The sequence below is a fragment of the Achromobacter sp. UMC46 genome (genome assembly GCF_014170335.1).
Classification (GTDB): domain Bacteria; phylum Pseudomonadota; class Gammaproteobacteria; order Burkholderiales; family Burkholderiaceae_B; genus Achromobacter.
In genome coordinates this window covers 169,103-224,454 of sequence record NZ_LZZS01000005.1, presented here as the reverse complement: position 1 = coordinate 224,454, position 55,352 = coordinate 169,103, and the positions used below count along the sequence as shown (strand labels likewise).

Here is a 55,352-nt window from a genome sequence, read left to right as displayed (position 1 = left end):
CCAGCATGAACAGGTACGACCGCGGCGTGCGGTCCAGCACCGACATGTAAAGGCAGGCGCCCACCCACGCCACCATCGCGGCGGTCATCACGACAGGCGAATTCGACAGCCGCGGCACCATGTAGACGGTGGCGGCCGACCCGATGAAGGTGCCCACCAGGCGGTACAGCGCTTTCGAGCGCACCGCACCCGACCAGGGCTGCGCCACGACGTAGGCGGTGGTCATCGCCCAGAACGGACGCGGCAAACCCATGCTGTAGGCCAGATAAAGCGCCATGATGGCGCTTAGGTAGCTCTTGAGCGAAAAGATGGTTTCGCGGACGTTCGGCAGTTTCACGGCTGGTCGTCCTGTTGCTGGCCCCCGGCCGTGCCGCGGCCCAGCGACACCTTCAAGGCGTCGAAAACGCGCAGGCAGGCTTCCAGGTCGGCTTCGCTGACGCCATGGAACAGGCGGCGGCGCAGTTCGACCAGCACATCCTCGACCTGCGCGCGCAGCGCATGGCCCGCGTCGGTCAGGTGCAGCGTCTTGGCGCGGCGGTCATGGGCGTCTTCGCGGCGCTCCATCAAGCCGGCGGCGACCAGTTGGTCCAGCACGCGCACCAGCGACGGGCCTTCGACCCCCAGCGCTTCGGCCAGCGCGCCCTGGCGCACGCCGTCGCCCAGGCGGCCCGCCAGGATGACGGGCCAGGCCGTGGCTTGCGACAGGCCGTAGTCGACCAGCGCCTTGTCGGCGGCGCCGCGATAGGCGCGCGACAGCACCATCAGGTTTGCGGTGGTGGCCATGAGTTGGGAGTCGGACGGTGAGTTCATGGAATAGATTGTATCCTATCTATTAGCTTACTAATAATTGAAAATGGCGAATATCCCCATTGATTTTTTCAATTGGCTAGATAGGAGCGCGGTTTTGCATCAGTGGGAAACTGGGGACGGCAGGGGGCGGGCAGGCGCGGCAGATCGCCGCGCCCGGACGGCGTCAGCCGTTGCAGTCGGCCCAGCAGTTGGGCGTCTCGTACAGGCGCACGCGGGTCAGTCGCAGGTCGGCGCCGTAGTGGCCGTGGTATTGCGGCGCCAGGGTGTCGAACACGATCTGGGCCAGGTTTTCGGCGGTGGGGATGCGGTCCAGCACCACGGTCTTGTGGCCGGGCAGGGTGTCCAGGAAGCCGCGCACGGCCGTGTCGCCCTCAAAGACCAGGAACGCGTGGTCCCAGACGTCCACGATGTGGGTCTTGGCGATGTGCTTGATTTCCGAGAAATCCATCAGCATGCCGTTGTCGGATTCGCCGGGGGCCTGCACCACATCACCCGTCAGGGTGATTTCCAGCACATAGCGGTGGCCATGCAGGTTGCGGCACTGGCTGCGGTGGTCGGGAATGCGGTGGCCGGCGTCGAATTCCAGCCTGCGGGTCACGGAAATCATTGCGTGCTCCGCAAGGCGTTGGGGTAAATCATGGAATGCCTATGTATTTGTGGGTCTGCAAACTCAGCCGCCATTGCGGATGCTGCATACAGTACTGGACGGCTTGCTCGGTATTGGCCACGCGCGCGGGGCCGTCCATGGGTTGCAGGAAAAAGTGTTCGAAATCCAGGTGCGCGAACGTTTCGGGCAACGCGTTGGATTGCGGGTAGACCAGCTTCAGCTCGTCGCCGCGCTCGATGACGATGGGCGCGGTGCCTTTGGGGCTGACGCAGATCCAGTCGATGCCGGCCGGCGGCTTGACGGTACCGTTGGTTTCGATGGCCACGGTGAAGCCGCGGGCATGGATGGCGGTAAGCAGGGGGGCGTCCAGCTGCAGCAGCGGTTCGCCGCCGGTGAAGACCACGTAGCGGTCTTCCGTGCCTGCGCCCCACGAGGCGGCGATGGCGTCGGCCAGCAGGTCTGGCGTGGCGAATTTGCCGCCGCCTTCGCCGTCGGTGCCGATGAAGTCGGTGTCGCAGAAGGTGCAGGCGGCGCTGGCGCGGTCGCTTTCGCGGCCCGTCCAGAGGTTACAGCCCGCAAACCGGCAAAATACCGCCGCGCGGCCTGCATGGGCGCCTTCGCCTTGCAGGGTCTTGAAGATTTCTTTGGCGGAGTAGGTCATAAAGGGGGTAATGGCGGGGTGCGGGTGGCCGGGCGCCGTAATAGTCGAGCAAAAGCGCACTATTTTACTTGCAGTGGCGTTGGCGCGGCGAATGACCCTGCGCCGCGCGGGTTTTGCGGGGCGCCAAAGGGGCGCGTGGCGCGCGCCGGACGGTCTGGCCAATGCCGCGCGTTCGCATCGCGCAAGTAGGCGGCCGCCCGATCTTGTAGACTGCCGGCCTATGTTCCACATCCAAGATTCCCTCTATCTGGACGAGCGCGACCTGACGTTCACCATGATCCGCGCGCAGGGCGCGGGCGGGCAGAACGTCAACAAGGTTTCCAGCGCCGTCCACCTGCGCTTCGATGTCCGCGCCTCCGGCCTGCCGCCCGAGGTCCAGGACGCGGTATGCGCCGTCAGCGACCACCGCATCTCGAAAGAGGGCGTGATCGTCATCAAGTCGCAATCGTTCCGCAGCCAGGAAAAAAACAGGGTCGAAGCCATCGAACGCCTGCTTGGCATGCTGCGTTCCGCCCTTGAAGTGGACAAGCCGCGCCGCGCGACCAAGCCCACCCGGTCTTCGCAGCGCCGCCGGATCCAGCGCAAGGTCCAGCATGGCGAGGTCAAGCGCCTGCGCGGCCGCGTGCAGGGCGACTAGGGCCAATAGCCCCATTCCGTACAGGGGCATGACTATATATCGAGCAACAACGATATATGATTCGATAAATTGCGATATACAAATATGACCGCATCCCCTTCAATCCCCGATCAGACCGGCGCGCAACCCGCCATCGACGCCGACGTCATCCTCAAGGCGTTGGCGAACCCGGTGCGCCGCGACATCCTGACTTGGCTGAAGACCCCGCACGCGCATTTCGAAGAGCGCCCGGGGCACACCTTCGAGCACGGGGTGTGCGCGGGCCACATCGATCACCGCTGCGGCCTGTCGCAGTCGACCGTGTCGTCGCACCTGGCCGTCTTGCAGCGCGCGGGCCTGATCTCGGCGATGAAAGTGGGGCAGTGGGTCTTTTTCCGTCGCAATGAACCCGTGATTGCCGCGTTCCTGCGGCAGTTGAACCAGGATATGTAGTCAGCCCTACATGTTGCGCCCGTTGCCCGGGCCGAAGGATTTTGCATGAGTTCCCTGTTTGAACCCCTACGCGCCGGCGACCTGACGCTGCGCAACCGCATCGTCATGGCGCCGTTGACCCGCCAGCGCGCAAACGAAGGCCGCGTGCCCAGCGACCTGATGGTCGAGTACTACACCCAGCGCGCCGACGCCGGCATGATCCTGACCGAAGCCACGTCCGTCACGCCGCAGGGCGTGGGCTATGCCGACACTCCGGGCCTGTGGTCCACCGAGCAGGTGAAGGGCTGGCGCAAGGTCACGTCGGCCGTGCACGGCAAGGGCGGCCTGATCGTGGCCCAGTTGTGGCACGTGGGCCGCATTTCCGACCCCGTCTTCCTGAACGGCGAGCTGCCCGTCGCGCCCAGCGCCATCGCTGCGGGCGGCCACGTCAGCCTGGTGCGCCCGAAGCGCCCGTACGTCACCCCGCGCGCACTGGAAACGTCCGAAATCCCGGGCGTGGTCGAGGCCTACCGCCACGGTGCCAAGATGGCCCAGGAATCCGGATTCGACGGCGTTGAAGTCCACGCCGCCAACGGCTATCTGCTGGACCAGTTTCTGCAAGACAGCACCAACCTGCGCACGGACCAATACGGCGGTTCGCTGGAAAACCGCGCGCGCCTGCTGCTGGAAGTGGTGGATGCGTGCATCGAAGTCTGGGGCGCGGGTCGCGTGGGCGTGCACCTGTCGCCGCGCGGCGATTCGCACACGATGGGCGATTCGGACCCGGCGGCTACCTTCACCTATGTGGCGGCCGAACTCGGCAAGCGCGGCATCGCGTTCATCTGCGCGCGCGAACACGAAGGCGCAGACAGCCTGGGCCCGAAGCTGAAGGCGGCATTCGGCGGCGTCTATATCGGCAACGAAGGCTATACGCGGGAATCGGCCGAGGCTGCCGTCACGGCCGGGCGCGCCGATGCCGTGGCGTTTGGCGTGCCGTACATCGCCAACCCCGATCTGACCCGCCGCTTTGAACTGGACGCGCCGCTGAACGCGCCGGAATCGTCCACGTTCTATTCGCCGGGCGCGGCCGGTTACACCGACTATCCGGCCCTGGCGTAACGCGATCGGCCGCCGCTGCGGGGCTTGGCGGCGTTAGAAGACGGCGCGCATCGGATAGGTGAACAGGCCGAAGTGCGCGGCGTTCAGGCCGAGGTGCGCCAGCACCGCCGCGGCCAGCCCGCCGTAGCGGTACGCCGTGCCGTAGGCCGCGCCCGCCAGGCCGGCCAGCAATACCCATTGCCAGCCGCCGGCGTAATGCGCCAGTCCGAACAGCACGGCGGCCACGGCAACGGCGGCCGGGCCGCCCCAGGCATGGCGGCGCCAGCGCGTGGCCAATTGCTGTTGCACATAGCCGCGGAACAAGGCTTCTTCGGCCAGCGTGACCAGCAGCGCATTGTTGATCAGCCAGATCCAGCCCGTGCCCGGCCATTTGGGAGCCCAGCCCACGATCCCCAGCGCCAGCGCAACCCCCAGGCATGCCAGTATCGCCGCGGCCATCGCCAGCAAGGCGGCGGCCGTCGTGCTGCGCGCGGAGGCACCCGCCATGGGCGGCGCCAACACCAGGACCACCCAGAACGCCACCAGCGGCTTGTCCAGATTCAGGTACATGCCGAACGGCACGGCGCCGGGGCTGAGCGGCGCGGGGGCGATGACTTGCGGATTGTGGAACCCCGGCAGCAGATGCAGGAAGAGCGCCGCGGCCAGTGCCACGAACAGAACATGGCCGGCCGCACGCAGCGCCGCGCCGGACGCGGGCCGTACGCATGCCGCCGCGATCAGCAGCAACGCGGGCGCCGCCAACGCTACCGGATCGATCACGCCATTCGCCCAGGCCCAGCCCCAGGCGACGGCCAGAGGCGCCAGCGCCCAGGGACGGGTGGCGGGCAGCCAGAGCAGGACAACGGCAAGGAAGAGGGCGGACCAGGGGGACGGGAACGGCATCAAGTTGGGCAGAGGGGCGGCCGCGGGGACGCAACGCGCAAAGTGTAAGCGCACCGGCTTGCCCAACCGGAGGTTTCAGGCGACGATGCCGCACTTGGCGGCGCAAAGCCGCGTTGTATCTGGCGGACCCGGGGGTCCGCCTGCCCACCGGGAGCCAAAATGAAAATGATCGCGTGGTTGATGCTGGCGGCGGCGATTCTGCCGTTCGTCTCGACGATAATCTCCAAGGCGGGCGGGAAGAAATTCGACAACAACGATCCGCGCGCCTGGCTGGCGCGTCAGGAAGGCTGGCGCGCGCGCGCCAACGCGGCCCAGATCAATACCTTCGAAGCCTTGCCGTTCTTCTTCGCGGCAGTGCTGTTCGCGCTGTATACCCAGGCGCCGCCCGCGCATGTGGCGACGCTGATGGCGTGCTGGCTGGGCGTGCGCCTGGGCTATCTGGCCATGTATCTGGCGGGTTGGGGCGCCTTGCGTTCGGTGGTCTGGGCGATCAGCGTGGGCTTCGTGATCGCCATCCTGTTTTCCGGCGTCTAAGGCGCGGGTGGCCGCAAGCCGCCTACTTCCATTCGAAGACGGCGCGCGCGGTGCCCGTGGCTTGCACGGTGACTTCGCGCTCTTGGGCCTTGCCCCCGTAGGTGGCCGAGATCTTGTAGTCGCCGGCCGGCAGCTTGACCAGCATGTACGGACCCTCGGCGGTCGCCTTCAGCACTTCCTTGCCCTTGGCGTCATGGATGGCGACGCCGACGCTGGCCACGTAGTCTGCCTTGCCATCGCGCTGGGCGGCGAAAGTCAGCGCCAGCGGATAGTCGCGGGCAGCGGCCTTCATGGCTTCCGATTCGTCGATGCCGATCCCGCCGCTGACGTACTGCACCGTGCCCTGATGCTTGACCGGCGGCAGCGCCGCCTGCGCGGTGGACAGGACGCCGGCGAGGGCCATGCTGCCCACCGCCATCATGGCAGCCAGGGTGCAGCGTTCAATGCGTTTGTTCATCACGTTCTCCTGAAAGAGGATGACACCCGTTTCGACCGGAATACGCGCGCCGAGTTCGCGTGCCTAGCCGCATTCGGCAAGCATATCGCCGGAAAATCCCCCCTGCCAGGCGAAGGCTAGCCGGCTTTCGCCGCTGACCGATCCATCCGGGGCGAAGCGCCTTTCGTCCAATTGGCCCGTGCCGTCGGCACGCAGCGCCAGCACGCTGGAACTGCGGGTGCCATAGTTCGGGCTGACAATGAACGGGCTGCTCAATAGTTTTTCGCGATCCCGAGGCAGGCCCGTCGCGGGCAGTTCGTCGTCTTCCGCGCCCTGGCGATCCGCCAGCGCGGCGAACAATGCGGGTATGTCGGGTTGCGGCGCGTGGTCCAGCACGGCGGTGAAGGCGGCTTTGGTGCGGGCGAGCTTCGGCCACGGCGTGTCAAGCAGATGGTTGGAGAGCGCATAGATACCGGGCGGCAGCGGTCGCGGCGGACCGTCGCGGTTGCTCAAGTACCAGGCTTGCCGCGCATCGCCCACGATCAGGTTAAAGCCGTTATACGCCTGACCGGTGTCGTGGACCCGCGCCAGGTATTCGCCGGGCGCCGCGCCGCCGCGAAGGAAGTCTTCAACCAGCGCGCCGCGCGAGGGCGCCACGTCCAGGTGCTTGCCGGGCTCTCGGAAATTCGTCACCAACGCGAAGCGGCCCCGTGTGGTCGCGCCCATCCAGGTGCCGCCGGCCAGGCCGTCACGGCCGGCATAGACGTCCGGCGCATCGGCCCATTGGGCTGCCGGATGCGTCAGGCGGGCATGGAACTCGTCGCGGTTGGCGGCGATCAGGACGGGGATGCCTGGCAAGGCATGCAGGGCCAATACGGCAAGACACATGGTTTTCAGACCTGGTGGATGGGTTGTTCAGGGGCGCGGGTGCCGGGCGCCCGCGCCGGGCGCGGCGGCAAAATCCGGACCGGTCAGCGTGGCGCGCAGCGCTTCGATTTCGGCGGCCACGTCGGCCAGCGCGGGCGACGGCGCGGCGACGGACGCGGCGGGCACCGCCGTGCCGTGTTCGACGGCAAGGCTCATCGCATGCAAGGCTTCCGCCAAGACGGCGACTTGGGCGGCGCTGGGCGCGGGCTGGCCGGCGGGCACCGACCACGCGGTATCCGAAATGGCGTTCGCCACGCGTTCCAATGCGACCTCTACGGGCCACCATGCCAATGCGCGCCGGCTGACCAGGCGCGGTTCGGACAGGCCGCGCTGCAGCGCGATGCGCAGGTCCGACAGGCGGGCATAGGCGCTGGCGCGCAGGCTGTGGCGGCTGGCGGGTTCGGCCTGGAAGACCGTGTTCAGGTAGGCGGCCAGCGTGTCCATCGCGGCGGATACGGCGTGGTCCAGGTTGTGGCGTTCGATGCGGATCCAGGGCAGGTAGCCCACCAGCAGCACGATGCCGGCGGCAACGCCCACATCGACCAGCCGGGCCAGCGCGATGGTCCAGGTGCCGGGCTGCAGCGCGCCGATCAGCAGCATCAGGATGGGCACGAGGATCGCCGAGAACAATCCGTAGTTGCGGCGGATGGACCAGGGCAGCAGCGCGGCCAGGGCGGCCACCGTCAGCAGGCTGGCGATGCCGCTTCGGTCCACGGCCAGCACGGTGGCGCTGATGGCCACGCCTACTACGCTGCCGCCGCAGCTTTGCAGCGCGCGTGCAAAGACAGACCCGAAGTTGGGCTTGAAGATCACCACCACGATCAGCGGCACCCAGTAGGACCGGGGCAGCGACGCCGCCAGCGCAACGGCTTCCGCGGCGATCAGGCACAGGCCCAGCCGGATCAGGTAGCGCACGGTGGTCGGGCCCGGCCGGTACGTGCGGACCAGTACGCGCCAGGGCGTGCGCGGACGGACGGGCGCCAGCGCGGCCAGCGGGTCGGTGTCGGGCGGCTTGGCGCCGTCCAGCAACGGCAAGGCCTGCGCCAGCGCGTCCGCCAATTGCGGCATGTCCGCCAGCCGCAAGGCGGCGATGTCGTCGCCGGGATCAGGGGCGGTGTCGCTTTCCACGCGGTCGGCCAGCCGGTTCAGGACGCGCGCACAGGCCGGCGGCAGCACGCGGCCGGCGCGCGCCAACGACAGCGCGGCATTGGTCAGCGGCGTGCAGGCCTGCAATTGCGCGGCTAGCCGGGCCAACCGGGGCGAGGGGCCGGCGGCGCGGGCGCGCGCGGCCAGCACCGTGTCGTAGGCGGTGGTCATGGCCGCTTCCATGTCGCGGCGCGCGATCATGGTGCGTGACGTGCCGATGGCGGCGAACATGGCGGCGAGCTTGCGGTAGGCCAGCGCCACGGCGGCGCGTTCGGGCGCGATGGGGTTCACGACCCAGCCCGACAACGTCAGCGCCAGGCCGAACAGCCCGCCCGCGCCCACCAGTACCGACGGCATCCAGGGCGGCAGGCTCGAGGTCAGGCTGGCGCCCACGATGACGTACACCGCGAATTGCAGCGTCGCCACGGCGGCGATGTTGTTGAAGGTGCCGATCAAGCTTGCGATCAGCACCAGCACGGTCATCGCGGCGGACGTCAGCAGGCCGTGTCCGGCCACCAGGTTGCCCAGCAGGTAGCCCAGCGCGCCGCCGAAGACGGTCGACCCGATGGACAGGGCCCGGTTCCGGTAGGGGCCGCCGTTGTCGCCCGTGATGGCGGGCAGCGCGCCCAGGGCCACCAGCGCGGCGGCCGCGCTCTGGTCCAGCGCCAGCCCCACGGCCGAGGGCAGGCCGATGGCCAGCGCGGCGCGCAACGCTACCCAGCGGCTGACAGGCGACGGCTCCATGTGCGCCAGGCTCATCAGCCAGCGCATGTTGGACGTGCGCGCGCCTGGGCGGTTCAGGGGGCGGGACACGGCGGCCTCATGGCGGGCGGGTCAGGCCTTGATCAGGGGGGCGACTTCCGGCGCGGCCAGCCGGAAGTAGTCTTCCGTGTTCAGCAGGATGGACGCGTCCAGGCGTCCGGCGTTGAACACGATTTCATCGTGGCGGTCGCGCAGGCTGGGATCCACCAGCAGATGCAGGTCGGGGTTGAACGAAAACGGGGGGATGGCGCCGATCTCGCAGCCGGTCAATTCGCGGGCCAGATCCTGCGAGGCCAGCGACGCCTTCTTGCCGCCGGCCGCGCGCGCGATGGCGTCCAGGTCGGCCTGCTTGTCGGCGGGAAACACGGCCAGCACGTTCTTGCGCTGGTTGGACGAGATCTTCACGCGGCAGACCAGCGCCTTGGCGCCCTGGCTGACGGCGGTGCCGCGGATGGCGGCGACTTCGACCGAACGGCCCGCGGCGGGGTGTTCGATCAGGCGATGGCGGGCTTGATTCTGGGCAAGCAGCGCTTGCAGGCGTTCAAAGACTTCCATGTCGGGCGGCGAGGCTGAGGGGGAAGGGCGGACGCCGGGAGTCGGCGCCGCACACATCGCATGATACGCCCACGCAGACGCGCTTAGATCTCGCCTGTGAAGGCATACCCCCAGCCCCAGACGGTGCGGATCGGCAGCGCCATGTTCATGTCCTGCGCCTTGCGCCGCAGGCGGCTGACGACCACGTCGGTGCGGCGGATGGACTCGCGGCCCGCTTGCGCGTCGATGCCTGGCGGGTCGCTGCGCGGCAGCCGCTTGTCGGGGGACGCCGTCAGTTTCAGCAGGAACTCGCGCTCGGCCAACGTCAGCGCCAGGCGCACGCCTTGCGGGCTGACGAGCGTCCAGGCGGCATCATGGAATTGCCATTTTCCGGAGGCCTCGCCGGGCGCCGCCGCGCTGGGAGCGCGCGGTTCCGCGTCGGCGGGCGGACGGCGGCTGGCCGTAGCGGGCACCCGGCGCACCAGGGCTTGCAACGCGGCGGCGATTTCCGCCGTGGCCACGTCGGGCTGGAAGCAGGCGTCGGCGCCGCAATGCAGCCCAAGGATGCGGTTTTCCGGGGAGTCGAAGGTGGAGACGGCGACGATGCCGGCGGTGGTGTCCATGGCGCGCAGACCTGCGACGGCCATGCAGAGGTCGGACAATTCGGCTTCCATCACCAGCAGCGGGGTGCGGCGCGCCTGGAACAGGCGGAACAGGCCGTTGGAGTCCTCGCAACGGCGGGGTGAGAATCCCATGCCGGCCAGCGCGTCGCTGCGGCGTACGCGTTGGCCGGGATCGGGGGAGAAGACGATCAGGTCTAGTAGGTCATTCATGAATCGTAGTGATCTGTGCAGCTTGAGCGCATGCATGATGCTACGGATACATCGAATTCCTAAACGTCGCACAACGCCCGTTTCGTACCCGAATTCTCGGACATGATTACGGCGCGTCTGTTACGCGCACGCCCGAAGGGGCCGCCGCGGTCGGTTCGTTCCACCAGCCGCCGCCCAGCGCCTGCAGCAGCGCGGCCGTATCCGCGTAACGCGCCGCGTCGGCTTCGGTGCGCGCGATGCGCGTCTGCAGAAGCTGGCGCTGGCTGTCCAGCAGGCTCAGATGGCTGATGCCGCCGGCCTGGTAGCGACCTTGCGCAATACGTTCGGCGTCTGCCGCGCGGCGCCAGGCGTCGTCATAGGCCTGGTAGGCCTCGCCGTCGGTCTGCACGGCGCGCAAAGCGTCGGCCACCTGGCGAAATCCGTCCAGCACCGTTTGCCGGTACGCCGCCGCTGCGGCTTCGTAGGCGGCCTCGGCCGACCGTTTGCGCGCGCGAAGTTCACCGCCATGGAACAGCGGTTGCACCAGGCCCAGTCCCAGGTTCCACACGTTCACACCGTCGGACAGATCGCCCATGCGGGTGCGTTGCGATCCGAAGCTGGCGGTCAGCGTGAACTGCGGATACTGGTTGGCGGTGGCCACGCCCACATCGGCCGACGCCTTGTGCCACAGCGCTTCGGCCGCCAGGATGTCGGGCCGCTGGCGCGTCAGCCCGGACGGCACGCCGGTGGGGATGCTTGCCGGCAACGTCAGGTCGGCCAGGCGCAGCGGCGCGGTGCGCAAGGCGGCAGGCGGCTGGCCCAGGTAGACGGCCAACTGGTGCGTGACCTGCGCCAACTGCTTGTCCAGCGGCGGCAAGGTGGAACGGGTCTGGGCCACCAGCAGTTCCTGGTTGCTCAGGTCGGCCTCGGCGATGCCACCGGCCGCCAGGCGCTGCCGCATGATGTCCTGCTGGCGCAACTGGGCCGCCAGCAGCTCTCGGGTGGCGGCCACGCGTTCGGACAGGTCGGCCTGCCGGATGGCGGCCGTCACCACGTTCGCGGCCAACGACATGCGCGCCGCCTGCAATTCGTGCGCCTGGTAATCCACTTGCGCCGCCATGCCCTCCAGCGCCCGGCGGTTGCCGCCGAACACGTCCAGCGTGTAGGACACGTCGATCGACGCGTTGTACAGCGTGAACGGCGGCGGCAATTCGGAAACCGGCACGCCGTAGGCGGACGGATCCACCTTTTTGCGCGCGGCCGACAGGTTGGCGTCGGCCGACGGCAGCAGGCGCCCGCCGGTTTCGGCGTTCAGGTCCTCGGTGGCCTGGCGCAGGCTGGCGCGGGCTTGCGCAAGCGTCGGGTTGGCGTCCAGCGCCTGGCGCACCAACTGGTCCAGCGCGTCGGAATGGAACAGCCGCCACCACTCGCCGGGGATGTCGGCGCCTGCCTGCAGCTGCTGGCCGCCGGGGGCTGCCGGGGCGTCTTGCGGCGCGGTGTAGGCGCCGGCGTCGGGCGTGGCGGGGGGCGCGAAGTCGGGGCCGACCGCGCAACCCGAGACCAGCGCAAGCAGGCTCAGGGCGGCCATGGCCGGGCGGCGGCGCCACCTCGGGATGGAATCGAAGCGCGGGCCGGAATCGGCAGGCGGACGGGAATCGGAGGGCGGGCGGGCTAGGCGGGGCATGGCGCGTCAATCCAGGGTTCGGCGGTAGAACTTCACGGCGGCGGTCATGACGACCACGGTGAACAGCATCAGCGGCCAGATGCTGGGCCACAGGTCCCACCAGCCGTTGCCTTTGAGCAGGATGCCGCGGATCAGCCGGTTGAAGTGCGTCAGCGGCAGCAGGTTGCCCAGGTACTGCGCCCACATGGGCATGCCCTTGAACGGGAACATGAAACCGGACAGCAGCATGTTGGGCAGGAAATAGAACATGGTCAGCTGCATGGCCTGCAACTGGTTCTGCGCCAACGACGACAGCGTGATGCCGACGGTCAGGTTGGCGGCCACGAACAGCAGCGCCGCCAGGTAGACGGAAAGCAGGCTGCCCAGGATCGGCACATGGAAGACGAAGTGCGCGGCCAGCAGGATGATGGTGGCCTGGATCAGCCCGATGGCGATGTAGGGCACGATCTTGCCCGTCATCACTTCGATCGGCCGCACCGGCATCGACAGCAGGTTCTCCATCGTGCCGCGCTCGCGTTCGCGCGTCATGGCCAGGCCCGTCATCATCACCAGCGTCATCGTCAGGATCACGCCCATCAGGCCGGGCACCGTGTTGTATTGCGAGATCTGCTCTTCGTTGTAGAGCTGGTGCACGCGCACGTCGAAGGCCGGCTGTCCGCCCGCCAGCCCGGCCAGCGGGCCGGTCAGGTCTTTCTGCGCCACTGCCTGGGTCAGCTGCGTCGCCGCGCCAATCGCCATGCCGGTGGCCATGGGGTCCGTGGCGTCGGCTTCGATCAGCAGGGCGGGGCGTTCGCCGCGCAGCAGCCGGCGCGAGAAGTCGGGCGGGATCGTCACGACGAACAGCACGCGGCCCTGCGCCAGCGCGGCGCGCCCGGCTTCCTCGTTGTCCAGCTCTTCGGTGATATGGAAGTAGTCCGACGACTTCATCGCCGCGATGAAGCTGCGCGTGAACGGGCTGTGGTCGGCCGTGATGACGGCCGTGGGCATCTGCTTGGGATCGGTGTTGATGGCGTAGCCGAACAGCGCCAGCTGCATGATGGGCAGCCCCACGATCATGCCGAAGGTGATCCGGTCGCGGCGCAGCTGCAGGAATTCCTTCAGCACCATGCTCCACCACCGCGCCCACGAAAAGCCTTGCAGATGGCGCATCATGACGGGCTCGCAAAGTTGTCGGTGGACCGGTTCATCAGGTAGATGAAGACGTCTTCCAGGCTGGTGTCGATGCGCTCCAGGCGCAAATCCTGGCCGTCGATGGCGCTGCGCAGCGTGCGTTCCAGCAGCGTGGCGTCCTGGCCGCTGACATGCAGCGCCGACCCGAAGGCCACGGTCTGGTCCACGCCCGGCGCGCCGCGCAGCCGCTGGCCCAGCGGCACCAGGTTGTGCCCATGGATGGCCCAGGTGGTCAGGTGCTGCTCGGCGATCACCTGTTCCGCCGTGCCCTGGGTCAGCAGCCTGCCGTAAGAGATATAGGCCAGTTTGTGGCAGCGTTCGGCCTCGTCCATGTAGTGCGTGCTGACCAGCACCGAGATGCCGCGCGCGGCCAGTTCGTGCAGCTGCTCCCAGAAGTCGCGCCGTGCCGTCGGGTCGACGCCGGCGGTGGGCTCGTCCAGCAACAGCAGGCGCGGCTCGTGCAGCAGGCACGCCGCCAGCGCCAGCCGCTGCTTCCATCCGCCCGACAGCGACCCCGTCAGTTGGCTGGCGCGGCTGTGCAGCCCCAGGTCTTCCAGCGCGCGGTCCACGGTTTCCTTGCGGCGCGGCATGCCGTACATCCGCGCCACGAAGTCGAGGTTCTCCCGGATCGTCAGGTCGTCCCAGTAAGAGAACTTCTGCGTCATGTAGCCCACATGCCGCTTGATCTCGGCGCTTTCGCGCAGGATGTCGAAGCCCAGGCAGGTGCCGCTGCCCGAGTCCGGCGTCAGCAGGCCGCACATCAGCCGGATGCTGGTGGTCTTGCCGCTGCCGTTGGGGCCCAGGAAGCCGAAGATCTCGCCTTCCCGCACACGCAACGAGACGTCGTTGACGACATGCTTGTCGCCGAAGTGCTTGTTCAACCCGTGGACGTCGATGACGGCGGCGCGGGTGTCGCCTGCGGCATCGGTGGATCCGGCCCCGGCGGGTTCAGCGGCGGCTTGTTCCGGCGCGGTCATTGCAGCGTGGCCTCGACGGGTTGGCCGGGATGCAGGCGCGTGGCGGCGTCCGGCGCGGGCCGGGCTTCAACCATGTAGACCAGCTTGCTGCGGCTTTCGCGGCTGTAGATGACGGGCGGCGTGTACTCGGCCTGGTTCGACACGTAGTCGATGTGCACGGGTATCGGATCGCCGCAGCCGTCGCAGCGCAGGCTGGCCTGCTGGCCCACTTTCAGCGCGCCCACCACGGATTCCGGCACGAAGAAACGCACCTTGATGTTGCCGGGCGGCAGCAGGCTGACGACGGGGCTGCCCGCGGGCACCCATTCGCCCACGCGGTACATCGTGTCGAAGACCTGCCCCGCCGCCGGGGCGCCGAGCTGCTTTTGCGCCAGCGTCCATTCGGCCTGGGCCAGCGTCGCGCGGGCGGCATCCACCTGGGCGGCCTGGGCGCGCCGTTGGTCATCGCGCCCGGGCAGGGCGGCCACTTCCAGCTGCGCCCGCAGCTCGCGCACGCGGGCGATGTCCGACTGCGCCTGTTCGCGGCTGTCGTCCAGCTGCGCCCGCGCGATGCCCCCGATGCGGAACTGCGCGGTATCGCGCTGCAGTTGCGCGGCCGACCGTCGGCTGGCGGCCTCGGCCTGCGCCAGCTGGGCGCGGCTGACGTCGACTTCAGGCGGCCGCTTGCCGGTGGCGATGTCTTCCATCTGCGCCGTCGCCGCGGCCAATTGCGCGCCGGCCTGGTCGCGGGCGGCGCGTTCGCGTGTGGCCTCAAGTGTGAACAGCGGCGCATCGGCCGTCACCTGCTGCCCGCGCTTGACCGCCAGCGCATCCAGCCGGCCCGCTTCCGACGAAGCCACGTACACGTAGTCGCCCTCCACGTAGCCTTGGTAGAAGGGCGTGGCGTCGTTGCCGCAGCCGGCCAGCAGCAAAGCCAGCAGCGGCAAGGCCGGCAGGGAACGAAGCAGAGCGGGGCGGGTGCGCATGGTCGGCGTCCTTAGGCGGCGGAGGGCGGGGCGGGCGGCGAGAACAGCCCGCCGGTCAGCATGGCGATGGCGTGTGCCGCGATCGCGTCGGTATCCAGGGCCTGTGCTTGGGCGTCGCCCTGCCAGATGCGGCGCCACAGGCTGGACGTGGCCAGCGGCAGCAGCGTCAGGCCCAGGATGGACAGGAACACCAGGCGGGGTTCGACGCCCGGCGTGATGAGGCCCTGGCGTTGGCCTTGCCCGATCAGGCCGGCGAAGGCCTGCAAGCGCGCCGACGGCACATGCGGCAGCACGCGTTCGCGCAGTTGGCCGCCTTCGTTGACGACCTCATGCATCCACAGCGCGGGCAGCCAGGGCTGTTCCGTCGCGCTTTGCACGATCCGGTGCACGATTTCGGCCAGGTAGCCGCGCGCCGTGGCGGCCGGATCCTGATCCTGGCCTTGGCCTTCGCTCGGGTCCCCGGCCAACGGCACCGGCGCCCAGACGTACCCGATGACCGGCAAGACGCGCTCTTGCACGACGGCATCGATCAACTGGTCGCGGCTCTTGAAGTAGTAATGCACCATCGCCGGCGTGACGGCGGCGCGCCGGGCGATGTGGGCGATCGTGGTGGCCGCCACGCCCTGCGAGGCGAACAGGTCAGTGGCGATGCCCAGCAGCTTGGGGCGCATGGCGCACAGTTTAATTAAGGATTTAATTAATTAAAAGAGGGCGCGTCGGCAGGGTTACCGGCCAGGGGGACGGACAACGATGGTGTAATGGTCCGGTTCCCCCAACTTGCCACCCGGGTATTGCCCGCAAGGCCCGGGCGGCTTCCCGTAGGAGGCTGGACTTCATGCCGCAATCATCGTCGATCAATCGCCGCATCGTGTTGGCCGCGCGCCCGCACGGCGAACCCGCAGACAGCGACTTCCGCCTGGAGACAGGCGACGTCCCGCAGCCTGGCCCCGGCCAGGTGCTGCTGCGCACCGTGTACCTGTCGCTGGACCCCTATATGCGGGGCCGCATGAGCGATGCGCCGTCCTACGCCGAACCCGTGCAGGTCGGCCAGCCGATGGTCGGCGGCACCGTGACGCGGGTCCAGGCGTCCAACCATCCCGACTACCGGCCCGGCGACTGGGTGCTGGCCCAGTCCGGCTGGCAGGATTTCGCTGTGTCCGACGGCGCGGGCCTGCTGCGCCTGGGCGACAATCCGGAACATCCTTCCTATTCCCTGGGCGTGCTGGGCATGCCCGGCTTCACGGGCTACATGGGCCTGCTGGACATCGGTCGGCCCAAGGCCGGCGAGACCGTGGTGGTGGCCGCGGCCAGCGGCGCGGTGGGCGCGGTGGTGGGGCAGATCGCCAAGATCCATGGCTGCAAGGTCGTGGGCATCGCCGGCGGCGCGGACAAGTGCCGTTACGTGGTCGATGAACTGGGCTTCGACGACTGCCTGGACCACAAATCCCCCGACCTGCCCGGCCGCCTGGCGCGCGCCGTGCCGCAAGGCATCGACGTGTATTTCGAAAACGTGGGCGGCGCGGTGTTCGACGCCGTCCTGCCGCTGCTGAACCCGCGCGCCCGCGTGCCGGTCTGCGGGCTGATCTCGGCCTACAACGCCACCGCCCAACCCGAGGGGCCGGACCGTCTGGCGCTGCTGATGCGCACCATCCTGACCAAGCGGCTGACGTTCCAGGGCTTCATCATCTTCAACGAATACGCGCACCGCTACGGCGAATTCCGCGAGGCGATGGAAGACCTGATCCGGCAAGGCCGCATCAAGTACCGCGAAGACGTGGTTGATGGGCTGGAGAACGCGCCGCGCGGCCTGATGGGGCTGCTGAAGGGCGAAAACGCCGGCAAGCGCATCGTGCGCGTCGGCCCCGATGAATAACGCCACACAAATAGCGCCACACAACGGAGCGCATTATGAAAATTCTGATCGTGCTGACTTCGCATGACAAACTAGGCGACACTGGCCGCAAGACGGGTTTCTGGCTGGAAGAATTCGCCGCGCCGTACTATGCATTCGCGGACGCGGGCGCCGCCGTGACGCTGGCCTCGCCGTTGGGCGGCCAGCCGCCGCTGGACCCCAAGAGCGATGACCCGGACGCGCAGACCGACGCTACGCGGCGCTTTCGCCAGGACGGCGATGCGCAGCGCCGGTTGGCGTCGACGCTGCGGTTGGCCGACGTGCAGGCCGCCGATTACGACGCGGTGTTCTACCCGGGCGGCCACGGCCCGCTATGGGACTTGGCGGAAGACGCCAAGTCGGTCGGCCTGATCGAAACCATGCTGGCGGCCGGAAAACCCGTCGCGGCGGTGTGCCACGCACCCGGCGTGCTGCGCCATGCCAAGACCGCCGACGGCAAGCCGCTGGTGCAAGGGCGCCAGGTCACCGGCTTTTCCAACGCGGAAGAGGCGGCGGTGCAATTGACCGACGTGGTGCCGTTCCTGGTCGAAGACGAGTTGATCCGGCTGGGCGGCTTGTACCGCAGCGGGCCGGAGTGGCAGCCGCTGGTGGTCAGCGACGGGTTGCTGGTCACCGGGCAGAATCCGGCGTCATCCGTCGGCGTGGCGGAAGCGTTGCTGGAACGGCTGAAGAACTGACATCTGTTTGGTCAGGATTGCTGCGCAGTGTGTCAGAATCGCTACTTTCTGACACATTGCACGCCGTTCCGTTGCAACGCCGTGCATCTTTACTGATGCCCCCAGACGTACCCGAATACCCCGATGGTTCCTGTGAGGCCGCGCTGTTCGCCGCCATGCAGGCGCGAGACCCGGCCACTGGCCGTCATTGCGACCGGGTGGTCGCGCTGAGTGTGGCGCTGGCCGAGGCCTGCGGCCTGCCTGAACCCGAGCAGGCCGCCGTGGCGGTTGCCGCCAGGCTGCATGACGTAGGCAAGATCGGCACGCCTGACCGTGTGCTGTATTCCCCCAAGCGCCTGGACGCCGACGAGTGGGAAATCATGAAGTCGCATGCCGCGACCGGCGCCGACATCATCATGAAAAGCGCGATGCCGCAACGCGACCTGATCGCGCAGGCAGTGCGCCATCATCACGAACACTTCGACGGTTCCGGCTACCCGGCGGGCCTGTCGGGACACGATATTCCGCTGCATTCGCGCATCATTTCGCTGGCGGATTCCTACGACGCGCTGGGCGACACGCGGCCCTACCATCCGGCGCGTTCGCACGCCGAGATCATGCGCATCCTGAACCGCGAGGCCGGATCCAAATGCGATCCGGACCTGCTGCGGCTGTTCGAAGCGATGATATTGAAAAGCCCGTTGCGCGTGCCGTGACGGCACGCGCCGGCGTCATTTCAGGCGGTAGTTGGCCGCGACCACGGCCAGGCTCTGCAGCGTGCGCTGCTGCCAGGCGGCGTCGTGGCCCAATTCTTCGGCCAGGATGCGTGCGACTTCGGGGGCGGCCAGCATCGCGGCTTCGCTGTCCAGGAATAGCGCGCGGTTGCGCCGGGCCAGCACGTCTTCGGCGCTGCGCGCCAGCTCGAAACGCGCGGCGAAACGCACATGCGCTTCGGACAGGCCGCTGGCATTGACCAGCATGCGGTCCGCGCCAGGCAGGGCCTTCAAGGTGGCCAGGTCGCTGCCGTAGTAGCTGTCCGGCGTGCCGGCGTGCTCCTGCGAAGGCGCCAGGCCGGACGCGCCGTGCAGCGGCAGCGATTCGGTGCGGCAGCTGGCCTGCGTCAGCAGCTGGTGCTGGATGGCGGTGTCGACCACGTCCTGCGCCATGCGGCGGTACGTCGTCCACTTGCCGCCCGTGACGGTCACCAGTCCGGCGTTGGACACCAGGATGGTGTGCTCGCGGGACAGCTGCTTGGTCGACGCGTCGCCCGTGGCCTTGACCAGAGGACGCAAGCCCGCCCAGACGCTGGTGACGTCGTCGCGCGTGGGTTTGCGGCTGAGGTAGCGCGCCGCGGTGCCCAGGATGAAGTCCACGTCTTGGGCGCCGGCTTCCGGGTCCAGCGGCAGGTCGTCGCGCGGCGTGTCGGTCGTGCCCACGATGGTGTGGCCATTCCATGGCACGACGAACAGCACACGGCCGTCATCGGTCTTGGGGATCAGGATGGCGCGGTTGCCCGGCAGGAAATCGCGCGGCAAGGTCAGGTGCACGCCCTGGCTGGGCGCCACCATCGTCGGCGCGTTCTTGTCTTCCATGCGGCGCACGGCATCCACCCAGACACCCGTGGCGTTGATCACGCAGCGGGCCCGCAGCGAAAAGCTGGCGCCGCCGATCACGTCTTGCGCGGTCACGCCGTCCACGCGGCCGTTGGTGGTGGTGAGACCGGTGGCGCGCACGTAGTTCACCGCCGTGCCGCCCAGGTCGAAGAGCGTGCGCATCAAGCTCATCGCCAGCCGCGCGTCGTCGAACTGGCCGTCGTAGTACAGGACGCCGCCCTTCAAGCCGCGGCCATTGACGCTTTCCGCCAGCGTCGGCGCGTTGGCCAGCGTGTCGCGGCGCGACAGCCAGCGGCTGGGCGCCAGGTTCAGCTTGCCGGCCAGCATGTCGTACATCTTCAGGCCGATGCCGTAGAACGGCTGGTCCATCCAGTTGTACGCGGGCACCACGAAACCCAGCGGCCACACCAGGTGCGGCGCGTTGCGGTTGAGCAGGCCGCGTTCATGCAGCGCCTCGCGCACCAGGCTGATGTTGCCTTGGGCCAGATAGCGCACGCCGCCGTGCACCAGCTTGGTGGCCTTGCTGGACGTGCCCTTGGCGAAGTCGGCGCCTTCGATCAGCAGTGTGCGGTAGCCGCGCGAGGCGGCATCGACGGCCGTGCCCAGGCCCGTCGCGCCGCCGCCGATGACGATGACGTCCCAGGAAGGCGTGTTGTCCAGCGTGGACAACAGGCGGTTGCGGTCGGGCGGGGTGACGTTGGCTAGCGGTTGGTTCATAAGTCGTTGCGGCAAGGCCGCCAGATAAAAGCGTGTTTGTCGTAAGCGGGCGGCCAGAGGCGGGCGGTGGGCCCGGGCCTAAAGCGCCGGTTCAAGCGTTGGATGCCGAAGTATTCGTGGAGGCGGCCGCCGGTGCCGCGGCGGCCGCGTTCGGCGCCGCAGACACTTCGCAGCGCACGCCGGAGTCCAGCAGCACTTGCGCCAGCGGCTCTTGCGGATGCGCGTCGGTGAAGAAGCGGTCGATCTGTGAAATGTGCGCCAGTTCCACCATGGCCTGGCGTTTGAACTTGCTGCTGTCGGCCGCCAGCCAGACCTCGCGCGACTGCTCGATGATGGTCCGCGCCACGCGCACTTCGCGGAAGTCGTAGTCGCGCAGCGTGCCGTCGGCTTCAATGCCCGAAATGCCGATCAGCCCGATATCCACCTTGAACTGCCGGATGAAGTCCATGGTGGCCTCGCCGACGATGCCGCGGTCGCGCGAACGCACCACGCCGCCAGCCACGATGACTTCGCAGTCGGGGTTGTCGGACAGGATGTCCGCCACGTGCAGGTTGTTTGTGATGACGCGCAGGCCGCGGTGGCGCAGCAGGGCGCGCGCGATGGCCTCGGTGGTGGTGCCGATGTTCAGGATCAGCGAACAGCCGTCGGGCACCGCGCGGGCCACGGCCTCGGCGATGCGCTGCTTGCCGGCCGCGTGCAGGCCCTGGCGCTTGCGGTAGGCGATGTTCTCGATGGTCGAGGCTTCGATGCGCACGCCGCCGTGAAAGCGCGACAGCAGGCCGGCTTCGGAAAGGATGTTCACGTCGCGCCGCACGGTCTGCAGCGTGACGTCAAAGCGTTTGGCAAGCTCTTCGATCGATGCCGAGCCCTGGGCCCGCACCATTTCGATCAAAGCGCTTTGTCGTGGATTCAGTGTCATAGACGAATGATAAAACAACAAAAGCGAAAAATAATGCCGCACTGCAAGATTGTTTTTTGTTCGCTTCTTGGGTAAAACGCACAAAAAACGAAAGCTATCTGAAAGAGTATGCTCATCCTGTTGCGCGCGTTCGCGCATCGGCGGGGCCGCTGTACCGAATACCGAAGTCCGCGTGAAAAACAGGGACGCATAAGTAGGTAGAGGAGACTAGATGCAGCTGACCTTGGACAGGATTGGTTTGCGGGCCGGCTCGCAGACGCACCTGACTCCCATGAGCCTGGCCCCGGTTCGCGGCGCCATGACCGTGCTGCTGGGGGTGACCCTGGCCGGCAAGACATCCCTGATGCGCATCATGGCGGGATTGGACCGGCCCACCGAAGGCCGCGTGCTGGTCGACGGCGCCGACGTGACGGGCGTGCCCGTGCGCCAGCGCAACGTCGCCATGGTCTACCAGCAGTTCATCAACTACCCGTCCATGTCGGTCTACGACAACATCGCGTCGCCGCTGAAGCTGCGCGGGGCGCGGGACATCCGCGAAAAGGTCCGCGCCATGGCGGCGCGGCTGCATATCGACCACCTGCTTGAGCGCTACCCCTCGGAACTGTCCGGCGGGCAGCAGCAGCGTGTGGCGCTGGCCCGGGCGCTGGTCAAGGACGCGCCGCTGATCCTGCTGGACGAGCCACTGGTCAACCTGGACTACAAGCTGCGCGAAGAACTGCGCGACGAACTGTCGGAATTGTTCGCCGAAGGGCGTTCCACGGTCGTCTACGCCACGACCGAACCCGGCGAAGCGCTGTTGCTTGGCGGCCACACTGCCGTGCTGGACGCGGGCGAATTGTTGCAATACGGGCCCACCGCCGAGGTTTTCCACCGGCCGAATTCCATCCGGGTGGCGCGCGCCTTCAGCGACCCGCCCATGAATCTGTTCGCCGCGCGCCGCACGGACGCGGGGTTCGTCCTGCAAGGCCAGATGGCGGTGGCGCGCAGCTTGCCCGCCGGCACGGGCGCCGACCTGACCGCGGGCTTGCGCGCCGGCGCCCTGGATGTAGCGCCGCGCCCCGGCCACATCGGCCTGGCCGGCGTGGTGAAACTGGCGGAAATCTCCGGGTCGGACACCTTCGTCCACGCGGAAACGGCGGCGGGCAACGTCGTCGCGCAACTGCCGGGCGTGCACCGGTACACGCTGGACCAGCGCGTCGAGCTGTTTTTCGACCCGGCTCAGACCTATGCCTTCGGCGCCGACGGCGCGCTGCTGGCCGCGCCGCAGCGTCCCGCCGGCGCGGGGGAGGCGGCCTGATGGCGAAGATTGAGCTGGACCTGTCGCACTCCTACGTGGTCGAGCCCAAGACCGACGAGGACTACGCGCTGCTGCCGCTGAAGTTCACCTTCCGCGACGGCGGGGCGTATGCCTTGCTGGGGCCTTCCGGCTGCGGCAAGACGACGCTGTTGAACTGCGTGTCGGGCCTGCTGCGCCCGTCGCATGGCCGCATCCTGTTCGACGGGCAGGACGTCACCGCCAAGACCCCGCAGGCGCGCAACATTGCGCAGGTGTTCCAGTTCCCGGTCGTATACGACACGATGACCGTGGCGGAAAACCTGGCGTTCCCGCTGCGCAACCGCGGCATCGCGCCGGACCGCATACGCGAGCGCGTGGGCCGCATCGCCGAAATGCTGGAGATGTCGGCCGTGCTGGATCGCCGCGCCAGCGGCTTGACGGCCGACGCCAAGCAGAAGATATCGCTGGGGCGCGGCCTGGTGCGCAGCGACGTGTCGGCCATCTTGTTCGACGAGCCGCTGACCGTCATCGACCCGCAGCTGAAATGGGAACTGCGGCGCAAGCTCAAGGAAATCCACCACGAATTCAAGTTGACGCTGATCTACGTGACGCACGATCAGACCGAGGCGCTGACCTTCGCGGACCAGGTCATGGTGATGGCGCGCGGCCGGGCCGTGCAGGTGGGCAGCGCGGATGACCTGTTCGAGCGGCCCGCGCATACGTTCGTGGGCCATTTCATCGGTTCGCCCGGCATGAACTTCTTGCCCGCGCAGTGGCGCGACGGCGCGCTGATGGTGGGGCAAAGCCGCGTCGGCGGCGCACCGGAGACCCTGGGCGCCAGGCTGGCCGGGGCTGGCCCGGTCAAGCTCGGTGTGCGCCCCGAGTACCTGCGCGTGACCGCCGCCGGCGCGCCCGGCGCGGTGCCGGTGCGGGTGGACAGGGTGCAGGACGTCGGCACCTATACCTTGCTGGTGGCCGACTTCGAGGGCATCCCGGTACGGGCCCGGCTGGGCGGCGATGCCGTGGCGGGCGCGGCCGGCGGCACGGTCTGGCTGTCGGTGCTGAACCCGCATACCTGCTTCTACCGCGACGAGGCGCTGATCCCATGAAACCTATCGATCACCGGGCCTGGTTCCTGGTCCTGCCCGTGGTGCTGTGCGTGGCGTTCTCGGCCATCCTGCCGCTGATGACCATCGTCAACTATTCGGTGCAGGACATCATATCCCCCGACCGCCGGGTCTTTGTCGGCACGGAATGGTTCGCCTCCGTATTGCAGGACGAAGAGCTGCATGGCGCCTTGTTCCGGCAGATCGGCTTTTCGCTGGCGGTGCTGGCCATCGAAATCCCGCTGGGCATCCTGCTGGCGTTGTCGATGCCCGCCAGCGGCTGGCGCGCCTCCGCCGTGCTGGTGATCATCGCGCTGTCGCTGCTGATCCCGTGGAACGTCGTCGGCACCATCTGGCAGGTGTTCGGCCGCACCGACATCGGCCTGCTGGGCGCCACCTTGTCGTGGCTGGGCGTGGACTACAACTACACCGGCAACGACGTCGACGCCTGGGTGACGGTACTGGTGATGGACGTGTGGCACTGGACGCCGCTGGTCGCGCTGCTGTGCTATGCCGGCCTGCGCGCCATCCCCGACGCCTACTACCAGGCCGCCCGCATCGACGGCGCATCGCGCCTGGCGGTGTTCCGCTACATCCAGCTGCCCAAGATGCGCGGCGTGCTGATGATCGCGGTGCTGTTGCGCTTCATGGACAGCTTCATGATCTACACCGAGCCCTTCGTGCTGACGGGCGGCGGGCCGGGCAACGCCACCACGTTCCTGTCCCAGTACCTGACGCAGAAGGCCGTGGGCCAGTTCGATCTGGGGCCGGCCGCGGCGTTTTCGATCATCTACTTCCTGATCATCCTGCTGCTGTGCTTCATCCTCTACAACTGGATGCAGCGGGCGGGCACGACGGGCGGCGTCGACGAGGAGCGTGCCAATGCGTGACCAATCCACCTGGTGGCGTTCCGCCTTCCTGATCCTGTATCTGGTGTTCGCCATCCTGCCGCTGTACTGGATGCTGAACATGTCGTTCAAGACGAACACCGAGATCGTCAGCACGCTGACCCTGTGGCCGCGCGACTTCACCTTCGAGCATTACCGCACCATCTTCACGGACCCCGCCTGGTATTCGGGCTACATCAATTCGCTGATCTACGTGGTGATCAACACCGTGATCTCGCTGGCCGTGGCGCTGCCCGCGGCCTACGCGTTTTCGCGCTACCGCTTCATCGGCGACAAGCACGTGTTCTTCTGGCTGCTGACCAACCGCATGACGCCGCCCGCCGTGTTCCTGCTGCCGTTCTTCCAGCTGTACAGCTCGTTCGGCTTGATGGACACGCACCTGGCCGTGGCCTTGGCGCACCTGGTGTTCAACGTGCCGCTGGCCGTGTGGATCCTGGAAGGATTCATGTCGGGCGTGCCGCGCGAAATCGACGAGACCGCCTACGTCGATGGCTATTCCTTCCCACGCTTCTTCCTGACGATCTTCCTGCCGCTGATCAAATCGGGCGTGGGCGTGGCCGCCTTCTTCTGCTTCATGTTCAGCTGGGTGGAACTGCTGCTGGCGCGCACGCTGACTTCCGTCAACGCCAAGCCTATCGTGGCCACCATGACCCGCACCGTGTCGGCCTCCGGCATGGACTGGGGCGTGCTGGCCGCGGCGGGCGTCTTGACCATCGTGCCGGGCGGCATCGTCATCTGGTTCGTGCGCCACTACATCGCGAAGGGCTTCGCGATGGGCCGGGTTTAAGGAGCCGCCACATGTTCAGCTGGATGGTCTGGACCACTCCCGTCGCCGTGTTCTTCACCTGCATCGTGCTGATGCTGATCGGCATGACGGTCTGGGAATTGAAGTCGCCCACGGTCGAGCGCAAGGGCTTCCTGCCGTTGCGCACCACCCGGGGCGACCGGCTGTTCATCGGCCTGATGGCCGCGGCCTGGGTGAACCTGGCGTTCCTGGGGTTCGGCCAAAAGGCCGTGGAATGGTTTTCGCTGGATGAGCCGCCATCGGTGTGGATCAGCTTCGTGCTGTCCATGCTGCTGCTGGCCTTCATTATGAGGAAAGGCTGAAGGGGCGCGTCGACCCCCGCATTGAGTGTAAGGACTACGGGCCCGCATCTTCCCCGGCCAGAGGTCCGCAGCAACAGATGGGGAAGGCCATTCGAGGAGACAGGTCATGAAATTGCGCATGCATGCCATGGCGGCCGCTATCGCCCTGATCGGAACGTCAGGGGCATGGGCCGGCGAGCCGGAAGCAAAGAAGTGGGTGGATTCCGAGTTCCAGCCATCGACGTTGTCCAAAGACCAGCAGATGGCGGAGATGAAGTGGTTCATGGACGCCGCCGCCAAGCTCCGTGCCAAGGGCGTCACCGAAATCAGCGTCGTATCCGAAACCATCACCACGCACGAGTACGAATCGAAGACGCTGGCCAAGGCGTTCAGTGAAATCACCGGCATCAAGGTCAACCACGACTTGATCCAGGAAGGCGACGTCGTCGAAAAGCTGCAGACGTCCATGCAGTCCGGCAAGTCCATCTACGACGGCTGGATCTCCGATTCCGACCTGATCGGCACGCACTACCGCTACGGCGCCATCCTGCCACTGTCCGACTACATGGCCGGCGCGGGCAAGGAATGGACCAACCCCAACCTGGACATCAAGGATTTCATCGGCACCAAGTTCACCACCGCGCCCGACGGCAAGCTGTACCAGCTGCCCGACCAGCAGTTCGCCAACGTGTACTGGTTCCGCGCCGACTGGTTCGCCCGCCAGGACCTGAAAGACAAGTTCAAGGCGAAGTACGGGTATGACCTGGGCGTGCCCACCAACTGGTCCGCCTACGAGGACATCGCTGATTTCTTCTCGAATGACGTGAAGGAGATCGACGGCAAGAAGGTCTATGGCCACATGGACTACGGCAAGAAGGATCCGTCGCTGGGCTGGCGCTTCACCGACGCGTGGCTGTCGATGGCGGGCGCCGCCGACAAGGGTTTGCCCAACGGCATGCCCGTGGACGAATGGGGCATTCGCGTCGCCGACGACAAATGTACGCCGGTGGGCGCGTCGGTATCGCGGGGAGGGGCCACCAACAGCCCGGCCGCCGTTTACGCGCTGACCAAATACATCGACTGGATGAAGAAGTACGCGCCGCAGCAGGCCATGGGCATGACGTTCTCGGAATCAGGCCCCGTTCCGGCGCAGGGGCAGATCGCCCAGCAGATATTCTGGTACACGGCGTTTACCGCCGACATGACCAAGAAGGGCCTGCCGGTCGTCAACGACGACGGCACCCCGAAATGGCGCATGGCCCCGTCGCCCTACGGCCCGTATTGGAAGGACGGCATGCAGAACGGCTACCAGGACGTCGGGTCATGGACCTTCTTCAAGTCCACCAACCCCGACAAGATGGCTGCCGCGTGGCTGTACGCGCAGTTCGTCACGTCGAAGTCGGTGTCGCTGAAGAAATCCATCACCGGCCTGACCTTCATCCGCGACAGCGACATCCATAGCGACTTCTTCACCAAGAACGCCGCCAACTACGGCGGCCTGATCGAGTTCTACCGCAGCCCGGCCCGCGTGGCATGGACGCCCACGGGCAACAACGTGCCGGACTATCCGAAGCTGGCGCAATTGTGGTGGAAGAACGTGGCCACGGCCGTCACGGGCGAAAAGACCCCGCAAGCCGCCATGGACAACCTGGCCAACGAAATGGATCAGGTGATGGCGCGCCTGGAGCGGGCGGGGATGGCGCAATGCGCGCCGAAGCTCAACGCCAAGAGCGACCCCAGCAAGTGGCTGTCGGACCAGCACGCGCCCTGGAAGAAGCTGGCGAACGAGAAGCCCAAGGGCGAGACCATCCCTTATGAAAAGCTGCTGGCGGCCTGGAAGGAGGGCAAGGTCCGGTAGGCCTGGACCGGTCGCGTATTAGGCATTCCGCATTTCGCATCACGCAAGACGCCACGGTGACGTGGCGTCTTTTTTTGATGGCGCTAGAAGCGGTGGCGGATGCCCATGTTCACTTCCGTCGCCCGGGCGTCGTCCTGGAATGCCCAGTTGGTGGTGTAGGAGGCGACCGTGTACAGGTCCGTGCGCTTGGACAGGTTGTGGTTGTAGCCCACGCTGTAGGTGTTGCTGGCCGAGTCTCCGCCTGTCAGCAACGTGTTGTTGGCGTCGGCCCGTTGCCAGGACGCGAATGCGCCGCCTGACGCGCCCACCGGCGCCGCTACGGCAAGCATGTACGCGTTCGACCGGAATCCCTTCACGAAGGCGTAGGACGGCGTACCGGTAAAGGTGCCGATGCTGCCCCCGTTGGGGAAGCTCTTGCCGGCGAACCAGCCGTCGGTGATGCGGTTGTAGGCCATCGCGACCTTGAAGGATTCAAAGTCATACGAGCCGCCGATGATGTAGGACCGGGGCGTGGCGTCGACCTGGCCCTGGCTGAGCTTGTTCGACGCGTTGAGCTGGTCGTAGGTGACAAAGCCCATGAGCGGGCCGTTGTCGTAGCGCACGCCGGCGGTGATGGCGCGGGTGTTGTCCGCCGTCGCGAAGCCGGTCTCGCCGGCGCGGCGGTCGTCGGCGTTGAAGGCGTAGCCCATGGCCGCTTTGAAACCGCCCATCGATGGGGTTTCATAGACGATCTGGTTGTCGTAGCGCACATAGTTGGCCGAGCTGAAGCCCAGGCCGGCGCCGGTGCTCAACTGGTTGAAGCCGCCGCCGAACGACGAACCGAACATGCCGGAAAAGTAGCGTGCGGCCACGTTGTATTGCCGGCCCAGACGGACTTCGCCCCAGTCGGCGCTGCCCAGGCCCACGGTGGCCTCGCGGCCGAACAGGCGATTGCCCTGCAGCGAGTTGCCGTTGCGGCCATCAAAACCCGACTCCAATTGAAAGACGGCGTACAGGCCGTCGCCCAGGTCCTCCTTGCCGCGCAAGCCCCAGCGGGAACCGGCGGTGGTGCCGGTGGTGGCGCCGATGCGGCTGTTGTCGACGCTTGTCCGGCGGCCGGTGGCGGGATCGGTGTAGGCGCCGTCGACATTGGTGTACCCGATGCCGGTATCGATAAGGCCGTAGAGCGTGACGGACGTGGATTGCGCTTGCGCGGTGCCGGACAGCGCGGTGGCTGCCGCGACGGCGAAGAGTTTTTTCATGGGGACTCCGTGGGCGGGGAAGGTCGATGGGCGCCAAGCCGGCGGAAGCCACGGGGAACACGCCTTCTGACGGCTTGGCTGGCCAAGTGTGAAGGGCGCTCATCGACAATTCCCCGACAGTAGAATTACAAATCCCCCGCAGGATCCGCAGACCTCCACGCCCGTGCCCATGCCTTTCATCCGCCATATTTGCCTTGCCCTTGCACTGACCGCCGCCGCCGGCTCCGCCCTGGCCGCGGGCTTCCAACGCCTGTCGCTTCCCATGGACCAGAACGGCCCCGGCCTGTCCGGCGCCATCTGGTATCCGTGCGCGGCGCCTGCCGCCGACTTCAAGGTCGGCCGGACCCCGATCTCTGGCGTCCTGAACTGCCCGGTGCCTGAGGGCCGGCATCCGCTTATCGTGATGTCGCATGGATCCAGCGGCTCTTTCCTGGGCCATCACGACACCGCCGCGGCGTTGGCCAATGCGGGTTTCGTGGTCGCGGCGGTCAACCATGTGGGAGACAACTGGGAGGACCGGTCGCGGCAGGGGTATCTGTCGATTTTCTCGACGCGCCCGCGGGAAGTGCGGCGGCTGATCGACTACATGACGATCGCCTGGCCGCAGAAGGCGAAGGTGGATGACGGCAAGATCGGCATTTACGGCTTTTCACGTGGCGGCTATACCGCGCTTGTGCTGGCGGGCGCCGTGCCGGATTTCCGCGCCGGCCTTGCCATTTGCCAGACCACCCCATCGCTGCCGATGTGCCGCGACATTGCCGCCGGGAAGATCCCACAGCAGTCTTATGTGCACGACGATCGCATCAAGGCGGCCGTCATCGCGGACCCGTTGAACGCGTTTCCTGGTGATGCCTTGAAGGCCGTGAAGATCCCGGTTCAATTGTGGGCATCGGAACGGGGTGGCGATGGCGTCAACCCTGCCAGCGTGGAGGCGGTGCGGCAGGGGCTGCCCGCCGCGCCGGACTTTCAGGTGGCGACGGGGGCAGGGCACTTCGATTTCCTGGCGCGGTGCCCGGCGGAGCAGGCCGAGACCCTGTCCGTATATTGCATGGAGGCGGCGGGCTTCGACCGCCAGCAGTTCCACCAGGACCTGAATGCGAAGGTCGTGGAGTTCTTCAAGGACCACCTGTAGGCCGCCCCAGGCCACTTCAGATCAGATCAGGTCCGGACCGGCCTGGCCTCGCCTACGCCATGACCAGCGCGCGATGCACGCACACGCCCGCCATCACGCCTGAGGCGCTGGCAAGCGTCGCGTTGCTCATCGGAATGGCCGCATCCCCCGCGGCAAAGACGCCAGGCACCGTCGTCTGCCTGAACTCGTCGGTGCGGATCACCGGGCCGAGCGGGCCGTCGTCGAACGCGCAACCCAGCTGCATCGCGAGCGGACTGGCCATATGGGTCTTGCTGGCGACGAACAACGCGTGCACCGCCATGCGCCGCCCGTCGGCGAGCTTGACGGCGTCCAGCGCGGGCGCCGTGCCCATGAGCTCGACGACGGGCGTGCGTTCGATGCGCACGCCGCGCTTTTCCAGCTGGGCGGCCTGTTCCGCATCGGGTTCGAATTCGCCTTGCGTGAAGTAAGTAGTGGGCCCCCAGTCTGGCAGCAACACGGCTTGATGCGCCGACAGCGGATGCGCGGCCAGCACGCCCAGCGGGCGGCCGGCCACTTCGTAGCCGTGGCAGTAGGGGCAATGCAGCACGGTCTGGCCCCAGCGTTCTTGCAAGCCGGGCAATGCGGGCAACTGGTCGCGCAGCCCGGTCGCCAGGATCAGGTGCTTGCCCAGGACTTCCTGCCCCGCCGCCATCGTCACGCGCAGCCGTCCGTCTTGGGCGTCGGCGCTGACCGCCTCGCCATCCAGGAACTTGACGGACGGATACCGGGCCAACTGGTCGCGGGCTTCGCGCAGGATGTCGCCGGGCGGCTTGCCGTCCTGGCCCAGGAAGCCGTGCGCATGCGCGGCGAACCGGTTGCGCGGCAGGCCGCCGTCGATCACCAGGATGCGCCGGCGGGCGCGTGCCAATTGCATGGCGGCGGAAAGGCCGGCAAAGCTGCCGCCCACGATGATGGCGTCGTAAATCATAGAGAACGTTCCTGTTCTGGCTTATCAAGGTACTTTATAAGTTGCATGATAAATCGGTTGAAGGATTTCAAGCAACTTATAAAGCTTCGTGAGTCCCGATGAACGGATGTGCCGGTGTAGCCGGAGCTGGCGGGCGGTGTATTCTCGATTCCATGCCGCGTCCGCGAATCCTCTGCGGCCGTGCAAAACAAAAGCGGGCAGCGCCTATCCTGCGCCAGTCCGCCCGGCATCCCCAGGAGACAAAAGCATGTTGTTGACGGAAGAACAGCTCAGCATTCAGGAAATGGCCCGCCGCTTCGCCGCGGAACGGCTGGCGCCCAACGCCGAACGCTGGGACCGCGACCACGAGTACCCCGCCGACGCCATCCAGGAGATGGCGCAGTTGGGCTTCTTCGGCATGCTGGTGCCCGAGGAATGGGACGGCAACGCCAGCGGCTACGTGTCGTACGCCGTGGCGCTGGAGGAAATCGCCGCTGGCAACGGCGCGTGCTCCACCATCATGAGCGTGCACAATTCGGTTGCTTGCATGCCCATCCTGAAGTTCGGCACCGACGCGCAGAAAGAACAGTTCCTGCGCCCGTTGGCGACCGGCGAGCACATCGGCGGCTTTGCGTTGACGGAACCGCAGGCGGGGTCGGACGCCAGCAGCCTGCGCACCCGCGCCCGCCGCGACGGCGATGACTACATCCTGAACGGCGCCAAGCAATTCATCACGTCGGGCAAGAGCGGCCAGACGGTGATCGTCTTCGCCGTCACCGACCCGGACGCCGGCAAGCGCGGCATTTCGGCGTTCATCGTGCCGACGGACACGCCGGGGTATCAAGTGCTGCGGGTGGAAGACAAACTGGGCCAGCACGCCTCGGACACCTGCGTGATCGCCTTTGAAGACATGCGCATCCCCGCCGCCTACCGGCTGGGCGCCGAGGGCGAGGGCTACAAGATCGCGCTGTCCAACCTGGAGGGCGGGCGCATCGGCATCGCGTCACAATCGGTGGGCATGGCGCGCGCGGCGTTCGAATGCGCGCGCGACTACGCCCGCGAGCGCCAGGCGTTCGGCAAGCCCATCATGGAACACCAGGCCGTGTCGTTCCGCCTGGCCGACATGGCGACCCAGATCCACGCGGCGCGCCAGATGGTGCTGCATGCGGCGGCCTTGCGCGAGGCAGGCCGGCCGGCATTGACCGAGGCGTCGATGGCCAAGCTCTTCGCCTCCGAGATGGCCGAAAAGGTCTGCTCGGCCGCCATCCAGACGTTGGGCGGCTATGGCTATCTGAAGGATTTTCCGGTCGAACGCATCTACCGCGATGTGCGCGTGTGCCAGATCTACGAAGGCACCAGCGATATCCAGCGGCTGGTGATCGCGCGCGGGCTGTAAGCGGCTTCAGCCCGGACGGGCTTGCGCCAGTTCCTTGTCCCAATACGCCAGGTTGTCCCGCCAGTCGGGGCGGTTCAACGCGCGCAATGCGTCCAGGATGCGTTGCGCGTCGTCCAGCCGGCCCAGATGCAGGTTGGCCTTGATCAGGTTGTTGCCCACTGGCAGTCCGTGCGCAGCAATCTGGAAGTGGGGCGCCGCCAGTTCCAGGATCTCGGCAATGCGGCCGGCGTTGCCCAGGTCGCCGCTCATTTGCAACAGCAGGTCGGCAGGCACGGGCTGGCCCGCGTGCGACAGCGCTTCGCGGTACAGGGCGATGGCACCGGCGTAATTGTGCGATCCCAATTCACCGCGCGCCAGCCACAGCCGTGCGCGCCAGCTGCCGGGCAGCGCGGCGACCTTGCGCATCGCCGTGATGCCCGCGGCGTCTCCGCCGACATCGCGGTGGATGGCCTCAAACCAGCCCAGCCCGTTGTCCTGATTGGGGTCCCGTTGCAGTGCGCGCCACAAGGTGTCTAGCGCCCGGGCCTCGTCATCGCGCTCGGCGTGGACTTTAGCCAGGTTGGTCAAGACGATGCCCGTCTCGCCATGTTGCGCACAAAACGCCAGCAGCACGCGTTCGCTGTCGTCCAGCCGCCCCACCTTCATGTAGACGATGGCTTGCAGCACCACGGCGCGTTCGGCGTTCTGGTCCAGCTCCACCAGGCGTTCGGCGGGGCGGACCATGTCGTCGACAAAACCGTCGTTCAGCGACTGAATGATCAGGCCGGCCAGCCGGTCGGCATCGTTCCAGTCCTGTTCGATGGCGCCCGGCAGCACGTTGCTGCGCCATTGGTCGCGAGTGATAAGGACCTCGCGGCCGTCCGCGTCGTAGGCGCGGATCATCTGGGTGTCGTCAGGGCGGGAGCTCATGGGCAGGACCACGCGGCAGGGCTTGCGGGCATCATCAAGCCCGAGCGGCGTCGCGTCGCCGCCGCCGCGTCCACAATGCGTAAACCACGATGTTGCCAACCACCAGCAGGGCTGCCAGCACGATCTGCGTGGTTCGGGTGATGCCTTCGGGGTAGATCAGGCCCAGCACATAGTGTTCGATGAAGCCGCCGGCGTATCCCTGCTGGCCGGCCTGCTGGCGCAGCGACACTTCAAGCGGCGTCAAGGGGCAGATCCAGCCCATGCCGATCACCATCGCGCCCCAGGCCAGCGCCGGCAGGTGCCAGTAGGCGAGGCGGGGCTTGCACAGCGCAAGCAGGCCGCCGAACATCACGAAGGCGACGAAAAGCCCGTGCGCCACCAGAACGAGGTCGGCAAGAATGCGGTAGGTCATTGGGAATCCGTGATGGGAGTGTGACGCCCAGCGGGGCGGTCAGACCTTCAGGTCGCGCAGCAGCTTGGCCAGTTCCGGCGCCGTCATCAGCGATACGCCTTGCGACTTCGCGTAGCCCCAAGCGTTGTCGGACACGTCGCCCAGCGCGATGTAGATGGCTTCGCGGGCGCCGCGCTTTTCTCGCGCCGCCTGCAATTCGCGCAGCGGCTCGACGCCCACACGGGCGGCTTTCCAGCGCTTGGCGCTGACGATGGCCACATGGCCGTCCTTGCTGAGCGCGAAGTCGGCGCCCGGCGTCTGCAGGCGCTGCACTTCACAGCCGTCGCGTTTGAAGCCGGCTTCGACCGTGTCGGCGAAGTCGGCCCAGGACATGGCGGCGGCGGCTTCGGCCACCGCTTGCACGCGGGTGTCCGAGGGCGCCCGCAACTGCTTGTAGGCGGCCATGATGGAAATCACCGCGAACGGCACCGCCGCAAAGACGCCCATCGCCGCGTAGTCCAGCGGCAGGGCGGCGAAACCGCCCACGCACAGCAGGACCGCCACACCGGCGCTCATCCACCACGGCGAGCGCAGCAGGACGGCGAAGATGGAGTTCTGGTTCATCTTGAGTTTCATGGCGGCTCGTGGCGTAGCGGTGTCGGGCGGGGTAGGGGTCAGGCGCTGGTGGCGGGCGTGTCGGCGGCGCGCACCACGATGCGGACGTCGCCGCAGGTGACGATCTGGCCGCCACGGATCTTGGCGGTCTTGCGGGTTTCGACGACGCCGCCCACGCTGACCAGGCCGTCGGCCACCATCATCTTGCCCGCGCCGCCGCTGTCGCAGACGCCGGTGGCTTTAAGCAATTGGTTCACTTCGATGTAGGGGCTGCCGTCGGCAAGCGTGAATTCGATGATGGGCATGGAGGGCGTGCGTGGAATCGATGTGGGGTGCATTCAGGTGCCAAGCCCGGTCAGGCCGGGCCGCCGCTGCGCGTATTGTCCGGCGTGTTGCCAGGGGTGTCGCCGGGGGTGACGCTGGCAGTCGCCGCGGGCGTAGCGGGCACCTCCGGCGCTTCCGGCACGTTGGGGGCAGCAGCGTGGCGGGGTGCGCTTTCCGCGCGCGCCATCCAGGCGATCAGCGACGAGCGCATGGCTTCTTCCACCGACATCTGGATCGGCTGCACCCAGTCCTGCGGCACGAAGACGGTGTAGCCGCCGATCATGTAGCCCATCGGCAGGTAGACGGCCACGCGGTCGCCCTGGGTGAAACCTTCGGGCAGGCCTTCCATGCTGCGGCGGGTGATAAGGCCCACCACTTCCAGTTGTTGGCCGGGCACGCGCAAAATCACGACCTGCTGCGCGGTGTTCTTCGAGCTGGGCGAAAAATAATCGGCAAAGCTCTTCAAGGACGAATAGATGCTCTTGACCACCGGCAGGTTGGTGAACGGCATTTCGACCACGGTCAGGAAGCGCTGCACGCGCTCTTTGGAAACCAGGTAGCCGATGGCCAGAATGCCCAGGATGCCCAGTGCCAGGCCCATGCCCGGCACGTAGAAGCCGCCGATGAAGGGGCGCAGGAAGGTCAGCGCGACGGCTTCCGTCCAGGCCAGGAAGATGTAAAGCAGATACAGCGTCAAGGCCAGCGGCAGGACGGTGATCAGGCCGCGAAAGAAGTATTTGTAGAGACGATTCATAGGCAGGGATAAAAAATTAGGGTCTGACCAGGCTTGCCGGCGCGGGTCGGAGGGCCGCCAGCATAGCAGCCGGCGCATGCCGATTCGGTAATAAACCGCATCGCCCCGGGGCTATCGGGGCCAGGAAAGCCCTGCGCGCGCGGCCTAGCGGTCCACGGGCAGGTACAGGGTTTCCTTGATTTCCTCCATGACGACATAGCTGCGCGATTCCGCGGAAGCCGGCAGTCGTTTGAGGATTTCGCCCAGCAGGCGGCGGTATTCGTTCATTTCCGTCAGGCGGGCCTTCACCAGATAGTCGAAGTCACCTGAAACCAGATGGCATTCCATGACTTCGGGCACATACAGCAGCTCTTTCTTGACCTTGTCGAAGACGTCGCCGGACTTGGCCGACAGCTTGATTTCCAGGAAGACGAGCAGGTTCTTGCCCAACGCCGCAGGGTTGACGCGCGCATGGTAACCCGTGATGACGCCTTCGCGCTCCATGCGCTTGACGCGGTCCGAGCAGGGGGTGGCGGACAGGCTCACCCGATCCGCCAGTTCGGTGACCGAAACACGGCCTTCGCGCTGCAGGATATCCAGGATTTTCAGGTCGATTCGGTCTAGGTCGCGCATTTCACTTTTGGCGATCGAAAAACAGGGGTGCGCCAGAGAAAAAAACTGGCAGGCAAAAATAATCAGTGCTTTTCACTATGAATAGGACCATAGACTACCGAAAAACCTGATCAAATCCAAATACGGAAAGAATCATGCATGTAATCGTCCTCGGCAGCGGCGTTATCGGCACCACGACCGCGTACTACCTGGCCCGTCAGGGCGCCAAGGTCACGGTCCTGGACCGCCAGCCCGCCGCGGCCCAGGAAACCAGCTACGCGAACGCCGGCCAGGTCTCGCCGGGCTATTCCACGCCCTGGGCCGCGCCCGGCATCCCGCTGAAGGCGATCAAGTGGCTGTTCCAGAAGCACGCGCCCCTGGCGATCCGGATGGACGGCAGCCTGTACCAATTGAAGTGGATGGCGGCGATGCTGGCCAACTGCTCGGCCGAGCGCTATTCGGTCAACAAGGAGCGCATGCTGCGCCTGGCCGAATACAGCCGCGACTGCCTGCGCGAGCTGCGCGCGTCCACCGGCATCCATTATGAAGAGCGTACGCGCGGCACGTTGCAGTTGTTCCGTACCGACGCGCAGCTGGAAGCCGCCCGCCGCGACATCGCCGTGCTGGAAGAAGTAGGCGTGCCCTACGAATTGCTGGACCGCAACCGCCTGGTGACGGCCGAGCCCGCCTTGGCGCGCTCGATCCACAAGTTGGCTGGCGGCTTGCGCTTGCCCAACGACGAAACCGGCGATTGCCGCCTGTTCACGTCCCGCCTGGCCGAGATGGCCGCGGCGCTGGGCGTGGACTTCCGCTACAACCAGACCGTATCCGGCCTGGTCACCGCAGGCGGCCAGATCACCGGCGTGCGCGTGGGTGGCGACGTGCTGACGGCCGACCGCTACGTGGCCGCCTTCGGCAGCTACACCCGCGGCTTCCTGGAGCCGTTGGGCCTGGACCTGCCGGTCTACCCGGTCAAGGGTTATTCGCTGACCATTCCGTTGAAGGACGAGGCCGCGGCGCCGGTATCGACCATCCTGGATGAGACCTACAAGATCGCCGTGACGCGTTTCGACGAGCGCATCCGGGTGGGCGGCATGGCCGAACTCTCGGGCTTCGACCTGCGACTGAAGGACGCGCGCCGCAAGACGCTGGAACTGGTCGTCAACGACCTGTTCCCTGACAGCGGCCACGTCGCCCAGGCCGAGTTCTGGACCGGCCTGCGCCCGATGACGCCGGACAGCACGCCCGTCGTCGGCCCGACCCGCTACGGCAACCTGTTCCTGAACACCGGCCACGGCACGCTGGGTTGGACCATGGCATGCGGCTCCGGCAAGCTGGTGGCCGACCAGGTCATGGGCCAGCGTCCGGCGATCCGCACCGACGGGTTGAGCCTGTCGCGCTACGACCGCCGCGCGTCCTCCCGTTCCCCACTGGTGCTGGACGGCAACCGCGCCTGAGGTCGGGCGCGTTCTCCCCCTTTGCAACCGCTTATCGGGCATCGGCCAAAAGCCATGTCCTCAACGGCCCTCTCTCGCGCAAAATGCGGGGAGGGCCGTTGTCTGTTTTGAATCGCGCGGCTTGTGCCAAAATCGGCCCCATGACCCATTTCCTGCATACCGCCGATTGGCAGATCGGCCGTCAATACGGCCAATTCGACACCGACGATGCCGCCTTGCTGGCCGAGGCGCGTTTTGACGTCGTGGCGCGCATCGCGGCGCTTGCCGCCGAACGCGGCGTGGACGCCGTGCTGGTGGCCGGCGACGTGTTCGACACGCAAGGCGTGTCCGACCGGACGATCCGCCGGCTGTTCGCCGCCATGGCAGCCTATGCCGGCCCTTGGGTGATGATCGCCGGCAACCACGACGCGGCATTGGCCGACAGCGTCTGGAGCCGCGCGATGCAGCTGGGCTGCATTCCCGCGAACGTGCAGGTGCCGCTGCGCACCGGCGTCGTGGATTTGCCCGCCATCAATCTTGCGGTGCTGGCTGCGCCGCTTACGCAGCGCCATACCTACGACGATGTGACGCAGGCTTTCGACACGCTTGAAACGGAGGCCGGACGCGTGCGCGTCGGCCTGGCCCACGGCAGCGTCGCGGGCCGCCTGCCCGACACCATCGATGCCACCAATCCCATCGCGCCCGACCGCGCCGCCCGCGCGCGGCTGGACTATCTGGCGCTGGGCGATTGGCATGGGTGCCTGTCCATCGACGCGCGCACCTGGTATGCCGGCACGCCGGAACAGGACCGTTTCCGCGGCAATGAACCCGGCTATGTGCTGGACGTGCGGATCGATGGGCCCGGCGCCGATCCCGTGGTCGAACGCGTGGCCACGGGCAAGTACCGGTGGTCCGCCTGGACGGAGACCGTCAGCCTGCCGACCGACGCGCAGGCGCTGGCCGAACGCCTGGCGGCGCTGCGCGCGGAAGACGTGCTGCGCCTGGATGTGCAAGGCCACGTCAACATGGAAACGTGGGACGCGCTGCAACGCGCGGTGGATCAAGCCGCCGCGCAAGTGCGAGCCTTGCTGCCCGACCTGTCCGGCTTGCGGCTGGAACCCGATCAGGCCGATCTGGCCGAGCTGGGGGCCAGTGGCTACGTCGGCGAAGTGGCGGCGCAATTGCAGGCTTTGCAGGCCGACGCCGCGCAATCCGCGGTGGCCGGCGAGGCCTTGCGGCTGCTGTTGCGGTTCCAGCGCGAAAGCGCTACGCAAGGGGCCGCCAAATGAAGTTGTCCCGGATCGCGCTTGAAGAATTCCGCAAGTTCCGCCAGCCGATGGTGCTGGACGGCCTGCAAGACGGCTTGAACCTTTTCGTCGGCGCCAACGAGGCCGGCAAGAGCACGGTCGCGTCCGCCATCCGCGCGGCGTTCCTGGAACGCTACAGCACCAGCAAGGTCGCCGATCTGGCCCCGCGCGGGGAATCCGGCGCGCGGCCCAGCGTCGAACTGGCGTTCACGCACGCGGGGCATTCCTATGTGCTGAAGAAGCAATTCCTGTCGCGGGCCCGCTGCGAACTGCTGATCGACGACGGCGCGCAACGCCTGGACGGCGAGGAAGCCGAAAACGCGCTGGCCGCCTTGCTGGGGTTCGAGTTGCCGGGGCGCGGCCAAAGCAAGCCCGACCTGGCCGGCATTCCCGGCCTGCTGTGGATCCAGCAGGGCGACGGCCACAATCTGCAAGAGGCCGCCGGCCATGCGGGCGCCCATTTGCGCGATGCGCTGACGCAGCTGTCCGGCGAGCTTGCCGCCAGCGACGGCGACCGGTTGTTCGAGCGCGTGTCGTCCGAACGCGCCGCCTTGCTGGATGCGCGCAACGGGCGCCCCAAGGGCGCCTACAAGGACGCCGAGGACGCGTTGGCGCGCGCCATCGCCGAACGGGACGACTGCGCCGCGGCGATGGCGCAATTGAATACCGACGTGGACCGCCTGGCGGAATTGCGCCGCGACCACGAACGCGCCCAGGCCAGCCAGCCGTGGAAGGATTTCGAGGCCCGCGCCATCGAGGCCCGTGCCCGGTTGGCCGCTTTGGCGAAGGAGCGCGAAGCGTTCGATGGCCTGCGCCGCGAGCAGACCCAGGCCGCGCAAACATTGAGCCTGCTGCAGGATCAGGTGCGCCGCGATCAGCAGGACGAATCCGATTACCAGGCATTGGCGCAGGAAGCCCAAGCGGCCCGCGCCCGGGTCGACGCGGCGCAAGCCCCGCAGGCGCGCGCCCGGCAGCAACGCGAAGGCCATGCGGCGGCGGTCGATGCGGCCCGCTTGCGCGTGGCTGCGGTGCAGGCCGTGGCCGACCGCCGCGACCTGGAGCATCAGCTGGCGCAATTGAATGCCGAAGTCGAACGCCTGGACGACGCGCTGAAGGCCGTCACCACGCTGATCGAGCAAGGCTCGACGTTGAAGGCCGAAGCGCTCCGCATCGAAATCGCGGATGGCGACATCGACGCGCTGCGCAAAGGCGAACGCGAACTTGCCAATCTGCAGGTGCGCCAGCAAGCCATCGCCACGCGGCTGTCGTATCAGCTGGAAGCCGGGCAGGCCGCCACGCTGGACGGCCGGATGCTGGCGGGCGCGGACCAAGTCCTGCTGACGTCCGCCGCCGACCTCGATCTGCCTGGGGTGGGGCGTTTCCGCATCGAACCGGGTGGCCAGGATTTGCCGGCGCTGCAACGCGAATTGGCAGGCGTGCAGGCGGCATGGGCCGCCTTGCTGGAACGGCTGGGTGTCACGGCATTGGCTGACGCCGAGCAACGCCACGCGCGCTATACGGCGTTGCAGCGCGAACTGGACGGCATGCGCAAGACGCTGGCCATCCATGCGCCCAAGGGGGTGGACGTGCTGCGCGGGCAACGTGACGACGCGCTGGCCCGGCGCGTGCCCTTGCAGGAGCGGTTGGCCAAGCTGCCGGCGATGGCGGCGCTGGGTACGGTGCCCTCGGACGACGACCTGCCCGTCGCGGCGCAAGCGCTGCGTGAGGCCGAGGCGCTTGCCGCGCAGGCCGATGCGTCGCTGACCGCCGCGCAGCGGGCGCTGGATGCGGACAGCGCCCGTGCGCAATTGCTGGAAGGGCAGGCGGCCGCGCGCGGCGCCGAATTGCAATCGGCCGAACGTGCCGCGCAACGGCAGGCGCGCGCGGGCCGGCTGGCCGAAGTGCGCAGCGGCCATGACGAACTGGATCGCCGGGTGCGCGAGGCGCAGGCGGCGTTGGCCGCGCATCGCCCCGAACTGGTCGAGCAAGACGTCCAGCGCTACGAGAAATCGGCTGCCATCGAGCGCGACGCGCAGCACAAGCGCCATGGTGAAATCCTGCAGCTGCAAGGCAAGCTGGATCAGGCCGGCGCCCAAGGCCTGGGCGAACGCCTGTCCGAAGCGGCCGCCGCATGCGAACGCCTGGAGCGCCGCCGCGATGATTTCGCGCGTCGCGCCGCCGCGCTGGAACTGCTGCTGACCTTGCTGACCGACAAGCGTGCCGCCGCCACCCAACGGTTGCAGGCGCCCTTGGCACGCCGCTTGAACCACTACCTGGCTTTGCTGTTCCCCGAGGCCGCGCTGCGTCTGGACGACGCGCTGCTGCCGACTGCGCTGCGCCGGGGCGAGGGCGAAGACCTGCTTGAAGCGCTGAGCTTCGGCACCCGCGAGCAACTGGGCATCCTGGCCCGGTTCGCGTATGCCGACCTGCTGCGCGAGGCCGGTCGGCCCACGTTGCTGGTGCTGGACGACGCGCTGGTCCATACCGACGATGCGCGGCGCGACTTCATGAAGCGGGCGTTGTTCGATGCGGCCACGCGCCACCAGATCCTGATGTTCACCTGCCACGGCGACGCATGGCGGGACATGGGGGTTGAGCAACGGCGGATCGGCGGCGCCTGATTCGCGGGATCTGCTTGACGGCGCAAGGGCGCAACGGATACGCTACGCAGATGCCTCATCCCATGCCCTTCGCCGATTCCTCCGCCGCTGCGTCCGCAGCCGGCTATCGCGCGCACGGGCATTCCGGGCATGCCGGCTTTATCTCTCCTGTTGTTTCCCCTGTCATCTCGGTGGTCGTTTCCACGGTGGTTTCCCCGCCAGCCTCGCCGCCTTGCGGCGTGGTCTCGGGCGCCTACCCGCCCTCGGCGGTCGTGTTCGGCTGACCGCCAAACCGACGCTCTCGTCCCTTACCCAAATCAGTGTGCCTGACCGCTTGACGCGTATCGCGTCCGCGAAGCGCCGCTGATCTGTGCGCGTGCGCCGCTGACGGCACACGCGCGCAGGACGCGAGCCTGTTCATACCCTGACAGGTGACACTCATGTCTTTCGATCGATCCTCGTGGACCGCCTACGGCTCCACCGCCTTGTTCGTGCTGCTGTGGAGCGGCGGCGCGATCTTCGCCAAATGGGGGCTGTCGCACGCCTCGGCGTTCGGCTTCCTGCTGTGGCGCTTCATCCTTGCCCTGGCCGTGCTGCTTGCGATCTGCCTGTGGCGCGATCGCTGGCTGCCCGAGCGCGGCACGCGGGCAACCGTGGCGCTGACGGGGCTGCTGCTGATCGGCAGCTATTCCATCTGCTATCTGCTGGCGCTGGACCATGGCATTACGCCCGGGGTGCTGGCCACCTTGCTGGGCGCGCAGCCCATCCTGACGCTGGCGATCATGGAGCGGCGCTATTCGTCCGCGCGCCTCGCGGGGCTGTTCCTGGCGCTGTGCGGCCTGGTCATGGTCGTGTACCAAAGCATCGGCATGGCGCGCTTTTCCATGGCGGGCATGGCGTTCGCCTTTGCCGCGCTGGCGAGCATGACCGCGGGCGCCATCCTGCAAAAACGCGTCAAGCAGGCGCCCATGGACGTGATGCCGTTGCAGTACGTGGTGAGCCTGGCGCTATGCCTGCTGTTCGTGCCGTTCCAACCGGTGCGGGCTGACTGGACCGTCGGTTTCGTCGTGCCGCTGATCTGGATGGGGCTGGTGATCTCGGTCGGCGCGACGCTGCTGTTCTACCGCATGATCCAGGCCGGCAACCTCGTTAATGTGACCAGCCTGTTCTATCTGGTGCCGGCCGGTACGGCGGCGCTGGATTACCTGTTCCTGGGCAACCGCTTGTCGGCGTTGAGCCTGGCGGGCATGGGGGCGATCCTGCTCGGGCTGATGCTGGTGTTGCGACCGCGTCCTGGCCGACCCAATAGCCACTGACGAGCTGGGCGGGGCGCGCCTGGGCCGACACCCGGGCGCAGACGGACCAGGCGTCCAGCCGGACGCTCAGTCCGGCGTAGACGCCATGGCCGTCGCCGGCCTGGATCGCGCCATCGGCTTGCACGCCTTCACCGGCGCGGATCGAGCCGTCGGCGCGGATGTCGCCGCCGGCGATCATGCCCCAGCCGGCGGCCAGATGGTCGCCGCACTGGATGGAGCCGCCGGCCTGGATGCCGCAGGCCGCATTGATTTCCTTGTCTGCGCGCACGTCGCCGCCGGCCTTGATGCCTTGGCCGCACTTGATGGCGCCTTGCGTCTGCACGTCCTGGCCGGCATGCAGGTGGCCCGTGACGGCCAGGTCCTGGCCCGCGCAGATGTCCCACTTGGCACGCACGTTGCCGGCGCAGTCCAGGCCGGTGGCGGTTTCGACGCCCCAGTCGGCCGAGATGTCTCCTCCTGCGCGCAGGTTGCCGCCGCTGACGATGGTGGCGGCCGCGGTGATGTTTTCCCCCGCCATGATCGTTTCGCCTGCCCGGATGCCGCCGCCCGTGACGATGCTGCGGCCGGCGCGCACGACGCTGTCCACGTTGATGCCCATGCGGACCTCCAGCGTGCCCGCGAAGACGATGGCGTTGGCGTCCACGGCATCCAGCTTCAGCACGGCGTCTGTGGGGCCGAACTGGTCCAGCAGCCAGCAGGCGTCGCTGACGCGGCCATCGGCGACCAGCGCGTCAAGCACGGCCTGGTAGTCCCCCTGGCCGTTGTGGTCGCGGATGAACCATTTGTAGCCCCCCGCGCAGGGGTTCTTGGCTTTGACGAATTTCTTGGTAAGTTGCATGGCGCTTAAGGCGAGATCGTTGCGTGGCGCAGCCGCCGGCGCGCGGGGCGGACGGCGAAGAGGACGGCGAAGATTCAGGCGCGGGCGCCCGGCCACGCGGCTGGGCGTCCGCCGGCAAGGGGCAGGCGGCGACGCGCACGCATGTGCAAGGGCCACCGGCGGCATGCCGGAACAGGAAGGGGGAAAGCGGAGAAGCCGGGCGATTAGCCGGGCTTTGAGCGCGCGTAAGCGGAACGCGCGGCGACTTCCTGCGAGCTCAACAGAGTCGAGCGCAGGGCGCAAAGGACGCAGGCAGCGGGGGGGATGGGAGAAAAATCGGATCGCACGGGGGCAGATGCTAACACCCGCGCGATCGTAGTCAAGTCGGAAAGGCCGCCCCGCCTGGGGGCGAGGCCTTCCCCGGTGCCCGGATCAGTTCGTGGACACGATGTTGCGTTCCTTGGCGATGCGCTGGCGCAGTTCCAGTTCACGCTTGATCTGCGCGGCGTACTCGGCGGGCGTATTGCCGTCCACCAGCGAACCGCCATCGGCCAGGCGCTGGACGATCTTGGGATCCTTCAGCGCCTTGACGGCGGCGTCATGGATGCGGTCGACCACGGCTTGCGGCGTGCCGGCGGGGGCCACCAGCCCGTACCAGGCCATGTTGTCCATTTCGGGCAGGCCGCCTTCCTTGAAGGTCGGCACGTCCGGCAGGGCGGGCAGGCGCTTGGGGGCCGCCACGGCCAGGGCGCGCAGCTTGCCGGCCTGGATGTGGGGCATGGACGAGGGCAGGTTGTCGAACTGGGCGTTGACCTGGCCGGCGATCACGTCGTTCAAAGCCGGGCCCGAGCCACGGTAGGGAACGTGGACCATGTCGGTCTGGGTCAGCGACTTGAACAGCTCGCCGTCCAGGTGGCCGATGCCGCCGGCGCCCGACGACGCATAGCTGTACTTGCCCGGGTTGGCTTTCAGCAACGTGATGAATTCCGCCAGGTTCTTGGCGGGCACGGCCGGGTTGACCGTCAGCACGTTCGGCACGTTCACCAGGTTGGTGATCGGCGTGAAGTCCTTGATCGGGTTGTAGGGGTTCTTCGGATTGGTGGCCGGATTCGTGGCCATGGTGCTGACGGTGGCCACGCCCAGCGTGTAGCCGTCGGGGGCGGAACGCACGAGCGCGTCGGCGCCGATCGAGCCGCCGCCGCCGCCGCGGTTTTCCACGACCACGGCCTGGCCCAGCTCACGGCCCAGGCCTTCAGCCACGATGCGGGCGACGATGTCGGTCGTGCCGCCGGCGGCGAAGGGGACAATCAGGCGGATGGGTTTATTGGGGTACGGATCGGCGGCTTGGGCGCCCGAACTAAAGCAGACGCCTGCGATGGCGGCGGCCAGGATGGCCTTGGCATGAGACAGCACGGTCAAGAGTCTTCTCCATATTTTGTTGTTCCGAGCCGGCCGGCTTCTTGGGCCGGCGTCGGTGAAGCGCGCGTTGCCGGGATGCTGGCTTTGCCAACGCTTCGTGGGCGCAATTCCACACAGGAATTCCCCTACGGTCAACTCAGGATTCTCCCTGCCCCAAGGCGAAAAATATTTTTCAGTGACGGATCAATGTCTGAAAATGGCGTCAGATAGCCGAAAAAGCCAAGCCTGACAATGAGATGAACAATTTGCGATTCCCTGTCATTGCGCAATCATTGCGCAGTCATCATGCTGTCATTAGACGGTTTCACGCATAAATCTCTGCATAACTTACAAGAATCTGATATTTTTCGGATGAGATTCTTGCCCGGTCTTGCAAGAAAGCTATTGCGTTTGTTTCTGTCTGCGCCGTTCAATGGGGCGTTGGTTGATGTCCCCGCGGGGCAACGTGTAGTGCAGCGACGCACCGGGCCAGGGTTCCGTCCGTTTTTCAATCCCCGGTCTGTTTCGTCTCTCGCTGCCATGTGCCGGCGGGAGGGGGCCCGGACATTCTCGGAACGCCATGTCGCTGATCCTGATCCTCGCTCTGCCGTTTGCCGGCAGCCTGTGCGCCGCGCTGCTGCCTTCCAACGCCCGTAATGCCGAGGCGTGGTTGGCCGGCCTGATCGCCCTGGCCTGTGTGGTTCTGATTGCCAGCCTGTACCCGGAAGTCGCCAACGGCGGCGTGGTCCGGTTCGACATGCCGTGGGCGCCCGCCCTGGGCCTGCAATTCACCCTGCGCATGGACGGCTACGCCTGGCTGTTCGCCCTGATCGTCTCGGGCATGGGCGCGCTGGTGGTCCTGTATGCGCGCTATTACATGTCGCCGGAAGACCCGGTGCCGCGCTTCTTCTCGTTTTTCCAGGCCTTCATGGCCGCCATGCTGGGCGTGGTGCTGTCGGGCAACCTGATTCAGCTGGTGATGTTCTGGGAAATGACCAGCTTGGCGTCGTTCATGCTGATCGCCTATTGGCATCACCGCCTGGACGCCCGCCGTGGCGCGCGCATGGCGTTGACGGTGACCGGCGGCGGCGGGCTCTGCCTGCTGGCCGGCGTGCTGATCCTGGGCCATATCGTCGGCAGCTACGACATGGACCGCGTGCTGGCCGCCGGCGACCTCGTGCGCGCCGACCCCTGGTATCCGGCCGTGCTGGTGCTGGTGGCGCTGGGCGCGCTGACCAAAAGCGCGCAATTTCCGTTCCATTTCTGGCTGCCCAACGCCATGGCGGCGCCCACGCCGGTGTCCGCCTACCTGCACTCGGCCACCATGGTGAAGGCCGGGGTGTTCCTGCTGGCGCGCTTCTGGCCGGTGCTGTCGGGCACCGACGAGTGGTTCTGGATCATCGGCGGGGCGGGGCTGATCACCCTGGTGCTGGGGGCCTATGCCGCCATCTTCCAGCAGGACATGAAGGGCGTGCTGGCATATTCCACGATCAGCCATCTGGGCCTGATCACGCTGCTGCTGGGGCTGAACAGCGAACTGGCGCTGGTGGCCGCCATCTTCCACATGATCAACCACGCCACCTTCAAGGCGTCTCTCTTCATGGCGGCGGGGGTTGTCGACCACGAAACCGGCACCCGCGACCTGAGCCGGTTGTCCGGCCTGTACAAGGCCATGCCCATCACCGCCACCCTGGCGATGGTGGCGGCGGCGTCGATGGCCGGGGTGCCGCTGCTGAACGGCTTCCTGTCCAAAGAAATGTTCTTCGCCGAGACCACCTTCGTCAGCGGCGACCGCTTGACGCAGATCGGCCTGCCGCTGATGGCCACCATCGCGGGCGCATTCAGCGTGGCCTACTCGCTGCGCTTCATCCTGCAAGTGTTCTTCGGCCCGCCAGCCACCGACCTGCCGCGCGCCCCGCACGAACCGCCGCGCTGGATGCTGTTCCCCAGTGCGCTGCTGGTGTTCATGTGCCTGCTGGTGGGCGTCCTGCCCGGCCTGACGGTCGGTCCGTTCCTGGCGACTGCGGCGCAAAGCATCCTGGGCAACAACATGCCCGAGTACAGCCTGGCCGTCTGGCATGGCCTGAACCTGCCGCTGGTGATGAGCCTGGTCGCCACCGCCGCCGGGGTGCTGTTGTACCTGGCGCTGCGCGCGCACCAGCGCGCCAACCCGGGCCGGGTGCCGTTCATCTACCGCCTGGACGGCCGCCGCACCTTCGAGGCGCTGCTGGACGGCTCCAGCGTGGCCGCCGCCTGGCTGCTGCGCTGGGTGGGGTCGTCGCGCCTGCAGGTGCAGATGCTGCTGATCGTGCTGGGCACCTTGTTCGTGGCCTGGCTGCCGCTGCGCGCAGGCGGGTGGCTGGAAGGCACGGGCCGCATGACGCCGGTCGACCCCGCTTTCGCGCTGTTGTGGCTGGTGGGCGGGGCCTGCGCGGTGGGCGCGGCCTACCAGGCCAAGTACCACCGCCTGGCGTCGCTGGCATTGGCGGGCGGCGCGGGCCTGATCACGTGTCTGACCTTCGTGTGGTTTTCGGCGCCCGACTTGGCGCTGACGCAGCTGTCGGTTGAAGTGGTCACCGTGGTGCTGCTGCTGCTGGGCTTGCGCTGGCTACCCCGGCGGATCGTGCGGGACGAAGAAGAAACCCTCAAGGCCACGCTGCGCGCACGTGGCCGCCGTTTCCGAGATTTGTTGATGGCCACGGCCGCCGGCACCGGCATGGCGGCGCTGGCCTATGCGGTGATGGTGCGTCCGCAAGGCGATACGATTTCTTCCTATTTCGTGGATCGCGCGCTGCCCGACGGCGGCGGCACCAACGTGGTGAACGTGATCCTGGTGGACTTCCGCGGCTTCGATACCTTTGGCGAGATCACGGTGCTGGGCATCGTGGCCTTGACGGTCTACGCGCTGCTGCGCCGCTTCCGTCCGGCCGCCGAAAGCGCCGACCTGCCGCGCCAGCAGAAGGACCAGGACGGCGGCGTGCCGCCCGCGCCCGACATCAAGTCGCTGGTGCCGGAAGGATCGATGATGGTGCCGACGGTGCTGGTGCGCCTCTTGCTGCCCACCGCCGCGCTGATCTCGGTGTATTTCCTGCTGCGCGGCCACAACCAGCCTGGCGGCGGTTTCGTCGGCGGGCTGATATTCGCCACGGCCGTCATCCTGCAATACATGGTGGGCGGCGTGTACTGGGTGGAGTCGCGCAGCCGCCTCAACCCGCAGAACTGGATCGGGATCGGCCTGCTGGCCGCCGGCATCGCGGCGGTCACCGCGTGGCTGGCGTACAAGCCGTTCCTGGCCGCGCTGGCCTGGGATGTGGCATTGCCGCTGATCGGCCACGTGCACCTGTCCAGCGTGCTGCTGTTCGACCTGGGCGTGTACATGCTGGTCGTGGGCTCCACCGTGCTGGTGCTGGTGGCGCTGGCCCACCAATCGCTGCGCGCGCAACGCAAGGCCGCCGCCGAGATCCAGGCGGCCGCCGCACAAACAGGGGAAGCCTGATGGAATTGATCTATGCCGTCGCGATCGGCGTGTTGGCGGGTTCGGGCGTGTGGCTGCTGCTGCGGCCGCGAACGTTCCAATTCATCATGGGCCTGTCGCTGGTTTCCTACGCGGTGAACCTCTTCATCTTCGGCATGGGCCGGCTTACCTCCGGCCGTCCACCGGTGGTGGACCCCGCCACGGCGCATGACCCTTCCTGGTACGCCGACCCGCTGCCGCAAGCACTGGTGCTGACGGCCATCGTCATCGGCTTCGCCACCACGGCGCTGTTCCTGGTCGTGCTGCTGGCTTCGCGCGGCCTCACGGGCACCGACCACGTTGATGGACGGGAGTCCCAATCTTGAGTTTCTGGCTTCAACACCTTCCTGTATTGCCTATCATCACGCCGCTGCTTGCGGGCGCGGCGATGCTGTTGCTGGCCGACACCAGCCGCTACACGCGGGGCACGATTTCGGTGGTCGCCACCCTGGCCCAGCTGGCTGCCGCGATCGCGCTGCTGGTGGTGGCCGGCGGCGGCGTGCCCGGCGTCTGGTCCGATGGCGTAGGCGTCTATCTGGTGGGCGACTGGCCCGCGCCGTTCGGCATCGTGCTGGTCGTGGACCGGCTGGCCGCCGTCATGCTGACGCTGACCGCCGTGCTGGGTCTGGCCACGCTGACCTATGCGCTGGCCCGCTGGGACCGCGCGGGCGTCCACTTCCATTCGCTGTTCCAGTTCCTGCTGATGGGCCTGAATGGCGCTTTCTTGACGGGCGACCTGTTCAACCTGTTCGTGTTCTTCGAGGTGCTGCTGGCGGCGTCATATGGCCTGCTGCTGCACGGCTCGGGCGTGGCGCGCGTCAGCGCGGGCCTGCAATACATCGCCGTGAACCTGGTGGCGTCGTTCCTGCTGCTGATCAGCATCGCGCTGATCTATGGCGTGACCGGCACGTTGAACATGGCGGATCTGGCCATGCGCGCCGGCAACCTGACGGGCGCCGAGCGCATGCTGTTCGAAGCCGGCGCCGCGATCCTGGGCGTGGCGTTCCTGGTGAAGGCGGGCGCCTGGCCGCTGAACTTCTGGCTGGTGAAGGGCTATGGGTCGGCCGGCGCGCCGATCGCGGCCATGTTCTCCATCATGACGAAGGTCGGCATCTATGCGCTGCTGCGCATCGGGTCGCTGCTGCTGCCGTCCGGCGCGCCGGCGGCCTTCAGCCTGGACTGGATGTTCGCGGCGGGCCTGGCCACGCTGCTGTTCGGCGCGTTGGGCCTGCTGGCGACGCAGCAGCTGGAGAAGATGGTGGGCTATTGCGTCATCGTGTCGGCAGGTACGCTGCTGACCGCGCTGGGCATGCCCGGCGTGACCCTGACGGGCCCCGCGCTGTTCTACCTGATCAGCTCCGTGCTGACGACGGGCGCGTTCTTCATGCTGGCCGAATTGATCGAGCGCACGCGCAGTTTCGGCGCCAACGTGCTGGCCGTGACGCTGGACGCCTTCGACCTGGACGACCCGGCGTCGGTGAACCGGTCCGACGACGTGGTCGGCGTGGCGATTCCGGCGGCGATGGCCTTCCTGGGCCTGGCCTTCATCTGCTGCGCGCTGCTGGTGACAGGCCTGCCGCCCCTATCGGGCTTCGTGGCCAAGTTTTCGCTGTTGTCGGCGGCCGTGTCCGCCGCCACCGAATCCGCGCCGCCGCTGGACGCGTGGATCCTCGTGGCTGCGGTGCTGATATCGGGCCTGGCCGGCCTGGTGGGCCTGGGCCGCACCGGCATCCGCGTGTTCTGGGCCAGCGACGACCGCAGTACGCCGCGCCTGCGCGTGATCGAAGCGGGGCCGGTGGCCGTGCTGCTGTTGCTGTGCGTCGGCCTGGCCGCGGGCGCCGGCCCGGTGTCGGCTTACCTGGACGACGCCGCGCGTTCGCTGGACCAACCCAAGTCGTACATCGACGCCGTCATGTCCGCGCAGACGGTGCGCGGCGTCAAGGGAGGAAGCTGATGCGCCGCCTTTACTTCCTTTTCCTGCCCGTTTTCCTGTTCGTCCTGTGGCTGGTGCTGAACGAAAGCCTGTCCGCCGGCCAGATCGCGCTGGGGGCGGCGCTGGCGCTGTGGTTCACGTGGGCCGCCTCGCGGCTGCGTCCGCTGCATGCGCGACCGCGCCGGCTGTGGAAGGCGGTGCCGCTGTTCCTGCACGTCACGGCGGACATCATCAAGTCCAATATCGCCGTGGGCAAGCTGATCCTGAACCCGCGGCCGAACGAGTTCTCGCCCGGCTTCATCATGATCCCGCTGACCATGCGCGATCCGCACGGCCTGGCGATGCTGGCCTGCATCGTCACCTATACCCCGGGCACGGTCTGGGTCGACCTGACGCCGGACTACCGCCTGAAGCTGCACGTGCTGGACCTCCAGAATGAAGACGACTGGATCAAGCTCGTGCAGGAGCGCTACGAGCGCCCGTTGATGGAGATGTTCGAATGACCATGAATACCGCACTGTATTGGGCGGCCTCGTTTGCCCTGGTGTGCTTCGCGCTGGGCATGGTGTTTGCCGCCATCCGGCTCTTGCGCGGCCCCACTGCGCAGGACCGCGTCCTGGCGTTGGACACGCTGTACATCAACGGCATGCTCGTCATGCTGGTGTTCGGCATCCGTTCCGGGGCCTCGCTTTATTTCGACATCGCGCTGCTGATCGCGCTGTTCGGCTTCGTGGGGTCCACCGCGATGGCCCGCTTCCTGTTGCGCGGCGAGGTGATCGAGCCATGATCGAAACCGCCATCCCTCTGTGGGCCGGCATCCCGGCCTGCATCCTGCTGGTGCTGGCCGGCCTGCTGGCGCTGACCGGCTCGGCCGGCCTGCTGCGGTTCCGCACGTTCTATGCGCGCATCCATGCGCCGACGCTGGGCAACACCCTGGGATGCGGCTGCGTGCTGGCGGCATCCATCCTGGTGTTCTCGGCCTTGTCGGCGCGGCCGGTGTTCCATGAAGTGATCATCACGCTGCTGCTGGTCGTGTCGTCGCCCGTCACGGCCATGTTGCTGATGCGCGCGGCCACCTACCGCAACCGGCTGACCCAGGCCGATGCGGACCTGGATGCCCGCTAACGGCGGTAACAAGCGACACCGCATGTGAATGCGCCACGCCATGCTGCACCGCGGCAAGCATTAAGGACAAGGCCAAGCGACCCTGTTTTTTGTCGCCGGGCCGCCCCAAGACAAAAAGCGCCCCCTCGGGGGGCAGCAAGCACACGATAGTGTGCGAAGCGTGGGGGCATTTTTTGTCGCCGGGCCGCCCCAAGACAAAAAGCGCCCCCTCGGGGGGCAGCAAGCACACGATAGTGTGCGAAGCGTGGGGGCCCTTGATACGTAACCTTACGAATTCAAGTTGCTGGACATGTCCCCGGCGCCGCATCGTGGGATAGTGGTCGCAAGCAAGCGCCAGGACGGGCAGGTGGTCTTGGCCGCTTACGGTTCAATTCTTTTCAAGGAGCTGGCCATGAACGTACGACCCATGCATACCAAACGCCTAGCAGCGACCCTTTGCGCCGCGGGCTTGATGTTGGCCGCGGGTGCGGTCCACGCGGCAGATGCGATCGGCCGCGCCGCCATCCAGTCCCAGTACGACCAAGACGTGGCGAAGTGCAAAAGCGGCAATACCAACCAGGACCGCACGACGTGCATGCGCGAAGCCGGCGCGGCGCGCGATGAAGCCAATCGCCAGAACCTGAAGGAAGGCTCCACCGACCAGCATCAGCAGAACATGGTCGACCGTTGCAACCGTCTGCCTGCGGGCTCGCGCCAGGACTGCCTGACCCAGATGACGTCGCCCACCAACGTGCGTGGCAGCGTCCAGGGCGGCGGGGTGCTGCGTGAAACGGTGATCCAGGTGCCGGCCGGCACCGTCCCGCCGGCCACCACGGCGCCGGCGCCGGGCATGGCCCCCGCGCCGAGCATGGCCCCCGCGCCGGCCACCGGCACCATGAACGCGCCGATGCGCCAATAATGGCCGGGTAGGGCCGGGCAGGACGCACAGCCGCCGCCACAATCAGGCAAAATGGCGGCTGTTGCGCTTTTCCCGCCCTTATCCCGTCCTTTATTCACGCATCTCATGTCCGACGTCATCGCCCTGATTTTCGATTTCGACGACACGCTGGCTTCGGACAGCACGTCCGGTTTCCTGGAAAGCATCGGCGTGGACACGGCCTCGTTCTGGAAGGACGAGGTGGATCCGCTGCTCTCCACGCAGGACTGGGATCCGGTGCCGGCCTACCTGTACAAGATGATCCAGCTGTCCCAGGCAGGCACGCATGGGCTCATTACGCAGCAGCGTTTGCAGGAATGGGGTTCGCGCCTGGAACTGCATGCCGGCGTGCCGACTCTGTTCCAGCGCCTGCGGGCGGCGGTGCGGGCCGAGCAGCCGCAGGTGCAACTGGAGTTCTACCTGATCTCAAGCGGCATCGGCGACGTGGTGCGGTCCACCCCCATCGCGCAGGAATTCACCGAAATCTGGGCCTCCGAATTCGTCTATGGCGAAGACGGCGGCATCACGTTCCCGCGCCGCATCGTCAGCTTCACCGACAAGACACGCTATCTGTTCCACATCCAGAAAGGCATCATCGGGCGCGACTTCCGCAACAAGCCCTTCGAGGTCAACCGCAAGGTGCCCGAAGACCGGCTGCGCGTGCCGTTCGACCAGATGGTGTTCGTCGGCGACGGCTACACCGACATCCCGTGCTTTTCATTGATCCGCAAGGCCGGCGGCTTCGCCTTTGGCGTCTGGGACCCGAAGCACCGCGACAAGCGCAGCCGCGCCTGGGGCTTCATCGAAGAAGGGCGGGTGTCCAACTTGAACCAGGCCCGCTACGACGAGCAGGCCGAGCTGTACCAATGGCTGGAAGAGGCCGTGACCAGCCTTGCCGGGCGCATCGCCCTGAAGTCCCGGGTGTATCGTGGTTGAGGCCGATCCGCTTGCGGTCGTGCCGCCCTGGACCGAAGAAGACGCCCGCTACATCCGCCTGGCGCTGGAACAGGCCCAGGCCGCTTATGACATCGGCGAAGTGCCCGTGGGCGCGCTGGTCGTGTCCGCCAAGGGCGAGATCCTGGGACGCGGCTACAACCGCACCATCATCGACCACGATCCCACGGCCCACGCAGAAATCGTCGCCCTGCGCGGCGCCGCGCGCCAGGTCGAGAACTACCGCCTGCCCGGCATCACCGTGTATGTGACGCTGGAGCCTTGCGTCATGTGCATCGGCGCCATGCTGCACGCGCGGCTGGCGCGCGTCGTGTTCGGCGCCTACGACCCCAAGACCGGCGCCTGCGGCAGCGTGCTGGACGTCGGATTGGTCCCGAAACTCAATCATCACACTTCAGTCACCGGCGGCGTGCTGGCGGAACCTTGCGGCGATTTGCTGCGCCGGTTCTTCCGTGAACGCCGCGCCAAGGAATCCCTAGCATGAACACCCCCAAAGCCGCCAAGGCGGGCACGAAAGCCGCTGCAAGAACGGCGGCAAAGACCGCAACTAAAACAGCAACCCAGACCGCAGCGAAGGCGGCAGCCGCCCACGATCACGGGCATGGCCACGGCCCCGCCTGCGACGACGATTGCGGCCACGACCACAGCCACAGCCACACGCTGCCGGATGCCCGCGGCATCTACCTGATCTCGCCGTCCTCGGCCGTGCGGGACCCGGCCACGGTCGAACTCGCGTGCGAACGCCTGCAGCAGCAGGGCTTCAAGACCGCCATCGACCGCACCGCCTTCGCCGAGCACCAACGCTTCGCCGGCACCGACGCGCAGCGTCTGGCCAGCCTGACGCGCGCGGCCAAGCAAAAGCTGCCCATCGTGATGGTGACGCGCGGCGGCTACGGCATTGGCCGGCTGCTGCATCAGATCGACTGGAAGGCGATGGCCGACAGCGGCAAGCGTTTCGTCGGCATGAGCGACTTCACCGCGTTCAACCTGGGCCTGCTGGCGCAGACCGGCGCCGTCAGCTACACCGGTGCCACCGCCGTGGCGGACTTCGGCGGCAAGAAGGTCGATGACCTGACCGACGCGCTGTTCGGCGAAGTCATGCGCGGCGAACTCGAAATCCTGAGCTTCGAAACGCAGGACGCCGACGCGGTCGATGCCCGCGGCATCCTGTGGGGCGGCAACCTGGCCATGCTGACGTCGCTGCTGGGCACGCCGTACTTTCCGAAGATCCGCGGCGGCATCCTGTTCCTGGAAGACGTGGCCGAGCATCCTTACCGCATCGAACGCATGCTGACCCAGCTGTGGCAGGCCGGTGTGCTGGCCAAGCAGAAGGCGATCGTGCTGGGCCGCTTCTCGGATTACAAGCTGGCGCCGCACGATAAGGGCTACGACCTGCATGAAGTGGTGGCCTGGCTGCGCAAGACTGTCAAGGTGCCGGTGGTGACGGGCCTGCCGTATGGCCACGTCGCGACCAAGGCGACCCTGCCGATCGGACAGAAGGTGGGCCTGGCCACTGAGAAGGGCATGGCCCACCTGGTGCTGGACGAGCACACGCACTGAGGCGCGCAGCGTTGCGCGGCCTCAGCGGCTGCGGGACGCCGCAAGCGGCCGGCGCGGCTTGCCCGCGGGCGTGCCCGCCACGACCTCTCGCGCAAGATCCGGCAAGGCCTTGAACAGCAGTCGGGTGGCAGCGGTGGCGGGGCGCTGGCGGCTGAGATCCATCAGCACCGTCTGGCGGACAGCGGGCTCTGCCAGGCGGATCGCAACCAGGGTGCCGTCCGCCAGTTCCGTTGATACCGCGTGGCTGGGCAGGATGCTGTGCAGGCCGCCACGCAGGATCGCGTCCTTGATGACGACGCCGGAGTCGGCTTCCAGCACCACATTCAGTTCGATGCCGGCGCGCAAGGTCAGGCTGTCCAGCACCGCGCGCAAGGAGTTCGGACGTACGGGCAGGGCCAGCGGCACCGCGGCCAGATCGGCCAGGCGAAGTTGGCGGCTTGCGGCCACCGCCGAGCCGGCGCTGGTCACCAATTTCATTTCGGTTTCGAACAGGACCTCTTGCGGGCGGGTGGACGCGGCGCGGTACCGGTTGTAGATGCCGATGTCGATCTTGCCGTTGGCCAGCCAGGCTTCGATCTCCCCGCTGTAACCCTCGAATACCCGCAGCCGGATGCCCGGATAGCGTGCCTGCGTGTAGGTCAGCAGCATGCCGATGAGCGGCTGCGACAGCGATGGAATCACCCCCAGGTTGACGATGCCCGCAGGCTTGCGCTGGGCGGCCTGCGCTTCCTCCAGCAACTGGTCGGCCTCCAGCAGCAAAGCCTGGGCGCGCGGGATCAGGCTTTCGCCCAGTTCGGTCAAGAGCACCCCGCGTCCCGTGCGAAAGAACAGCCTGCCGCCGAACTCCTGTTCCAGCTCGGACAGTTGGCGGCTCAACGCGGACTGCGCGATGCCCAGGGCTGCGGCCGCCCGGGTCAGGCTGCCGGCTTCTGCGATGCGGGTGAATACCCTCAGGTTATTCAGGTCCATGGCTGCGTCCCATCTCGATTGGAGATAACTGCTTTATCAAAAATGCCCATTCCGGATGGGCAGATTTCAGCACAGAATTCCCCCAACTTGATGCGTACGCA

At 67.1% G+C, this 55,352-nt stretch carries 57 protein-coding genes and 1 pseudogene (1 of these 58 cut by a window edge); 30 read left to right on the top strand and 28 right to left on the bottom strand.

The features are described 5' to 3' along the window. The 4 genes from A9973_RS08760 to queE all read right to left on the bottom strand — a co-directional run. Positions 1–337, bottom strand: partial view of an FUSC family protein gene (locus A9973_RS08760; RefSeq protein WP_183013383.1) — the beginning only. 1,727 nt of this gene lie to the left of the window's left edge; only the first 337 of its 2,064 coding nucleotides appear in the window; the start codon lies at positions 335–337; its stop codon lies off the left edge, out of view. After that, on the bottom strand, positions 334–810 hold the full coding sequence (locus A9973_RS08755) for a MarR family winged helix-turn-helix transcriptional regulator (RefSeq protein ID WP_183013382.1): 477 nt from the start codon (positions 808–810) through the stop codon (positions 334–336). Before A9973_RS08755 ends, A9973_RS08760 begins: the two co-directional genes overlap by 4 nt. 163 nt (positions 811–973) lie before the next feature. After that, positions 974–1,417 (bottom strand): 6-carboxytetrahydropterin synthase QueD, encoded by a 444-nt coding sequence (gene queD / locus A9973_RS08750; protein ID WP_183013381.1) that lies wholly within the window; start codon positions 1,415–1,417, stop codon positions 974–976. Between the two features lie 28 nt (positions 1,418–1,445). Next, the gene (queE, locus tag A9973_RS08745) at positions 1,446–2,078 is read right to left on the bottom strand and encodes a 7-carboxy-7-deazaguanine synthase (RefSeq protein ID WP_183013380.1); all 633 of its coding nucleotides are present in this window, start codon (positions 2,076–2,078) and stop codon (positions 1,446–1,448) included. Between the two features lie 220 nt (positions 2,079–2,298). Here queE and arfB point away from each other — a divergent pair, with 220 nt between their 5' ends. From arfB to A9973_RS08730, 3 genes are all read left to right on the top strand, one after another. Continuing rightward, a complete protein-coding gene (arfB, locus tag A9973_RS08740; protein WP_183013379.1) occupies positions 2,299–2,715 on the top strand; it encodes an alternative ribosome rescue aminoacyl-tRNA hydrolase ArfB in 417 nt (138 codons plus the stop codon). 84 nt (positions 2,716–2,799) lie between these two features. Further along, positions 2,800–3,147, top strand: a complete 348-nt coding sequence (locus A9973_RS08735) for a helix-turn-helix transcriptional regulator (RefSeq protein WP_183013378.1) — start codon at positions 2,800–2,802, stop codon at positions 3,145–3,147. 45 nt (positions 3,148–3,192) lie between these two features. Continuing rightward, positions 3,193–4,245, top strand: a complete 1,053-nt coding sequence (locus A9973_RS08730; RefSeq protein WP_183013377.1) for an alkene reductase — start codon at positions 3,193–3,195, stop codon at positions 4,243–4,245. A 33-nt stretch (positions 4,246–4,278) separates the two neighbouring features. Here the strand turns inward: A9973_RS08730 and A9973_RS08725 are convergent, their stop codons facing one another. Further along, positions 4,279–5,127, bottom strand: a complete 849-nt coding sequence (locus tag A9973_RS08725) for a CPBP family intramembrane glutamic endopeptidase (protein WP_183013376.1) — start codon at positions 5,125–5,127, stop codon at positions 4,279–4,281. A 159-nt stretch (positions 5,128–5,286) separates the two neighbouring features. Between A9973_RS08725 and A9973_RS08720 the strand changes: the two genes are divergently transcribed. Continuing rightward, a complete protein-coding gene (locus tag A9973_RS08720; RefSeq protein WP_183013375.1) occupies positions 5,287–5,661 on the top strand; it encodes an MAPEG family protein in 375 nt (124 codons plus the stop codon). Positions 5,662–5,683: 22 nt separating this feature from the next. On the opposite strand, the gene A9973_RS08715 is transcribed toward A9973_RS08720, so the two are convergent. The 10 genes from A9973_RS08715 to A9973_RS08670 all read right to left on the bottom strand — a co-directional run bounded on the left by A9973_RS08715 (position 5,684) and on the right by A9973_RS08670 (position 15,745). Then, on the bottom strand, positions 5,684–6,118 hold the full coding sequence (locus A9973_RS08715) for a carboxypeptidase regulatory-like domain-containing protein (RefSeq protein ID WP_183013374.1): 435 nt from the start codon (positions 6,116–6,118) through the stop codon (positions 5,684–5,686). A 63-nt stretch (positions 6,119–6,181) separates the two neighbouring features. Beyond that, complete coding sequence (locus A9973_RS08710; protein ID WP_183013373.1) at positions 6,182–6,985, bottom strand: NRDE family protein; 804 nt, start codon at positions 6,983–6,985, stop codon at positions 6,182–6,184. A 27-nt stretch (positions 6,986–7,012) separates the two neighbouring features. Next, positions 7,013–8,983: an FUSC family protein gene (locus A9973_RS08705; protein WP_370539465.1), complete on the bottom strand. Its 1,971-nt coding sequence runs from the start codon at positions 8,981–8,983 to the stop codon at positions 7,013–7,015. Between the two features lie 21 nt (positions 8,984–9,004). Then, a complete protein-coding gene (locus A9973_RS08700) occupies positions 9,005–9,487 on the bottom strand; it encodes a YbaK/prolyl-tRNA synthetase associated domain-containing protein (protein WP_183013372.1) in 483 nt (160 codons plus the stop codon). An 83-nt stretch (positions 9,488–9,570) separates the two neighbouring features. Beyond that, positions 9,571–10,299 (bottom strand): response regulator transcription factor, encoded by a 729-nt coding sequence (locus A9973_RS08695; RefSeq protein WP_183013371.1) that lies wholly within the window; start codon positions 10,297–10,299, stop codon positions 9,571–9,573. A gap of 106 nt (positions 10,300–10,405) precedes the next feature. Next, positions 10,406–11,866, bottom strand: coding sequence for an efflux transporter outer membrane subunit (locus A9973_RS08690; RefSeq protein WP_183013771.1), 1,461 nt, complete (start codon positions 11,864–11,866; stop codon positions 10,406–10,408). A 102-nt stretch (positions 11,867–11,968) separates the two neighbouring features. Continuing rightward, positions 11,969–13,114, bottom strand: a complete 1,146-nt coding sequence (locus A9973_RS08685; protein WP_183013370.1) for an ABC transporter permease — start codon at positions 13,112–13,114, stop codon at positions 11,969–11,971. After that, positions 13,111–14,109 carry an ABC transporter ATP-binding protein gene (locus A9973_RS08680; RefSeq protein WP_183013369.1) on the bottom strand — a complete coding sequence of 333 codons (999 nt, stop codon included), beginning with the start codon at positions 14,107–14,109 and terminating at the stop codon, positions 13,111–13,113. The genes A9973_RS08685 and A9973_RS08680 overlap by 4 nt, the downstream gene beginning before the upstream one ends. Further along, positions 14,106–15,074, bottom strand: coding sequence for an HlyD family secretion protein (locus tag A9973_RS08675; protein ID WP_183013368.1), 969 nt, complete (start codon positions 15,072–15,074; stop codon positions 14,106–14,108). Before A9973_RS08675 ends, A9973_RS08680 begins: the two co-directional genes overlap by 4 nt. 11 nt (positions 15,075–15,085) lie before the next feature. After that, positions 15,086–15,745 carry a TetR/AcrR family transcriptional regulator gene (locus A9973_RS08670; protein ID WP_183013367.1) on the bottom strand — a complete coding sequence of 220 codons (660 nt, stop codon included), beginning with the start codon at positions 15,743–15,745 and terminating at the stop codon, positions 15,086–15,088. Between the two features lie 164 nt (positions 15,746–15,909). Between A9973_RS08670 and A9973_RS08665 the strand changes: the two genes are divergently transcribed. The 3 genes from A9973_RS08665 to A9973_RS08655 all read left to right on the top strand — a co-directional run bounded on the left by A9973_RS08665 (position 15,910) and on the right by A9973_RS08655 (position 18,358). Next, the gene (locus tag A9973_RS08665) at positions 15,910–16,947 is read left to right on the top strand and encodes an NADP-dependent oxidoreductase (protein WP_183013366.1); all 1,038 of its coding nucleotides are present in this window, start codon (positions 15,910–15,912) and stop codon (positions 16,945–16,947) included. Positions 16,948–16,982: 35 nt separating this feature from the next. After that, positions 16,983–17,663: a type 1 glutamine amidotransferase domain-containing protein gene (locus tag A9973_RS08660; RefSeq protein WP_183013365.1), complete on the top strand. Its 681-nt coding sequence runs from the start codon at positions 16,983–16,985 to the stop codon at positions 17,661–17,663. A 95-nt stretch (positions 17,664–17,758) separates the two neighbouring features. Then, positions 17,759–18,358 (top strand): HD-GYP domain-containing protein, encoded by a 600-nt coding sequence (locus A9973_RS08655; RefSeq protein WP_183013364.1) that lies wholly within the window; start codon positions 17,759–17,761, stop codon positions 18,356–18,358. Between the two features lie 15 nt (positions 18,359–18,373). Here the strand turns inward: A9973_RS08655 and A9973_RS08650 are convergent, their stop codons facing one another. Next, entirely contained in the window at positions 18,374–19,972 is a 1,599-nt protein-coding gene (locus tag A9973_RS08650; protein WP_183013363.1) for a glycerol-3-phosphate dehydrogenase/oxidase, read from the bottom strand. Positions 19,973–20,063: 91 nt separating this feature from the next. Continuing rightward, the gene (locus A9973_RS08645; RefSeq protein ID WP_220805418.1) at positions 20,064–20,891 is read right to left on the bottom strand and encodes a DeoR/GlpR family DNA-binding transcription regulator; all 828 of its coding nucleotides are present in this window, start codon (positions 20,889–20,891) and stop codon (positions 20,064–20,066) included. Between the two features lie 211 nt (positions 20,892–21,102). On the opposite strand from A9973_RS08645, the gene A9973_RS08640 reads away from it, so the two are divergent. The 6 genes from A9973_RS08640 to A9973_RS08615 all read left to right on the top strand — a co-directional run bounded on the left by A9973_RS08640 (position 21,103) and on the right by A9973_RS08615 (position 27,125). Continuing rightward, complete coding sequence (locus A9973_RS08640) at positions 21,103–22,188, top strand: ABC transporter ATP-binding protein (RefSeq protein ID WP_183013361.1); 1,086 nt, start codon at positions 21,103–21,105, stop codon at positions 22,186–22,188. Continuing rightward, entirely contained in the window at positions 22,188–23,276 is a 1,089-nt protein-coding gene (locus A9973_RS08635; protein ID WP_183013360.1) for an ABC transporter ATP-binding protein, read from the top strand. Before A9973_RS08640 ends, A9973_RS08635 begins: the two co-directional genes overlap by 1 nt. Then, positions 23,273–24,163, top strand: coding sequence for a carbohydrate ABC transporter permease (locus A9973_RS08630; RefSeq protein ID WP_183013359.1), 891 nt, complete (start codon positions 23,273–23,275; stop codon positions 24,161–24,163). Before A9973_RS08635 ends, A9973_RS08630 begins: the two co-directional genes overlap by 4 nt. Next, entirely contained in the window at positions 24,156–24,968 is an 813-nt protein-coding gene (locus A9973_RS08625) for a carbohydrate ABC transporter permease (protein WP_006219773.1), read from the top strand. Before A9973_RS08630 ends, A9973_RS08625 begins: the two co-directional genes overlap by 8 nt. A gap of 11 nt (positions 24,969–24,979) precedes the next feature. Next, a complete protein-coding gene (locus A9973_RS08620; RefSeq protein ID WP_169269343.1) occupies positions 24,980–25,288 on the top strand; it encodes a DUF2160 domain-containing protein in 309 nt (102 codons plus the stop codon). Between the two features lie 106 nt (positions 25,289–25,394). Then, complete coding sequence (locus A9973_RS08615) at positions 25,395–27,125, top strand: ABC transporter substrate-binding protein (RefSeq protein WP_183013358.1); 1,731 nt, start codon at positions 25,395–25,397, stop codon at positions 27,123–27,125. Between the two features lie 83 nt (positions 27,126–27,208). Here A9973_RS08615 and A9973_RS08610 read toward each other — a convergent pair whose 3' ends face one another. Beyond that, entirely contained in the window at positions 27,209–28,366 is a 1,158-nt protein-coding gene (locus tag A9973_RS08610; RefSeq protein ID WP_183013357.1) for a porin, read from the bottom strand. A gap of 169 nt (positions 28,367–28,535) precedes the next feature. Between A9973_RS08610 and A9973_RS08605 the strand changes: the two genes are divergently transcribed. Beyond that, entirely contained in the window at positions 28,536–29,498 is a 963-nt protein-coding gene (locus A9973_RS08605) for a dienelactone hydrolase family protein (protein WP_255469090.1), read from the top strand. A gap of 52 nt (positions 29,499–29,550) precedes the next feature. On the opposite strand, the gene A9973_RS08600 is transcribed toward A9973_RS08605, so the two are convergent. Next, positions 29,551–30,447 (bottom strand): NAD(P)/FAD-dependent oxidoreductase, encoded by an 897-nt coding sequence (locus tag A9973_RS08600; protein WP_183013356.1) that lies wholly within the window; start codon positions 30,445–30,447, stop codon positions 29,551–29,553. A gap of 247 nt (positions 30,448–30,694) precedes the next feature. Here A9973_RS08600 and A9973_RS08595 point away from each other — a divergent pair, with 247 nt between their 5' ends. Continuing rightward, the gene (locus A9973_RS08595) at positions 30,695–31,822 is read left to right on the top strand and encodes an acyl-CoA dehydrogenase family protein (protein ID WP_183013355.1); all 1,128 of its coding nucleotides are present in this window, start codon (positions 30,695–30,697) and stop codon (positions 31,820–31,822) included. 6 nt (positions 31,823–31,828) lie between these two features. Here the strand turns inward: A9973_RS08595 and A9973_RS08590 are convergent, their stop codons facing one another. The 6 genes from A9973_RS08590 to A9973_RS08565 all read right to left on the bottom strand — a co-directional run bounded on the left by A9973_RS08590 (position 31,829) and on the right by A9973_RS08565 (position 35,427). Further along, the gene (locus A9973_RS08590; protein ID WP_183013354.1) at positions 31,829–32,731 is read right to left on the bottom strand and encodes a lipopolysaccharide assembly protein LapB; all 903 of its coding nucleotides are present in this window, start codon (positions 32,729–32,731) and stop codon (positions 31,829–31,831) included. 34 nt (positions 32,732–32,765) lie between these two features. Further along, the gene (locus A9973_RS08585; RefSeq protein ID WP_183013353.1) at positions 32,766–33,143 is read right to left on the bottom strand and encodes a DUF2784 domain-containing protein; all 378 of its coding nucleotides are present in this window, start codon (positions 33,141–33,143) and stop codon (positions 32,766–32,768) included. A gap of 39 nt (positions 33,144–33,182) precedes the next feature. After that, positions 33,183–33,758, bottom strand: a complete 576-nt coding sequence (locus A9973_RS08580) for a restriction endonuclease (RefSeq protein WP_183013352.1) — start codon at positions 33,756–33,758, stop codon at positions 33,183–33,185. 38 nt (positions 33,759–33,796) lie between these two features. Then, the gene (locus A9973_RS08575) at positions 33,797–34,042 is read right to left on the bottom strand and encodes an RNA-binding S4 domain-containing protein (protein WP_183013769.1); all 246 of its coding nucleotides are present in this window, start codon (positions 34,040–34,042) and stop codon (positions 33,797–33,799) included. A 50-nt stretch (positions 34,043–34,092) separates the two neighbouring features. Next, complete coding sequence (locus A9973_RS08570; protein ID WP_183013351.1) at positions 34,093–34,815, bottom strand: DUF502 domain-containing protein; 723 nt, start codon at positions 34,813–34,815, stop codon at positions 34,093–34,095. A gap of 144 nt (positions 34,816–34,959) precedes the next feature. Then, positions 34,960–35,427: a winged helix-turn-helix transcriptional regulator gene (locus tag A9973_RS08565; protein ID WP_183013350.1), complete on the bottom strand. Its 468-nt coding sequence runs from the start codon at positions 35,425–35,427 to the stop codon at positions 34,960–34,962. A gap of 134 nt (positions 35,428–35,561) precedes the next feature. Between A9973_RS08565 and A9973_RS08560 the strand changes: the two genes are divergently transcribed. From A9973_RS08560 to A9973_RS08540, 5 genes are all read left to right on the top strand, one after another. Beyond that, on the top strand, positions 35,562–36,863 hold the full coding sequence (locus A9973_RS08560; protein ID WP_183013349.1) for a D-amino acid dehydrogenase: 1,302 nt from the start codon (positions 35,562–35,564) through the stop codon (positions 36,861–36,863). A gap of 140 nt (positions 36,864–37,003) precedes the next feature. Further along, positions 37,004–38,131, top strand: a complete 1,128-nt coding sequence (locus A9973_RS08555) for a DNA repair exonuclease (protein WP_183013348.1) — start codon at positions 37,004–37,006, stop codon at positions 38,129–38,131. Further along, positions 38,128–40,770 (top strand): AAA family ATPase, encoded by a 2,643-nt coding sequence (locus tag A9973_RS08550; protein ID WP_183013347.1) that lies wholly within the window; start codon positions 38,128–38,130, stop codon positions 40,768–40,770. Before A9973_RS08555 ends, A9973_RS08550 begins: the two co-directional genes overlap by 4 nt. Positions 40,771–40,820: 50 nt before the next feature. Beyond that, entirely contained in the window at positions 40,821–41,033 is a 213-nt protein-coding gene (locus A9973_RS08545; RefSeq protein WP_183013346.1) for a hypothetical protein, read from the top strand. A 156-nt stretch (positions 41,034–41,189) separates the two neighbouring features. Further along, positions 41,190–42,065: a DMT family transporter gene (locus A9973_RS08540; protein ID WP_183013345.1), complete on the top strand. Its 876-nt coding sequence runs from the start codon at positions 41,190–41,192 to the stop codon at positions 42,063–42,065. Here the strand turns inward: A9973_RS08540 and A9973_RS08535 are convergent. Continuing rightward, positions 42,022–42,903: pseudogene (locus A9973_RS08535) on the bottom strand (hypothetical protein); the annotation flags it as partial. The gene A9973_RS08540 and the pseudogene A9973_RS08535 overlap by 44 nt on opposite strands. Positions 42,904–43,314: 411 nt before the next feature. Continuing rightward, positions 43,315–44,301 (bottom strand): tripartite tricarboxylate transporter substrate binding protein BugE, encoded by a 987-nt coding sequence (locus A9973_RS08530; protein ID WP_183013344.1) that lies wholly within the window; start codon positions 44,299–44,301, stop codon positions 43,315–43,317. A gap of 559 nt (positions 44,302–44,860) precedes the next feature. On the opposite strand from A9973_RS08530, the gene A9973_RS08525 reads away from it, so the two are divergent. The 10 genes from A9973_RS08525 to A9973_RS08480 all read left to right on the top strand — a co-directional run bounded on the left by A9973_RS08525 (position 44,861) and on the right by A9973_RS08480 (position 54,282). Then, the gene (locus A9973_RS08525; RefSeq protein WP_183013343.1) at positions 44,861–47,776 is read left to right on the top strand and encodes a monovalent cation/H+ antiporter subunit A; all 2,916 of its coding nucleotides are present in this window, start codon (positions 44,861–44,863) and stop codon (positions 47,774–47,776) included. Further along, positions 47,776–48,120 (top strand): Na+/H+ antiporter subunit C, encoded by a 345-nt coding sequence (locus A9973_RS08520; RefSeq protein WP_183013342.1) that lies wholly within the window; start codon positions 47,776–47,778, stop codon positions 48,118–48,120. The genes A9973_RS08525 and A9973_RS08520 overlap by 1 nt, the downstream gene beginning before the upstream one ends. Then, complete coding sequence (locus tag A9973_RS08515) at positions 48,117–49,748, top strand: monovalent cation/H+ antiporter subunit D (protein WP_183013341.1); 1,632 nt, start codon at positions 48,117–48,119, stop codon at positions 49,746–49,748. Before A9973_RS08520 ends, A9973_RS08515 begins: the two co-directional genes overlap by 4 nt. After that, on the top strand, positions 49,748–50,230 hold the full coding sequence (locus A9973_RS08510) for a Na+/H+ antiporter subunit E (RefSeq protein WP_183013340.1): 483 nt from the start codon (positions 49,748–49,750) through the stop codon (positions 50,228–50,230). The genes A9973_RS08515 and A9973_RS08510 overlap by 1 nt, the downstream gene beginning before the upstream one ends. A 2-nt stretch (positions 50,231–50,232) precedes the next feature. Continuing rightward, positions 50,233–50,514 carry a K+/H+ antiporter subunit F gene (locus A9973_RS08505; RefSeq protein ID WP_105556871.1) on the top strand — a complete coding sequence of 94 codons (282 nt, stop codon included), beginning with the start codon at positions 50,233–50,235 and terminating at the stop codon, positions 50,512–50,514. After that, positions 50,511–50,852, top strand: coding sequence for a monovalent cation/H(+) antiporter subunit G (gene mnhG / locus A9973_RS08500; protein WP_183013339.1), 342 nt, complete (start codon positions 50,511–50,513; stop codon positions 50,850–50,852). Before A9973_RS08505 ends, mnhG begins: the two co-directional genes overlap by 4 nt. Before the next feature lie 391 nt (positions 50,853–51,243). After that, positions 51,244–51,750 carry a hypothetical protein gene (locus A9973_RS08495; protein ID WP_255469089.1) on the top strand — a complete coding sequence of 169 codons (507 nt, stop codon included), beginning with the start codon at positions 51,244–51,246 and terminating at the stop codon, positions 51,748–51,750. 105 nt (positions 51,751–51,855) lie between these two features. Continuing rightward, entirely contained in the window at positions 51,856–52,704 is an 849-nt protein-coding gene (locus A9973_RS08490) for an HAD family hydrolase (protein ID WP_183013338.1), read from the top strand. After that, the gene (tadA, locus tag A9973_RS08485; protein ID WP_183013337.1) at positions 52,697–53,206 is read left to right on the top strand and encodes a tRNA adenosine(34) deaminase TadA; all 510 of its coding nucleotides are present in this window, start codon (positions 52,697–52,699) and stop codon (positions 53,204–53,206) included. Before A9973_RS08490 ends, tadA begins: the two co-directional genes overlap by 8 nt. Continuing rightward, positions 53,203–54,282: an LD-carboxypeptidase gene (locus tag A9973_RS08480; protein WP_183013336.1), complete on the top strand. Its 1,080-nt coding sequence runs from the start codon at positions 53,203–53,205 to the stop codon at positions 54,280–54,282. The genes tadA and A9973_RS08480 overlap by 4 nt, the downstream gene beginning before the upstream one ends. A gap of 21 nt (positions 54,283–54,303) precedes the next feature. Here the strand turns inward: A9973_RS08480 and A9973_RS08475 are convergent, their stop codons facing one another. Next, positions 54,304–55,251 (bottom strand): LysR family transcriptional regulator, encoded by a 948-nt coding sequence (locus tag A9973_RS08475; RefSeq protein WP_183013335.1) that lies wholly within the window; start codon positions 55,249–55,251, stop codon positions 54,304–54,306. Positions 55,252–55,352: the final 101 nt, after the last annotated feature.

Coding starts and splice junctions, on each gene's coding strand:
- A9973_RS08755 (WP_183013382.1), bottom strand. CDS start 810: ATGAACTCACCGTCCGACTCCCAACTCATGGCCACCACCGCAAACCTG.
- queD (WP_183013381.1), bottom strand. CDS start 1,417: ATGATTTCCGTGACCCGCAGGCTGGAATTCGACGCCGGCCACCGCATT.
- queE (WP_183013380.1), bottom strand. CDS start 2,078: ATGACCTACTCCGCCAAAGAAATCTTCAAGACCCTGCAAGGCGAAGGC.
- arfB (WP_183013379.1), top strand. CDS start 2,299: ATGTTCCACATCCAAGATTCCCTCTATCTGGACGAGCGCGACCTGACG.
- A9973_RS08735 (WP_183013378.1), top strand. CDS start 2,800: ATGACCGCATCCCCTTCAATCCCCGATCAGACCGGCGCGCAACCCGCC.
- A9973_RS08730 (WP_183013377.1), top strand. CDS start 3,193: ATGAGTTCCCTGTTTGAACCCCTACGCGCCGGCGACCTGACGCTGCGC.
- A9973_RS08725 (WP_183013376.1), bottom strand. CDS start 5,127: ATGCCGTTCCCGTCCCCCTGGTCCGCCCTCTTCCTTGCCGTTGTCCTG.
- A9973_RS08720 (WP_183013375.1), top strand. CDS start 5,287: ATGAAAATGATCGCGTGGTTGATGCTGGCGGCGGCGATTCTGCCGTTC.
- A9973_RS08715 (WP_183013374.1), bottom strand. CDS start 6,118: ATGAACAAACGCATTGAACGCTGCACCCTGGCTGCCATGATGGCGGTG.
- A9973_RS08710 (WP_183013373.1), bottom strand. CDS start 6,985: ATGTGTCTTGCCGTATTGGCCCTGCATGCCTTGCCAGGCATCCCCGTC.
- A9973_RS08700 (WP_183013372.1), bottom strand. CDS start 9,487: ATGGAAGTCTTTGAACGCCTGCAAGCGCTGCTTGCCCAGAATCAAGCC.
- A9973_RS08695 (WP_183013371.1), bottom strand. CDS start 10,299: ATGAATGACCTACTAGACCTGATCGTCTTCTCCCCCGATCCCGGCCAA.
- A9973_RS08690 (WP_183013771.1), bottom strand. CDS start 11,866: ATGGCCGCCCTGAGCCTGCTTGCGCTGGTCTCGGGTTGCGCGGTCGGC.
- A9973_RS08685 (WP_183013370.1), bottom strand. CDS start 13,114: ATGATGCGCCATCTGCAAGGCTTTTCGTGGGCGCGGTGGTGGAGCATG.
- A9973_RS08680 (WP_183013369.1), bottom strand. CDS start 14,109: ATGACCGCGCCGGAACAAGCCGCCGCTGAACCCGCCGGGGCCGGATCC.
- A9973_RS08675 (WP_183013368.1), bottom strand. CDS start 15,074: ATGCGCACCCGCCCCGCTCTGCTTCGTTCCCTGCCGGCCTTGCCGCTG.
- A9973_RS08670 (WP_183013367.1), bottom strand. CDS start 15,745: ATGCGCCCCAAGCTGCTGGGCATCGCCACTGACCTGTTCGCCTCGCAG.
- A9973_RS08665 (WP_183013366.1), top strand. CDS start 15,910: ATGCCGCAATCATCGTCGATCAATCGCCGCATCGTGTTGGCCGCGCGC.
- A9973_RS08660 (WP_183013365.1), top strand. CDS start 16,983: ATGAAAATTCTGATCGTGCTGACTTCGCATGACAAACTAGGCGACACT.
- A9973_RS08655 (WP_183013364.1), top strand. CDS start 17,759: ATGCCCCCAGACGTACCCGAATACCCCGATGGTTCCTGTGAGGCCGCG.
- A9973_RS08650 (WP_183013363.1), bottom strand. CDS start 19,972: ATGAACCAACCGCTAGCCAACGTCACCCCGCCCGACCGCAACCGCCTG.
- A9973_RS08645 (WP_220805418.1), bottom strand. CDS start 20,891: ATGACACTGAATCCACGACAAAGCGCTTTGATCGAAATGGTGCGGGCC.
- A9973_RS08640 (WP_183013361.1), top strand. CDS start 21,103: ATGCAGCTGACCTTGGACAGGATTGGTTTGCGGGCCGGCTCGCAGACG.
- A9973_RS08635 (WP_183013360.1), top strand. CDS start 22,188: ATGGCGAAGATTGAGCTGGACCTGTCGCACTCCTACGTGGTCGAGCCC.
- A9973_RS08630 (WP_183013359.1), top strand. CDS start 23,273: ATGAAACCTATCGATCACCGGGCCTGGTTCCTGGTCCTGCCCGTGGTG.
- A9973_RS08625 (WP_006219773.1), top strand. CDS start 24,156: ATGCGTGACCAATCCACCTGGTGGCGTTCCGCCTTCCTGATCCTGTAT.
- A9973_RS08620 (WP_169269343.1), top strand. CDS start 24,980: ATGTTCAGCTGGATGGTCTGGACCACTCCCGTCGCCGTGTTCTTCACC.
- A9973_RS08615 (WP_183013358.1), top strand. CDS start 25,395: ATGAAATTGCGCATGCATGCCATGGCGGCCGCTATCGCCCTGATCGGA.
- A9973_RS08610 (WP_183013357.1), bottom strand. CDS start 28,366: ATGAAAAAACTCTTCGCCGTCGCGGCAGCCACCGCGCTGTCCGGCACC.
- A9973_RS08605 (WP_255469090.1), top strand. CDS start 28,536: ATGCCTTTCATCCGCCATATTTGCCTTGCCCTTGCACTGACCGCCGCC.
- A9973_RS08600 (WP_183013356.1), bottom strand. CDS start 30,447: ATGATTTACGACGCCATCATCGTGGGCGGCAGCTTTGCCGGCCTTTCC.
- A9973_RS08595 (WP_183013355.1), top strand. CDS start 30,695: ATGTTGTTGACGGAAGAACAGCTCAGCATTCAGGAAATGGCCCGCCGC.
- A9973_RS08590 (WP_183013354.1), bottom strand. CDS start 32,731: ATGAGCTCCCGCCCTGACGACACCCAGATGATCCGCGCCTACGACGCG.
- A9973_RS08585 (WP_183013353.1), bottom strand. CDS start 33,143: ATGACCTACCGCATTCTTGCCGACCTCGTTCTGGTGGCGCACGGGCTT.
- A9973_RS08580 (WP_183013352.1), bottom strand. CDS start 33,758: ATGAAACTCAAGATGAACCAGAACTCCATCTTCGCCGTCCTGCTGCGC.
- A9973_RS08575 (WP_183013769.1), bottom strand. CDS start 34,042: ATGCCCATCATCGAATTCACGCTTGCCGACGGCAGCCCCTACATCGAA.
- A9973_RS08570 (WP_183013351.1), bottom strand. CDS start 34,815: ATGAATCGTCTCTACAAATACTTCTTTCGCGGCCTGATCACCGTCCTG.
- A9973_RS08565 (WP_183013350.1), bottom strand. CDS start 35,427: ATGCGCGACCTAGACCGAATCGACCTGAAAATCCTGGATATCCTGCAG.
- A9973_RS08560 (WP_183013349.1), top strand. CDS start 35,562: ATGCATGTAATCGTCCTCGGCAGCGGCGTTATCGGCACCACGACCGCG.
- A9973_RS08555 (WP_183013348.1), top strand. CDS start 37,004: ATGACCCATTTCCTGCATACCGCCGATTGGCAGATCGGCCGTCAATAC.
- A9973_RS08550 (WP_183013347.1), top strand. CDS start 38,128: ATGAAGTTGTCCCGGATCGCGCTTGAAGAATTCCGCAAGTTCCGCCAG.
- A9973_RS08545 (WP_183013346.1), top strand. CDS start 40,821: ATGCCTCATCCCATGCCCTTCGCCGATTCCTCCGCCGCTGCGTCCGCA.
- A9973_RS08540 (WP_183013345.1), top strand. CDS start 41,190: ATGTCTTTCGATCGATCCTCGTGGACCGCCTACGGCTCCACCGCCTTG.
- A9973_RS08525 (WP_183013343.1), top strand. CDS start 44,861: ATGTCGCTGATCCTGATCCTCGCTCTGCCGTTTGCCGGCAGCCTGTGC.
- A9973_RS08520 (WP_183013342.1), top strand. CDS start 47,776: ATGGAATTGATCTATGCCGTCGCGATCGGCGTGTTGGCGGGTTCGGGC.
- A9973_RS08510 (WP_183013340.1), top strand. CDS start 49,748: ATGCGCCGCCTTTACTTCCTTTTCCTGCCCGTTTTCCTGTTCGTCCTG.
- A9973_RS08505 (WP_105556871.1), top strand. CDS start 50,233: ATGAATACCGCACTGTATTGGGCGGCCTCGTTTGCCCTGGTGTGCTTC.
- mnhG (WP_183013339.1), top strand. CDS start 50,511: ATGATCGAAACCGCCATCCCTCTGTGGGCCGGCATCCCGGCCTGCATC.
- A9973_RS08495 (WP_255469089.1), top strand. CDS start 51,244: ATGAACGTACGACCCATGCATACCAAACGCCTAGCAGCGACCCTTTGC.
- A9973_RS08490 (WP_183013338.1), top strand. CDS start 51,856: ATGTCCGACGTCATCGCCCTGATTTTCGATTTCGACGACACGCTGGCT.
- A9973_RS08480 (WP_183013336.1), top strand. CDS start 53,203: ATGAACACCCCCAAAGCCGCCAAGGCGGGCACGAAAGCCGCTGCAAGA.
- A9973_RS08475 (WP_183013335.1), bottom strand. CDS start 55,251: ATGGACCTGAATAACCTGAGGGTATTCACCCGCATCGCAGAAGCCGGC.